This window comes from Streptomyces sp. NPDC015032, from assembly GCF_043080425.1.
GTDB lineage: Bacteria > Actinomycetota > Actinomycetes > Streptomycetales > Streptomycetaceae > Streptomyces.
Genome location: NZ_JBIBVN010000040.1, coordinates 1 through 56750 on the forward strand (window position 1 = coordinate 1; position 56750 = coordinate 56750).

Genomic DNA, 56750 nt, shown 5'->3' on the forward strand with positions numbered 1-56750 from the left:
GGACCCTAGACAAGTCCCATCGTCCCAGGTCAGATGCGCTCCTCGCTTATTTGATCAAGCGTCGGACACTCGCAGTCGCGAAAGTGCGAGGCTAGCTGGTTTCGCCGCTGTCGTCCTGGGCGGTGTTGGCTGGCTTGCGGCAGCTGCGACGGCGGGCGGCAATCAGGGCGCTGCTACCGGCGGCGACGAGGAGTCCGCCGGCGCCGAGGAGCCAGGGCGTGGCGTCGGCTCCGGTGTGGGCGAGGGAGCCGTCCGGGGTCTTCGGCGTTGCTTCCTCGGTCGCGGCTGTCGCGGGAAGCGAGGGGTCAGTGCTCGGCGTGGCGGATCGGGTAGAGGAGGGGGACATGCCGCCGGAGGAGTCGTGGGTCGGCTTATCCTCCGGTGTAGAGGGGGTGGGGGTGGGCTTGTCTGTAGGCTTGCCGGACGGGTCGGGCTTCGGAGTAGTTGCGGTCTCGGCGTTGGTGACGGTCACGGTGACCGGTGCGCCGGGGCCAGCAGCGAACGTCTTCACGGGCTTGTAGAGGTGGTATCCCGCGGGGGCCTTGATCTGCTTGACCCAGAATTCGGTCTTCCGGCTCGACACCGGCAGCTCGCCGGAGGCCGTGCCATTGGCCCCGGTCGTGAGAGTGAGTAGCGTCTTGTCGCCGCTGCCGATGTTCACGGTCGCGCCGGTCAGAAGCTTGCCGGTCTTGTCGTCCTTGGCCTGCAGGAGGACCTTGGCGGCCTTGAATGGGTCGGTGATCGTCAGCCGCGTGATGGCACCCGGGGTGACGATGACGTCCTGGTCTGCGACAACCTCGTGGAGCGGGCTACCGGATGCCGTCTCCTTGAGCCGGTAGACGCCGGGGGTCAGGTCGGGGAAGGTCAGCGTCCCTTGCGCGTCGGTCTTCCCGCGTCCGACCTCCTGGCCTGCGGAATTGAGCAGCAGGAACGCGGCGCCGGGGAGAATGTCCCCTGCCGTGTCCTTCTTGGTGATCGTGATGCTGGCCGCGTCTGTGGCCGGTTCCTCGGCGGGGGCAACGGGTGCTGAGGGTGTCGGCTCGGACGGTTGGGCGGTCGCGGCGGGTGCCCACGTGAGGGTGCCAATCACAGCAGCGGCGACAGCAGCGGATCGGACGGCGCCGCGGACAGTGCGTGCATGCACGAGAGGTGGAACTCCTTGATCAGGTGTTGGGAAGGTCATCGGGCCCGGCCCTTGCCTGGCCTGGTGGCCGGCGAAGCGGCGGGTGAGTAGCCGGGGGGCTGCTTGGCCGTCGGCGTGGCCATATTGAGGTGTTGTCGAACATGAACGGGCAGGTCTTTGACTGCACGTTGCACCGGCTCGGTGGAGACCAGTGAGGCGGTGAAGGCCGCAACGAGCCCGGTGGGCGTGCTGGCCGAGAGTTCCGCACTCCAGTCCGGCTCCCAGATGTCTCCGCCCCATTCCGGCCTGCCGGTTGCCTTGTTGGCGTACTGGTGTACGCCTCCAGGCAGGTCTGGGGCGAGGAGGCTCTGGGGGTAGTTGGTCTTGACATTGTGGTTCCACCCGCGGTCGAGCAGCAGCGCGTATCCCTCGTATGGCTCCGTCGCACCGTCAAACAGCCGGTCCTGGTCGCTGTAGAGGTCGAGCAGCTCGGCGTGGAGGTCGTGCAGTAGTTCTACGGGCGTGGTGGCGTCGAAGACGATCTGCCAGGTCAGCTCGCCGAACGGGACACGGCTCGCGCCGATGGTCCACGTCCCTTTGCCCCGTTTTTCGGGTTCGGGGGCGAAGCGGGTCCACAGCCGCGCGCAGGGGCTGCTGGCGAACAGCATCCCTGCGTCTGCCGGATGGAGGTGCCAGCCGTCATCGAAAGGGAAAGGCCGCACCATGTGGAGGTCCAGCGCGCCGGGGCCGGCAAGGCGGCGAGGGAGAACTTTCACGGTCTGGTCGGGGTCGAGGCCGTTGAGGAGGTCGGGGGGCATAGCGGGGACTCCTGCTTGAACGGGCCGCGCAAGACCTGCGAGACGGAGGTAGGGACGGAGACTCAGCGGGCGCGACCGCTACTCGGGGAGGTCGGCAAGGGGCCTTGTGAGTGGTGGAGCCCGCAGCACGGCTCGGCGCGGTCGCGGCCCAGGCTCCGGGGAACCAGACGGCGCTGTAGCGCTGGATGGCGTCGCGCAGCCCGGTGGTGACGGCGCCGTCCCATGGGGGCCGGCCGGGGCGGTGGTATTTGTCGAATGTGCCGTGCTGCTTGGTGTTGGGGCGAGTGCGGGTGGCTTCGTCGCGGCGGTGGAAGGTGCCGTGATCCAGGAAGCTGAGTGCTACTGAGTCGATCTCGCCCTTGTCCGCGTGGACAACCGCCAGACGCAGGCCGCCGTACGTATCTGCGTGCTTGGTTCCGGTGAAGGCAATCCGCAGTCGTAGCGGTGAGCCCGGTATGGGGACCGCGTAGTAGGTGGTACCCACGACGGTGCTGTCGCGGAAGGGGAGGCACAATTCGGCAAAGAACTCGGGGGCCTGCAGGGACAAGAAGTGTCTCCGGTCGGGATCGAGCTGGGGCTATCGGCGAGGGCCGGGCAGGGCCGGGCGGCTGGTGGTGCTCCAGCGAGGGATGCTCAGAGCGGGGAACACGGTCGGGCGGCAGGATGTGGCGGCCCGTTGCACGTCGAGCGGGGTGGGGGTCGGCGGTTGCGGCGGGAGGATGGGAGTGAGCTGGGCCATGCCCTTGAGGTAGCTCAGGGTGTCCTGACGCCACCGGGGCAGCGGTGCCGGATCGGAGACGCATTGGGTGACAGCGGTGATCAGGGCGACGGGAGTGTCGGTGCTGGCCGTCGCGTACCAGGCGGGTCGGTCGGCGGACTTGCCGGCCCACAGCTGCCAGCGGGCGTCGCGCGTGGTCAGCTCCGCTTCCGGATCGAGGTCCCCGGTGGTGAACTCCATGCCGGCGAGCCCGTCCGGGGCCTGGACCGCGAACACACCCCAGCGGGGGCGGTCGACCTCCCATCCCTGCTTGAGGAGAGGGACGACGGCCAGAAAGGGGTCGTGCTCGTCGGTGCCGGAGACCGGCCTGGCGAGGTAGGCGTCCGGCCCCTGCTCGTACGCCGTGGCGAGGACGGTGGTGAGGGCGGCCACGAACTCCGTGGGCACACGGTCGTTGAAACAGACACCCCACGTCGGCGGGCCGAACGGGTCCTTGTAGGCGTTGATGCGCCAGAGCCCGTCGTCCTCGCCCTCGGGTAGATAGCCCAGGCGCACGCGCCGGTCGGGGGCTGTCACGTACACATTGCCGAGGTCGTCGTGCTGAAGGTCCCAGCCGAGGTCGAGAAGCGGGGTGAGGGCGGGGTCACCGGTCCCGGTGGTGCTGGCGAGGTAGCGGGGAGAGACATAGACGTCGCCGTCAATGTCTACGGAAAGGTCAGATGCGATGAGAGAGTCCTGTGGGTGTCTACGCGAGGCGGCGGTGAAGTGGCTGTGCGGGCGCGTCAGCCGGACGCGGGTTCCGAGCCCGGGCGCCGACGGCGCGCAACCCAGTAGGTGGCCGCTCCCGCGATGAGAAGCACACCGGCGGAGCTGAGCAACCACGTCGTGGCCTCGGAGCCGGTGTGGGCGAGGCTGCCGGAAGGTGGCGTGTCGGCGGGAGGCGAGAGCGGCGGGGTGGTGGGCGGAGTCGTCGGGGGCGTGGTCGGCGGGGTCACGGTGTCGGCCAGCGTCACGGTGACGGTGGTACCGGGCTTCGCGGTGAACGTGGCCGGTTCGATGTCGAGCTGGTAGCCGGCCGGGGCCTTGACCTCGGTGGCCCAGTAGCGGGTGCCTGCCTTGAGCGCGACGTCCAGCTTGGCCGTCGCGGTGCCGTCATTTCCGGTCGTCAGGGAGAGCACCTGCTTGCCCGGGCGGTGCTTGCCGGACGGATCGACGATGTCGGTTCTGATGTTGATTTCCGCTCCGGCCAGGGGCTTGCCGCTGGCCTTGTCCGTCTTGCGGACCAACAGTTCGGCCGTCTTGAACGGGTCGATGACCGTGAGGGGGTTGGCGTGGGCGGAGCGTCCCTCGGTGATGGTGATGTCCTGGTCCGGCACCAGGTCGTGGACGGTGTCGCCGGTGGAGGTTTCGCGGAGCCGGTAGGTTCCCGGGGCGATGCCTTCGAAGGCGAGCACTCCCCCGGCGTCGGTCTCCCCTTGAGCGACGGTCTTGCCGGTTCTGTCCAGGAGTTGGAACCTGGCGCCGGTCAGGATGCTGCCCTCGGGGTCCTTCTTGTGGATCTCTACCCCGCCCGGAGCGGCTCCGACGTCCACGGTGGCCGTGTCCTGGACGGTGGTCGTGTCACCGGCCAGCAGCATGCGCTGCGCGGCCGGGTTCTGGGGGCTGAGGACCTTAAGCTGCGCCCCGGGCAGACCGGTTGCCGTGGCCATGACCTTGGCCTTCCCGGCGCCTCGGGGCGTGAACGACCAGCTGCCGGAGCCGTTCCTGTCCGTGGTGACTGTGCTCTCTGCCGTGCCGGAGCCGGACTCGGCCAGGGATACCTTGACGCCGGGAATGGCCTCGCCGGTGAGGGTGGAGGTGAGCTTCACCGAGATGGAGACGTTCTGTCCCGCATGCGTCTGGGTCACCGACGGAGTGATGTGCAACGCGTACGGTCCCGCGAGGTGCTGTGCCTCGTCGATGTAGCGGAGCGCGAGGGTGCGTGCGGTGGGTGAGACCACCGGGTAGGCCAGGCGTTCCCGGCCGCGGGGGCCGTTGATGCCGTATGCGCCGCCGGCCAGCCATTCGTAGACGGCGGCATCCACTGCGGCGGCCTGCGCGTTGTTCCGCGTCTGCCCGTACCGGCCGATCACGTATGAGGCGTACGCGAGGTTCGCTGCGGGTACGGGCTTGCCGGTCACCGACGAGGTCCAGGACGTGACGGTGGCCGGCGCGCTGTAGTGGCCCGCGTCTGCGGGGCCCTTCCGCTCCGGGTCACCACAGTAGGTCTCGTTGGGGCCCCACACGCTGGGGCCGGGAGGACCGTAGGCACCGATGTGGGAGGTGCCGGCGTTTCCGTCGGAGTCGGGGATCGTGTAGCCGGGGCCCAGGACGGTGGAAGGCGAGGGGGCCGCTTGGGCCGGTGACCAGGCCAGAGTGCCGGATATGCCGGCGGCTACGAGGACAGCAACCGAGCGAGTGCAAAGGCGCATGGAGATCCTGAATCGAAGGTGGGGTAAGGGAGTTGGTGTGTCGGTGGCAGGGCGGTGCCTGTTCAGCGGCGGTTGGGGCCGTGCTGCGGCGGTTTCACGCTCGGCACCGGCCCGGCAGAGTGGCTGGACAGGTCGTCACGCATTCGGGGCGCTGTAGGTCTGGGTGTCCATGCGCGCGTCGACAGTGACCGTCACATGGCCGGTGGCCAGGCGGAGGCGCTCCTGGGTGTCTTCTGCCGTGGGGGCGGTGACGAGGATGTGGCCGATGCGGGCGGTGTCGAGGTCGCCGTCCGGCGGGAGGACAGCCCGGTCGCCGGGTTCGCGGAGCCATCGGACTTCTTCGAGCCAGTCGGCGGTGTGGGCGAACCGGGCGTCGATCGAGCGGTGGGTGAGGGTTCCTGTGGCGTGCGGGTACAGGATGCGGATGGCGGCGGCCTGGTGCCGGGTGGGAGCGAGGGTTGGGGCGGTGCCGCAGGCCAGGTCTGCTGCGATGCGGGCGAGGTCGAGGCCGGTGGCGAGCGAGACGAGGCGGCCGATGAGATCGCCTCCGATCCGGGCGTTGACCTCGATGATGCGCGGGCCTCGGTCGGTCAGGCGCAGTTCTACGTGCTGGATGCCGGTGGTGATGCCGAGTGCGGCTACGGCGGCGGTGGCGACCGGTGCCACTTCGGCGAGCAGCGGGTCGCGTGCGTCGACCGAGTGGGCGATCTCTTCGAAGAATGGGGCGAAGCCGACCGTCTTGCGGGTGACGACGACGGCTGCGGTGACGCCGCGGTGGGTGACACACTCCACCGAGATCTCGGGGCCGTCCAGGTATTCCTCGACGAGCACGTCGTCGGATTCGCTGCCGACTCCCCCTGCGCTGGCGGCGGCGAAGGCGTATCCGGCTGCCAGGTCCTCGCCGTTGTCGATGCGGATAACGCCGAGGCTGGCTGCGTTGGAGGCGGGCTTGAGGACGATCGGGTAGCCGATGGACTCCGCGGCGAGGACGGCCTCCAGCAGGGATGTGGTGCGAATCGAGGTGGCGGAGCCGACACGGTGCTCGGTCAGTGCGGTGCGGGTGCGTCCCTTGTCGCGGCACGCCCGCATCGCCTCCGGGCGGGAGCCGGGCAGCGTGAGGTGCTCGGCGAGCCGGGCCGTGGGCACGATCTGGTACTCGTCCCACGTGAGCACGCCGGACACGTCGTGACGGGCGGCGAGTTCACGGCCGGCGGCGACGACGGCGTCCGGGTCGGTGAGGTCGGTGACTTCCCAGTCGGCGATGAGCGGGGTCTGCCAGGTGGGCTGGGAATCGGTGACGATCACCACCTTGTATCCGGCGGCCACCTGTTCCAGGCAGTACCGGCGGTAGACCTCGTCCCCCGGGGACACGACAAGAACAGTGCGAGAAGGCAAGAGAACTCCAGGAATGATGGATACGGGGGTGTCAGGAGCGGTGAGTACCGGGTTCAGTCGGCGCGGCGGCGGCGAAGCTCGAACGCAGAGGCCCACTGGGGGTGGTCGGCGAGCAGCTTGCGGGCGTACAGCGCCGTGTAGTTGTTGTCCAGGCCGCGCATGTCCTTCGGCAGCCGCCAGCGCAGAGCCTCGACCAGTTACTTGAGACCGAGGCGGGTGTCCCCGGCTGCCAGCCGTTCCGCGGTCAGCTGCTCCAGGGCGAGGTAGACGTACGGGTGGGCAGCGTCGTATGCGTGGAACCGGTCGGTGATCGTGGGTCGGGCACCCGCACGCGCTGAAGGCCGGGACGCGGGCCGGGCGGTCTGGGACGGTGCGGGGCGGGTCGTGGGCGTCAAGTGGATCTCCGGGAGGCAGGCGGCCAAAACCGCGTGGGGAGGTCAGGCGGAACGGGTGCGCAGGGCGGGGAGAGTGCGCAGGCGGGTGAAGGTGAGACCCAGGCCGAGGGCCTGCAGGACGGCGCAGGCAGTGATCACGTGCCCAAGCAGGGCGGGCGGCGCGGCGGCGACCAGGACGCCGGCGACGGGGAACGGGGCCAGCAGGAGGAGGACGGTCAGTGCGAGGGTGCTGCCGAACACCGGGGCGGGGACCAGGTGGGAACGCAGGGTGCGCAGGACCACCGCCATGCCGCCTTCGGCCGCCATGAGGACGGCGATCAGCACGAGGTAGGCGTGGTAGGTGTGGGTGAGTGAGACGGCCAGGCATGCCGAGGCGGCGATCGTGGCGCAGAGAGCGCCGACGGGCCACAGGCCCCAGCGGTCGATGGCCGCCCGGCACACGGCGACCGCCACGAGCGAGGCGACGGCGGCGGCAGACCAGATCAGGCCCACGTCGGCGGTGGAGCGCCCCATTTGCTGCACCACGATCACCGGGGCCGCGGCTTGCAGCAGACCAGTGGCCAGATTCGACACGGCCAGCCCCGTCACCAGCCAGCCGAGGGCGGGCAGTGAGCGCAGGGTCGACCAGCCGGTGCGCAGTCCCTGGAGGACGGGCTCGGGGGCGTCGGTGTGTCCCTTGTCGTGGTGGCGGGAGGTGAGAGCGGCGGCGAGCAGTGAGAAGGCGGCGATCACGATGAGCATCGCGGTCGCTCCGGCCCACTGCAGCAGCAGTCCGGCGAGAGCGGGGCCGGCCAGAGTGGCGACCTGGTCGATGCCGAGCAGGACGGACTGCACGCGGTGGGCGCGGTCGCCGGCCTCCCGGCTGGCCATGCCGCCCGTTGTCTCGGCGGCGATGTAGGAGAACTCCGTGAGCACGCCCGTGCAGGCGGCGAGCAGCATGACGGTGATCACGGTGCTGGGTCCGCCGCTGCCGAGCTGGGTCAGGGCGAGGGCTGCGGCCAGGACCACGGTGGCCCGCGCTGCCGAGGCGAGACGGAACACCCGGGTGGCACCGTAGCGGTCGACCATGGCGCCGGCGACCGCGAACGCGGCCAGCCTCGGGACCCATTCCAGCGCGAAAGCAAGGCCGGTCAGAGCCGCGGAGTTGGTGGTGGCGAGCACCAGGAGCGGGATGCCGTACGTGGTCATGGCGGAGCCGCCGGCGTCCATGCTGCGTGGCAGGTAGATGCCGCGCAGCAGTGCTGTGGTGTGGCGGGCGTGCCGGGGGCTGCCGGTGATCAGGTCGGTCATCGTTGCTTTCTTCGAGGAAGCCGGCCCGCTGGAAGAAAGGCCAGGGCGGGCGGGAGGGAGGAAGGGGTTATGTGCGGGACCGGCGAGGTGCGCGGGGCGGGGCTTGTGCCGGGGCTGGTATCTGGTGAGGTGAGTCCCGTTCCGGTGAAGTCCACAGGTCCGCGTAGGAGTTGGCGAGCATGCGCAGCAGGCGGATGCCTTCGCCCCGGCGGGCGACGAGCATGTCGATGGATATGCCGGTGAACTGCAGAAGCCCGTCGGTGGCCGCGTGGTGGACGGTGTCCCGTCCGCTGGTAATCCGGTCCAGAGTCCGGCTGGCTGTTTCCGCCTGGGTGAGGAGTTGGTGCTGGACTTCGTCCACGGAAGCGACTGTTTCCTGGATGAGCCGGACGAGAGTGTCCAGGGCGCTGCCGGACGGGTGGGTAGTCAGGGTGATGCCCCTGGCGGCAAGCACGTCACCAGCGGTCTTCGTGCCAAGTGCGCTCAGCGCCCTGCGCGGCGGGGTCACGCCGCTTCCGGGAGGTTCTGGAGGACACCGGCCGGCTCGTCGCCGCTCCAGTGGGAATCGATCCAGCGGTCCAGGGCCTCACGCAGCCGGGCGAGTTCCTCAACAGCCCCCACAGTGGCTGTTGGTGGTGCAGCAACCGGGCCCTGGACGGGAGTGAGGAGCTGAAGTGTGGCCTGGACACGGGTGATGAACGTGCAGGTGGGGCCTGGGTAGTTGTGGGTCCGGGCCCATCGGGCGGTGGAGTCGTAGATGTCGGCCAACTGCAGGCCGGCATCGGTGAGCCCGAGCCCGGCTCCGGACCGGATGCTAACCAGACCGAGGGTATGGGCCTGCTCGATGGTGTGCCGGATCCGGCGCCGTGTGAGATCCGGAAAGATGCGTGCTGGCCCGCGGGGAGGAACGGGGCCGTTGTCGTCGATCTCCGTGATCAGGCGGATCAAGTCGGCGGATGCCAGTGCCGTGCACGCTCGCGCGACCTGTCCCTGGGAAGTAGCGGTGGTCATCGGCCCGGCCCTCCCGCCGTGAGTACGGCCTTGGGACGGGACGGGGCGGTGTGGGAGAACAGGTCGCGGTTCTGCCAGGCCGGATGGTGCGCGGATCGGGTCGGGGCGGCCGTCATGGGTGCGGGGCGGCGGGAGTGGCGGGCGGCCTGGGTCTGCGGGCCGGTACGCATGGAGTGGTCGTTGTGTCCCCAGACCGGGTGCTGGGACGTGTGGGTGAGCGGCCGACCGGCAGACCACGCGGACAGGGCTCCGAAGACGCCTCCGAGACCGTCGCCGGCCTCGGACAGGCGGTAGGGCTGCCCGGCGCCGGCTGTCGTCACCAGGCCGTCGTCAACGAGCTGCCGCAGCGGCGGATAGATACTGGTCCAGTAGCCGTCGGGTATGACGATGCTGGCCAGGGCCCGCGCGCTGGTCTCCTGGCGGGATTTGAGTACCCACAGGATCGTTGTGGCGTGCCGGCGGGTGAGCAGGGTGAGGCTGTCCTCGATGTTCTCGATCGCGGATGTGGGCGTGTCCGGCTTCTCCAGAGAGCGGTCGGCCCACCCGGCGATCAGCGGCAGGACGGGAAGCAGCTCCGCGCCGCGCTCGGTGAGGCCGTAGGTGACGTGCCGCTGTGAGTGCTCGACGCGTTCGAGCAGGCCGGAGTCGCACAGCGACCGGACCCTGGGGTGAAGCTGTCCGCTCTGCAGCCAGGGCAGCCGGGCCGCGAGTTCCGTGTAGCGCTGGGGCCGGCCACTCAGTGCCAGGAGGATCCGCACGTTCCAGCGCGGGGTCATCATGCCGAGGGCTTCGGTGACCCGGGCGACGTCGGCATCGGTGGCCGGGGACAGACCGGTGGTGGTCAAAGCAGGACTCCTGGGAGGAAGAAGGGTCAGCGCCCCTGTGTCGCGCTCGCAGGCCGTGCGGGCGGAGCGGGCACAGCCGGCGCGGTGGTGGCGGGGGCCGGCTCGGGCGGGGAAACGCGGCCCAGGCTCTGAAGAACGGCGGAGACCGTCGTGGCCTGGATGTCGCGGACGGCGACCGCTTCGCCGAGACGGCGGGCGCAGTCGAGTACGTGCGACACCTCGTGTCCGCCGATGTGCCGGCCGGGGTGGACGAGCTGGGCGAGGCGGTCGCGGTGGACGGCGATGCTCCGCTCCGCGACGGCGAGGTCATGGTGCATGCCGAGGAGGGCCGAGAGCATGCCGGGGGGCTGGTCCTGGACGTGGGCGTCGAGGGTGGCGAGCGGTGCGCCGTAAAGGTCCTCGATCCGTCCGGCTATCTCGGTGGACGTGAGGTGGGGCAAGCGGGGGCTTTCACGGTCGGCGGACCCGGGCCGCCCCGGCACGTGGAAGTGCCGGGACGACGGAGGGCGGCAGGGAAGCGACGGCCATCGACTGCGCGAGGCGGACGGGCCGCGGCTGCCAGTTGGGCGGGGGCATGGTGTGCAGCAGCTCGCCGAGCGCGGCGCGGTAGCCGTCGCGGGCATCGAGCGCCGCCTCCAGCCAGTCCGAGTCGAACCGGAGCTTGTCCGCCGACAGCTCGCCCATGTCACGGTCCGGCGCCATGTCTGCGTGCACCCGGTCCCGGACGCGGGCGACCTGCTCCTCGGTCAGCGCGAGGAAGGACCGCAGCTCCAGGGCACGGGTCAACGCGGCAGAGGCATCGGGGCCGGTCACGCTCGTGTACAGCTCGGCGACCGGAGCGCCGAAGACTTCCTGCAGCTGGCTGTCCGCTGTGCTGGGCTTGAGGCTGACGTTCACAGGGTGGCCCTTCCGGCTCGCGGGACCGATGTAGGCGCGGGCACCGCCGCGGGGCGGTGCGGAGCGCTGGTCTGCACCGCCGGGCCCTTCCGGGTGCCGCGGTTGAGACGGGCGAGGCGTTCGGCTGCGAGGCCCTTCTTCCCCGGAGCATCCGGGTCCAGGAGCCACCGCACGACCAGCGCCCGGCCGTCGCGCGTGGTGACGGCCGCATTGACGCGCTGGGCAAGGTGCATCGTCGGGTCGTCGACCTCGCTGGGCTGTGTTTCCAGCGCGGCAAGCAGGGCGTCCTCCGCCCGGTCGAGAACAGCCTGGGAATCGAGGAGAAGACCGTGGTACTTGACGACAGCGGTGGCGTCGGGATTCGCGGCCGGCGCTGCGGCGACTGCGGCCTTCAACTGGTCCACGCCCATCCCGAAGCGGGCTTCGATCCGATCGGTGAGCACACCCACAACATCGTCGCTGCCGCCGAGTATGTCGTCGGACAAGAGGGAACTCCTTTCAGGAAAAATAACGCCTGGGGGTCGTGAATTGGCGTCCGTCCTGGTGAAGCAGTCAGGTAATGTGCGGGCCTCTGCGGGTTTTTCAGTCCAGGCACATGCGGACGTCGCGGTAGACGTACGTGCCGGAGACCCAGCCCTTGATGCCGGTCGTCTTGTCCGTGATGTAGAGCCAGTTACCGCTCTTCTTGCCCACGGTGAACTTGTGGCCGCGGTAGAGCACGCCGAGCGCAGTGGACTTCGTGGTGGCCTTGGACCGGATGGTCACGGCCTTCGTGTGCACTTCGTACGGCAGCGGCGGCAGCGATGAGCAGTTGCTGCTCGCGAGCGCCGAAGCGGCCACGGGTGCCGCGCTCGCGGTGGTGGCGGACAGCACCGGCAGAGCAAGGGCACCGAGCATCGCTGCGGATACGGCAATTCGGATGGAGCGCATGCGGAAGAAACCTCCGTGCAGGAGAGAGGAATGTGTGAAGGGCGGCCGGGGGACGTTTCCCGTCGGCCTCATAAAGAGTCCGGACAATCGCCGGTTTGGCCAACCGGCGATCGTGGGCTATGTTGCCGCCCCAATCCGCCGGAATATTCAGCCGTGTTGTTCAGCACGACCGGCCAGGAGGGCGTGGAGCAGGCACATTTGCCGGGAGATGCGGGCGAGTCGGCACCGCGGATGGCCGAACCGGAGGCAGAGGGACGGCCGTGCCGCCGATCCGGTCGTAGCACCACTGAAGGGCTTCTTGGACGGTATCGAAGCCGCCCTCGCGCAGCGTGTGAGTCCACGCGTCGGTGTCGACCTCCTCGACCACGACGCGGTACGGAGACGGGGCACGCTCGTGCAGGGAGCGCAGGGCCACGACGGTGACCCAGTCGTCCGGGTCGTCCTGGGTGTAGGAGTAGCCCATCGCGTAGTGGTCGCCATCACCCACGAGGCGCTGTCCCAGAGCCCGCGTCGCCTCATCCGCCGGCGGAGGGCCCAGCTCGGGGTCGAGGCCGATGGCATCGGGAGGACACCCGCGGTGGATCAGCCAGGACTGTGCCATCGCGGGCAGCGGCAGCGGAGCGTGCTCGAATTCGAAGCTCCGCTTCTCTCGGTCCCGTTGCAGGTGGACGGCGACGTATTGGGGGTCGCCGGGGTGGCCGTAGGTGGCTGTGCGGTCGAACAGGACGTAGTAGCTGTGCTCTCCGTCGGCGGTGTGGTGCTCGGCTATTGGGACGAGCATGTCCTCGTGCACCGCGACCTGGTGGTAGAACGCGCGGCACATCTGCTCGTCGGCGTCGAACTCGTCTAGCTTGAAATCAACTTCGGACATGCACCCTCGCGGGTGTCGATGTGATGGAGGACAACAAGGGCCTGCCTTTCTGTTGGGGGTCAGCGCCGCTGTGGTGGGGCGGACGGCCACGCACCGGGCCGGGCTGCCGTCGCTGGCGCTTGGGGTGTGGTGAGCCGACGGGCGGCGGCCAGTGCGGCTCGTCCGGCGTCAGTCAGTGCGACCGGTTGGCCGGCGTGCACGGGATGGCCGGTGTCCCGGGAGACCAGACCGGCGCCTTCCAGCCGCTGCAGTGCGGCGTAGTCGAGGCGGGTACCCGACGCAGTGGTCACCGACATCCGATGGGTCAGGAGGTGTTGGTAGAGCTTGGCGCCGCCGGCGATGGCGAGCAGCGCCGCCCGGTCGGCAGCCGATAGCGGGTCTCCCTTGTCGGCTGGTGCCGTTTCGGCGGCGGCTTCGATGGGCTGCAGCGCGGCGATCACTCGGCGGGCGGCACCGTCGCGCACGTCGGCGGCCTGCTCCAGCTGGTCCACGGTGCGGCCGATGCGCTCGAAGAGGGCGTCATCGACGGGAAACTCTCCGCTGGACAGACGGTGGAGGAGGACTCGATAGAAGATCACGCCGGTTTCGGCCTGGACCAGCTCGCGGTGCCGGTCAACCAGACGGGCATGCGGCTCGTCGAGGATGCCGCGGTCTCGATGTGCCCACAGAGTGTCTGTGTCGTGACCGGTGACGGCCTCGACGCGGTGGTCGAGGGAGGAGACCGCACGCCGGACTGCTGCCGGCGCGGGATCGGACATAGGCGGGGCTCCAGGCAATCAGTGGGAATGGCGGTGCGAGGGGATCTGCGCAGGGCGGGGCAGGCCCGGGAGCGCGGAGGGCGGTGGCCCCGGGCTCGGCACTGGGCCGCGGGTGATGAGCTGAGGGGAGCGGGAACGAGCCGCGTGGGTGCGGGCACTCAGCGGTCGGCGAGACATCCCAAGACGGCGCCCGACCTCGTCATAGACCTGATTGCCGGCCCGGGGCCGGACCGCAACCACATGGATCTCCCGCCGGTGCACAGACGCTTCCGGCGCCGGGCGCACGCCATAGACGACGCGCCATTCCTTCCGGGAATCCACGAACAATTTGCGGTAGCCCTCCAGGTCGCCGTCGAGCCGGGTTCCGAACCTCTCGGCATTCACCACTTCCTGCAGGTAGGCGAGTGTCAGGTCCCGGATGTCGCCGGGGGCTTGAAGGAGATCGGTGAGGGCACGGGGGTCGAAGCTCAGGCCGAAGGCGGGCCGCTGCTGCCCGCCGTTCATGACGTCGGCATCTCAGGCTCGCCGGACTCGTCCCGCTCCGCTTCGGTCGCTGTCCTCTTCTCCGGCCGGGCCGAGGGCGGCGGACCGGGCAGGATCCGGTGTGCGGGACGCTCCGGAGCGGTCATGCAGGCCGACAGCGGCCCTCCTGGCGCACGGATCGCAGCGATCGCGTGCGTGAGGAAATCCCGGTGCCACACGAACAGGCCGCTCAGCCCTGCCTCTGGGTCCTTGTGCTGCTGGTACGCGAGCCACAGGGCGTGAAGCCACGCAACGACGTCGTCGTGCTCCTGCCACTGCAGGCACCAGGGCGCAGCCGTCGTGACTTCCGATCCGTAGACGGGCAGCAGGAAGTCGTCGACCCAGTCGGACAGGGCGTCGAGTTCGTCCTCGCGGTCCTCCCCGGCGAGCTCCATGATGGGGCGCGGCTCTGGCGGGACAACCGGGGGCGGTCCGCCGAACCCCGGCATACCGAACGCCGCGAACGGTGAGGGACTGCTGGAGGCCGGCGCGGAGGCCAGATGGTCGAGCTGCTGAGACTGCTGCGCCGACTGCTCCATCAGCCGCCGGACGCTGGCCTCAATCCCCTCCAGCTGCGAATCCGGAATACGGACCGGTTCCAACCCGTCGGCCGGGGGTTCTACGGGTTCAGACATGATGAGTGTGGCCTCCTAGAGGACGTGGAACGAGGGAAGCGATAGCGGTGACGAGGCGTGTTGAGGCGTCGCCCTTGACCGCGAAATGGCCCCGGCTATCGCCGCAGAGAACTCCGTTGCGGCATCAGGCAGTCAGAACCACGTCGTCCTGGGTCAGCGTTTCGCCGATCGTCTCCGTGAGCCGCTCGGCCGCGATGGATGCGTATTCTTCGGTTTTTTCTATTCCGATGAAGTCGCGGCCTTCGAGCAGGGCGGCGACGCCTGTGGAGCCGGAGCCGGCGCAAAAGTCGAGCACCGTGCCGCTCGGCGGGGAGATCTTGACCAGCTCGCGCATCACCTCGACGGGCTTCTGCGTGATGTGCCGGCGCTTTGCCCCCGAAGGCTGGGACGCCGAGTACAAGCCGGGCAGATAGACAGGGTTCCGGGAGCCGTCGATCGGCCCCTTGCTGGCCCAGACAATGAACTCGCAGTTCTGGGTGAACCGGCCCTTCTGCGGCCTGGCCTGCGGTTTGTGCCAGGCCAGCACCCCGCGCCACAGCCACCCGGCCGCCTGGATCGCGTCCGTCGTGGTGGGCAGCTGCCGCCAGTCGGTGAACAGCAGCGCGGTGCCGCCCGTCTTGGTGAGGCGGTGGGATTCGGTCATGATCTGCGTCAGCCAGAACCCGTACGACCGCTGGTCCATGTTCTCGCCGGTGAAGTCCGGCAAGGTGTGCTGGGCATCGGCGGAGGTGTACTTCGCCTTTGCGGAGCGGGTGGTTCGCTCCTTCGCGGTCCGCCCGCCCGAGTTGTACGGGGGGTCGGTGATGACGGAGTCGACGCAGTTGTCCGGCAGGCCGGTGAGGACGCTGAGGGCGTCGCCCTGGTGCAGGGAAAAAGGCAAAGAGGAACCCCGATTCGGGTGTAGAGCGGAGGGAGAGGCCGTCTCGCAGGAATGTCCCCGGGGGGCCGGATTTGGGCATACAGAGGCCCAGAGCCCGCAGGCCGGGGAGGCGAGAGGAGTTCCAAAACTGTAGGGGCGAATTCGCCGACGACCAAGAAGTGCCCTGCTGAGGGGCCGGATTCCGGCACCTCACGCCTGCTTTTTGGTCAACCGGCGATCCGGGCCTACTGTTTTTTAACCGCCTGGCGCACACCGCCTGGCTGTTCTCCTCATGTCCCCGGCGCACCTGGCTCATCTGTGGGTCCAGCTCAGCGAGCGGCAACTCGCCTGCACCGGCCAACACTCTGACCGCACACCTCGGTTGCCGCGGCCCCCTTCCACCACACCACGCACACGCGGCACACCGGATCACGCCCCCCAAGGACACCTGCATGACATGTCGTTACCCGCCCCTGCCCACATGCCGTGACCGGCGATCGGGCCACACGGATTGAAGGCGATCGCCGCCGGCATCGGCGTCGTCTTCCTCTCCCCGCTCCTGCTCGCCGGCACCGGCATGATGCTGGCCGTCTCCGCAGATGCCGTGCAGAACAACGTCTCGTTCAACAACTGCCTGACCGACATCGACGCTGACGACGTCGCCGAGCAGGTCGCCAAGATCCTCGACGGTGCGTCCGGCAAGAACGCTCACATCGAGGGCCTGGACCTGCCCGCCGAACAGGTCCCCAATGCCCAGACGATCGTGGCCACCGGCCGCAGCCTCGACATTCCCAAGAAGGGGCAGGTCATCGCGCTCGCCACGGCGATGCAGGAGTCCCGGCTGCGCAACCTCAACTACGGCGACCGGGACAGCCTCGGCCTGTTCCAGCAGCGCCCTTCCCAGGGCTGGGGCACCGCCCAGCAGATCCACGACCCGGTCTACGCCTCCGAGCAGTTCTACAAGCACTTGATCAAGGTGGACGGCTGGCAGCAGATGACCGTCACCCAGGCCGCGCAGGCCGTCCAGAAGTCCGGCTGGCCGGACGCGTACGCGAAGTGGGAGTCCCTGGCCACCGCACTCCAGGCAGCCATTGCCAAGACCTTCCCCGGCGCCGACAAGGACGCAAAAGATCAAGGCAAGCAGACCGATAGCACCGGCTGCGCTCCGGACAAGGACGGCTCCGGCTTCGGCCGCATCCCCGAGGGAAGCATCCCGAAGGGATACAAGATCCCCAAGAACGCTGACCCGAAGGCACGCAAGGCCATCGAGTGGGCGATGTACCAGCTCGGCACGCTCTACCAGTGGGGCGGATCCTGCACCAACTCGCACGGACCCGACCCGATGGGCCGCTGCGACTGCAGCTCGCTGATGCAGCAGGCGTACGCACACGCCGACATCACGCTCACCCGCACCACGTACACGCAGGTCAAAGAGGGCAAGGCGGTCTCGCCCAGCCAGCTCCAGCCCGGTGACCTGATCTTCAGCCGCGGCACCGCGGGCCGCCCCGAACATGTCGGCATGTACATGGGTGAGGGCCTCGTGATCGAGGCGCCGCGTACATCAAAACCGGTCCGGATCACCCCGATCAAGGACTGGACGATTCTCGCCGCCCGCCGCGTCCTCTGACGTTGCCCGGACACCTGTAGGTTCTCGAATCCCGTGTCATTTTCTCAGTCGCCGTGTCATCTGGATGTCAGGTCGTGAGAACACCCAGGTCATCGGCTTGCGGCCTGCTGGGCCGACAGAGGAAATGACACGGATCTGAGGACGTCGGCGGATGACAGGGCGTGAGACAGCGGAAGAACGCCCAGGTCACAGCGACGGCAGACGACAGAAGAATTGAGAACCTACAACACCGCTCCGAGCGGGTCGTCGGCGCGGCCTTCTCCCGCGTCCCGAACACGCCTCTCTCTCCGCTTCTCCCTCTCCCCGCCAGCTTCTCGCCTGGCCCGCGTATGCAAGGAGCCCCGCCACACCTATGTCCCTCCCTCTCACGGACCGCGTCATCCAGCTCGCTTACGACCCGGGCGTCTCCCCCCAGGGCGGCGGTCTGCCCGGCCTGAGCGTGCTGAAGAACGTCGTCAACTCGATCAACTTGTTCGGGATCGTCGCCGTCGTCGGTGCCCTCGCCGTCTCGCTCGGTGTGTGGGCCTGGGGCCACCACACCGGTGGGCACCAGGCTGAGGCCAACGGCAAGAAGGGCGCCGTCGTCGCCGCGGGCGCCGCGCTCGGACTCGGCGCCGCGAACGGAATCGTGGCATTCTTCTCGGCCCTCGGGTCGCAGGTCCACTGATGCAAAAACGACTCCCCATCCTCTCGCTGTCCTCCTACGGTGTGGGCTGGTCGGCCAACAAGCGCATCGCGATGGTCGCTCTGGTCGTCACCGTCCTGATCGCTACCGCTGCCACCGTCGCTTGGCTGTCCGGCAGTAAGGACACTCACCAGCCCCCGGACCACACCACGCGGGCCCCGGCGAGCAGCCCGTCCGTCTCCGAGGCCGCCCCGAAGCCCGCTGCCGGATCCGGGTCCGTGCCCCGGCCTCCGCAGATCGCTGAACCGATCGCCTACGCCAAGGCCGTGGCACAGATGTTGTGGTCCTACGACACCCGCGACACCGGCCGCGACCAGCAACTCGCGGGCATGCATGCCTGGATGACCGATGAGACCGCGTACGCGGACTGGCCCTCTGTCTCCGGCCAGGTCCCTGATCCGGTGCTCTGGTCGCGGATGGCCGACCAGGACCAGCACGCCACCGCCAACATCACCGAGGGCCACTTCCCCTCCGCGTTCAAGGCTGCCCTGGCCGACGACCCATCCGCGATCACCAAGGCATACATCTACGTCGTCACCGTCAACGGCAAGCAGCAGATCTCCTGGAAGCAAGGCGGGGGCGGAGCCGAGGACCGCGCCGTAACCCTCGCCGTGCAGTGCCGCCCCGACCACGACTGCGCCCTGGCCGCCATCGCTCCGAACGTGACGCAGTGACCCGCACCTGACACAAGAAAGGAGGGGAAAATCCCGTGGGTTTCTGCGACCTTCCCCTGGCCGACAAGCTGTGCGCCGTCGGCGACGCGGTCTCTTTCGCCTCGGACCCCGCCCAGGCCATCGGCAACTGGATGATGAAGTCGGCGGGTGAACTGGCGGCAGCCGCCGCCGACCTGGCGGCCCAGGTGGTGAACACCACCACCAAGGTCGATCTGAACGCCGGCTGGTTTCGCGACAACTACGAAATGCTGCTGCCTCTGGGCCTGGTCCTGCTGGTCGCGACGTTCTGCGCGCAGCTCGTCCGTGCCGCAATCAAACGCGACGGGCAGGCCCTCATCCAGGCATTCACCGGCACCATGTCTGGCGTCCTGTTCGCCTTCTGCTGCATCGCCCTGACCACGGTCGCCATCGAGGTCGTCGATGTCATCAGCGACGGCCTGTTCAAGACTGCACACCTGAGCATCGAGTCGGCGGTGCGTCGCATCGTGCTGGTCAACATGATCGCTTCCCTGTCCGGCATGGGCTGGCTCGTCCCGGTCGTCGCCGGTCTCGGCTCCGCCGTCGGCGCCTTTCTCTACTGGTGCGTGATGATGGTCCGCAAGGTCGGCATCCTCGTCATGGTCACCCTGGCGATCTTCGCCGGGGCCGGCGGCGGCTGGGAAGCCGCGCGACGCTGGCGCCGCGGCTGGATCGAAGCCACCGCGACCCTCGTCGTCAGCAAGCTGCTGATGACCGTGATCTTCGTGCTCGGTATCTCCGCCATGGGCAAGACCGAGGCCAAGGACGGTGTCGCCGCACTGGCAGATGTCATGTCCGGCATCGTGATCATGGTGCTGGTGCTGCTGTGCCCCTACGCAGTCTTCAAGTTCGTGCACTGGGCAGCCGACGGCACCGACGGCGAGTCCATCCACCGAGCCGGCGGCGCCGGAGCACAGATCGCCAGGGCACATGCCGAAAAGGCTGGCCGCAAGGTAGCAGCGGCAGCAGCCACCGCCGGCACCGGCGGTGCCGCAGCCGGTGCGGAAGCCGCCCCTCAAGGCCCCGGCGCCGGCTTCCCCGGCGACATCGCCGCCAACCCGACCGGCAACACCAGTAACGGCAACGGCAACGGCAAGGAAGATTCAAGCACCGGTCTTCTGGAGAAGGCCGTCCAGCCCCCGCCGACGAGTATCTCCGACGACACCAGCGGCCAGATGGGCGGCAGCCCGGGCCCGGATAGCTCCGGAACGAACCCCGTGCCCGGTCAGAGCGGCGGATGGCAGTCCGACCCGCCTACCACGACCCCGCCGCCGCAGGGCGCACCGCCGTCCTCCGGCTCGCAGCACGCCACGCCCAGCGCAACGGCTGGGCCGCCGCCCCCGACCGGCCTCTGATCCTCTGCCCGCTTCCCGGGGGCGCGGCGTGCTCCGCATGCCTCGCCCCCGGGCCCCCTCCCGCCTCCAGGACCCGCCCCTTGTCTGACCTCTCCGTCGCCCCGGTCACGGTGAAATTCCCGCACCGGTCCCGCCGAGGCATCCTCCTCGGCCTCACCCTGCCCCAGCTTGTACTCGTATCCTGCGCCCTGGCGCTGCTGCTGGTGACGGTCACCTCCACCGGACTCCTCGGCGCCATTGCCCTGGCCCCGCTGTGGGCGGCAGTCGCCGCCCTGGTCACGGTCCGCCGCAACGGCCGGTCCCTGATCGACTGGGCACCGATCGTCACCCGCTACACGCACCGCCGCCGCACCGGGCAGACCCTGTGGCTGGCCCGGCCCGTCACCCGCCCCCGGCAGGACGGCGTCCTTCACCTGCCCGGCACCGCCGCCTCCCTCAAAGTCGTCACCCCCGGCGACTCCGCCAACGGTGCCGCGGCCGTCCACGACCCGCACCAGCAGACCCTCACCGCCATCGCCCGCGTCTCCTCCCGCGCCTTCGTGCTGCTCGACCCGGCCACACAGAACCACAACGTAAGCAGCTGGGGCCGGGCCCTTGCCGGAACCGCCCGCACCGGACACGTCGCCACAGTGCAGGTCCTGGAGCGCACCGTCCCCGACTCCGGCGACACCCTCACCCGGCACTGGACCCGCAACGGCCGCCCCGAGGCCCCGGTCGCCGGGCAGGTCTACTCCGAACTCGTCGCCGCCGCCGGCCCCGCAGCAGCCCCGCACGAGACGTACATCGCGATCTCCCTCGACCTCAAGGCCGCCAAGCGCCTGATATCGCAGGCCGGTGGTGGGCTGCCCGGCGCCTTCACCGTCATGGAGCAGACCACGGCCAGCGTCGCCCAGGCCGCCCGGAACGCCGGCCTGATGGTCACCGGGTGGCTCAGTGCCCGGGAGATCGCCGCCGCCATCCGCACCGCCTACGACCCCAAAGCCCTCTCCGCCCTGCAGCAGTGGTCCGAATCCGGCCAGGCCGAAGCAGACCCCGCAGCAGCCGGCCCCGTCGTCCAGGTCGAGGAGTACGACCGGGTCGCCACCGACTCCGCCCGCCACGCGACCTACTGGGTGGAGAACTGGCCGCGGACCGAGATGGGCGCGGGATTCCTGCACGGCCTGATGTTCACAGCCGGCGTCCGCCGGACCCTCTCCCTCACATACGTGCCTCAACGGCTGGAGTCCGCACTACGCGACGTCCAGCGCAAGAAGGCACAGATCATCGCGGACGCCAGCGAGCGCACCCGGCGCGGCCAAGTCGACAGCGAAGAGGACTCCGTCGAGTACGCCGACGTCAAGACGCGTGAGCGGCAACTCATCGCAGGGCACGCCGATGTCTCACTGACCGGCCTGGTCACCGTCACAGCCGAGACCGATGCCCTCCTGGACGCCGCCTGCGCACAGATCGAGACCGCCGCTGTCACCGCCGGCGTCGACCTGCGCCGCCTGTTCTTCCAGCAGCCCGACGCCTTCACTGTTTCCGCGCTGCCACTGGCCCGCACCACTCTCTGACCCCGCTGCCCCCGCACCGCCACGGCGGCAGGAAGGACCCACGTCCCTTTGCCCTCTCCTCCGCGTGCCGACGACGCACACCCCTACCTCCGAGCCGCCACCGCCGGCGTCCGCCACCACACCCACGCACTGGGTCGGTCGGCCCTGCCGGAGCCGGCGGACCGCTCCCACCTCGACGTCCTCCACGCTCATCTCACCGCCCTGCTACGGCTCGTCGACCAGCTCGCCGGGGCGGCCCGTCCCCCGCATCCGGGCGCAGGCCGGCACCTCGCCTCCGCCCACACCCGTCTGTGGCAGGCCACCGCCGCCGTGCACGACGCCTTCCACCTCCTGCCATCCACAGCCGCCGACTCCAGCGACTGCCGGCCCGAAAGTCTCCCGGAAGGCCCGCCATTCATGACGATCTGCCAACGCCACCTCGCCACCGGACACATCGTCCGCCGCAAGACCACCCCCACCGACCTCGACCGCCCGCCCCACATCACCGCATGCCTGCGATGACCGCCTCTCGCAGCCGAAACGCGGGCCCCCGATGAGCCACCGGCCCGCCCGCCGCGCCTCCGCCAGCCCCCTGTTCACCCCGCACGAAACCGACCGGGCCAGCCGCAAGGCCGCCCGCCGCCAACTCGCCGAAGCCACCGCCAAGGCCCGCGCCGAAGCGGCCGTGCACCCGGTGGACAGCGCACCCACCGACCACGAAACACCCGCCCCGCTGTACCCGTTCAGCGGACGGCCCGGCCACGCTTCCGCCCGCGGGAACAAGCTGAGACTGCCCTCCCACCGCATGACCACCGCCGTCGCCGCCGGCGCGTACCCGTTCCTCGCCGAAGGCGGACTCGGCGCCGAGGGCATCTACATCGGCCGCGACGTCCACGCCGAGGCATCGTTCGTGTTCGATCCGTTCGCCCTGTACGGCAAGGTCGACGGGTTCACCAATCCGAACGTGCTGCTGGCCGGGGTCATCGGCCAGGGGAAGAGCGCGCTTGCCAAGAGCTTCGCGCTCCGGTCGGTCGCCTTCGGCTACCGCGTCTACGTCCCGTGCGACCCGAAGGGGGAGTGGACGCCCGTCGCGCAGGCGTTGGGTGGCACGTCCGTTGCCCTCGGTCCTGGGCTCCCGGGCAAGCTGAATCCGCTGGATGCCGCGCCCCGGCCAGAGAGCATCTCCGAGGCCGACTGGGTCAGCGAGATCCGCAAGAGACGCCTTCTCCTGCTCGGCTCCCTGGCCCGGACCGTTCTCGGCCGGGACCTGCTGCCCATGGAACATACGGCGCTCGACGTCGCCCTCGACCATGTCGTCACCCGGGCCGCCGACACGGGCCACACCCCGCTCCTTGGCGATGTCGCCGCTGCCCTCAACAACTCAGCCACTCTCGACGAGGCCGTCGGGATGATGTCGGGACAGCTCGGCGAGGCGGCCCGTGACCTAGCCCACGCCATGCGCAGATTGGTCCACGGTGACTTGGCCGGCATGTTCGACGCCCCCTCCACCGTCGAATTCGACCCGACCGCGCCGATGCTGTCCATCGACCTCTCCCACCTCGGCGGATCCGGCGACGACACCGCTCTCGTCCTCGCCATGACCTGTGCCTCGGCATGGATGGAGTCCGCGCTCTCCGACCCGTCCGGTGGCCGACGCTGGATCGTGTACGACGAGGCGTGGCGGCTGATGCGGCACGTCGCACTGCTCCAGCGCATGCAGGCCCAGTGGAAGCTCAGCCGCGGCCTCGGCATCGCCAACCTCATGGTAATCCACCGGCTGTCCGACCTGCTCGCCGCCGGCGACGCCGGATCACAGGGGCGCGCCCTGGCCGAAGGACTCCTCGCCGACTGCTCCACCCGCATCATCTACCGCCAGGAGACCGACCAACTCCACGCGGCGGCCTCCCTCCTCGGCCTGACCTCCGTCGAAATGGACGCCATCGCCCACCTCAACCGAGGACGTGGCCTGTGGAAGGTCGCCGGACGATCCTTCATCGTGCAACACCTCCTGCACAGCCACGAGCTGCAGCTCTTCGATACCGACGCTCGCATGCACTGAAAATGCGCCGAGTTCACGAATACCGACGTGTTGACCCCAACGAACAGAGTCACACATGAGCATTTCCCAGCCGGACCACTGGGAGTACGAGGGCTCGCGCCGCAAACCCCGATGGCTCCCGAAGAAGGCCCCGACCTCGTCCGTCGCTGCCCAGCCCGAACCATACGTACAGCCGCCGGACTCCGGCCTCTCCGTCCGCGCTGCGACGGACGCTCTCCAAGCCGCCCCCGATATTGATCGGTTCACCGAGGTATATGAACACACTGTCGATGAAGGTCACGGCGCTTTCGCCCAGATACACCAGTTCCTGGAAAGCGCAGCCAACTGGTGCCGCGACGGCGGCGCACTCGACTCCGCAGGAGAACTGGAGTCGTGGGCGATCCGTCTGGAAGAGCTGATCGAAGACGTCCGACTCCTCCCGGAATCGCTGGCAATCGAATCTGCCTGGCGGTCCAGGGACGAACTCGTAAAGCAGGCCGCCCTCCAACCATCTCCAACCAAATCCACCACCAAACCCGCACCCGTCCGGCCCTCTGACGGCCTGCGCGCCGGAGCAGCTGCGCCTCCGGCGGTACGCCGCCGCTGACTCCTGTGGATCCACTCCGTCACTCCGCAGACGACAAGGAACCGGCAGCAAGAGAGACACAGACCGAGAGGCTCATGAATCTTGAATTCCGACGCGAGCTGATACCTCGCGACGAAGCCCACCACCACATCGGTGCGCTCGACGCGATGAAGGCCAAACTGCTCGCTGCCGCCCAGCAATGGCAGCTGCTGGCCGAGAGCGGTGGTATGCCAGCCTCGCTCTCCTACACCGAGCTGCTCCAGCATGTCACCGACGCGCAGGGTCTCTCCCGCGATGTCGTTCAGCTGACTGCCGACTTCGCTCTGGGCCCTCACAGTACGAAGCGCGTCGGCCGCGCCGTACTCGGCCACCTCGCGACAGCGGCCACCACGTCGTGCCACGCCGCACCGCACTTCGCCGAGACCGCGGAGATTGCCCTTGCTCTGTCCCGTCCATCCGGCCTGCCCGACCGGGACGGTCTGAAGGACCGCGCGCTCATCGACCACGGCGCGGCACGCGTGTACCTGCGGCTCACAGCGGGCTCACTGCGCGACACGGCCAAGGAACTCAACGACCACCTCGACGTCCACCGTTCCCTCCCGTAGGGAAAGCCCGGCGCCTCCGCCACCCGGGCCGGGCACACGCCACCGCTAGCCCGCGCCGACAACCCACCTCTAGGGAGTCCTCTGAACCGCCCCGCCAACTTCAGCGACGCCGACTGGGCCGAGTACCTGCAGTGCCAAGCCGAGCACGACGACCTCATGGACCAGTTCACCGACCGAGAGACTCAGATGGAGCAGGGCCTGCTCGACGCATACGACGAGTACGACTTCGACTTCGGCCCCTCCCGCCTCTCGGTTCAGCCGCCCCGTCCCGCACGCCAACTCCCGCCGACACGCCCGGGTTCCATCTCGCGTGGGAGCATCCGTGGCCGCTGACAGCGAGGACGACACGGTCACCTTCCGCAACGAAGGGCGCCACGCCGAGGCCAGTGCTTCACCGCTCGCACCGCTCCCTGACCACCGCAACACGAGCACCGCCTGGTGGCAGGAGTTGTGGCGCCGCCACGCGAACATCACCACCCCGCTGCGCCAGCGCGGACTGGAGTGCGACATCGAGTTCGGCCTGAGTGCGTACGTGGTGCATGTAGCGCTCCCCGACGACAGCTACCTGATCATTTCTCCGCCGCAGGAGCCACCTTCCAGCCGTCCGCCGGGGGATCCGGAGGGATGGTCGGTCACCCGTCAACACCCGGACGACCAGGTGTTGTTCGAGCTGGTCTACGACTCGGTGCCCGCGACCGACCCCCATGCCCCTGCACGTCCCGAGGTACGCAACGGCGGCAGCGCCCCGTTGCTGATCGAGGCGATCGATAAGCGGCTCAGCCAACTCGGGCTGCTTCCCGCTCCACCCTCGCCTACCGGGCTTCCCCTCATGTCCACAGCCCCGCATCCCCGCGCACCAGAGCCTTTGGGCCACGCCGGCGTTGCCCGGACTGCGGGCGCCCTCCTTGGCCCGGCCGCTGGCGTGGGCGGCTCCACCACGTACGTCTACGGCGACGCGGTCCTCGCCCTCACCGACCGGCTCAACGGAACCGAGTCGTACGCGGAGGCTGCGGCGTTGCTGGGCCAGATCCTGGAGCCGACCGACGGCCTGCTGGAGCGGGTAGGGGAGCTGCTCGAAGCGGCGGGCGAGAGGGCCAAGGAAGCCGCGGAGGACGACGGGTTCGACCTGGGATATGACCTCGCCGACGCGGCTGCCGAGCTCCGGAACCTCGTGGAGACCCTGCACGTGGCCGAGGACCGGATGCGAGCACTCACCGCTCCCCCGCCACCACACCGGCCGGCGGCAACCCCGGCCCGCGCGCCACGGCTTCCCCTGCGTGCTCTTCCAACCAGCGGGCACAGGCGCTGACGCTGCCGTCCGATCCCCCCGAACGCCATCAGGAGCCCATGCCCACGTCACGCACCGACCTGTCCGCCTTTGCCACCGGTCTGGCCGCCCGCCTGCCCGGGCCCTGGACCAGCACGTACCAGCGCCATGCCGCGTACAAGGACCAATACCGCACGACCAATCAGCTCTGGGACTCAGGGCACGTCGACTACGTCGTCAGCACGTACGTCCTCCCCCACGAGGCCATCCTCCGCGGCCCCGAAGGTGAGCGGCTCTACGTCACCCACCGGCCCCGGTACTCCCACCAGTTCGTCGTCGCCGCACTCCAACCCGCCAGCGACGGCCTCAAGCCCCACCACTTCTACGAGGTCGAGGAGCCCAACGGAATCGCCGTCCCCAGCGACCCCGTGCGGGCCGCTCCCCGCGTCACCCGCCGGTTGCTGCCCCGGTACGAGCAGGCCCTGCACGAGGTACTCCACAACGCGGCGGAACAGCCCGATCCCCCACACCGGCCCGCCCCACCACAGGTACCCCAGGTCCTCACCCTGACCTACTACGACGACGGAGCCCTCGGTGTGCCGTACGAGAGCGTGCCACCGGACATCCGCATGGCGCTGTTCGCCCACGGCTTCCAGTACCACCCCCACCAGGCGGCATTCCTCCTGCCCGCCGCGTACGGCGAGGTCGGCCGCGCCCTGCGCGTCCAAGCCCTGACCCAGAAGCTCGCCCCCCTGGGCCTCGGCGTGAACCTCCGCCGACACAGCACAACACGCGCCGCTCCGCCGTCCTCCACAACCGCGCAGCCGGCCTCCCCCTCGGCCACCCGCACATCCGCAGGTGCCCGCCACCAGTAGGCCAACCGTCCCGCGACTCAGTCCTTCCCCCCAACGTATGGAGCCCACATCCGTTCCGTTCGACGCACCCTTCCACTGATCACCGCCACTCTCTGCATCGCCCTGGCCGCCACCGCCTGCAGCACGGACAGCGACAGCCCCGACACCAACGAGAAGAGGCGGTCGCCCAGCGCAGCCACCCCTGCGAAGCTGGCCCCGGCTCTCACCCCGGCCGAAGCCCGCGATGCCATCACCCACTACTCGACGACGAACAACCTCGCGTACGCCGCGAAGGACCGCGCGCTCCTCGACACCATTGAGGGCGGCCCGCGATACGCGATGTCGCTGGCCGACCTCAAGGAGGACGAGGGACTCCCGAAGGCCGACCGGAAGCCGTTCCGTGCCTGGTCATACGACGTGCCCCAGACCGACCTCTACATCCCGCGCCTCGCAGCTGGGAAGCAGAAGTGGTTTGCCGCCATCACCCGCGCCGGCAGCTCACAGCAGTACGCCCGTGTCCTGGTCCTGGCCGAGGACACGAAGACCAAGAAGTGGGAGATGGTTTCGACCGTCGACATCGACGATCCGCAGCAGCTCCCGCAGATCGTGCTCGACCAGGACGGCTACGCCACTGCCGTCGATCCGGCCTCCACCAAGCTCGCAGCCCCGGTCGATGTGATGCGCGCGGCCGTCGGCGACAACTTCGCCACCGGGGGCGAGCAGACAGGCAGGAAGGTGTTCGCCCCGACGAAGGCATCCGAGCAGCAGGTCAAGGTCCACCAGAGCGTGAACAAGTTCGGGACTCGCGGCACCACCCGATTCACAGCCGAAAAGCCCGAGTATCCCGACGCCTACGCGCTGAAGACGTCGGCCGGAACGCTCGTCGTGTTCTCCCACACGCACGCCCAGCACGACGCGTCCACCACTCCGGGTCTGCGGATCATGCCGGAGAAGCACGATCGGGCATGGCTCGGCACCAGCCCGCGCCCGGCCTTCACCTACCGCTTCACCTGCTCGGACGTCGCCGCTGTCCCCAGCACGCCGGACCCGTCGGCCCTGCTCGGCTACGGCTGCCGCCGCACCGACGCCGCAGCGGCCGGCCCGAGCACCGCCGTCTAGAGCCTGACATGCACCCCGACTTCGAGCTGTACGACAACGTCGGCCTGACCTCCGAGCAGATCGCAGCCGCGCACTTCGGTACCGCCACACGCGACGACCTGCTGCGCTGGGCCCGCTGCGATGCCGAGCCGTTCCTCGCCGAGCACCCGCTGCCCTCGGAGCCCCTGCCGGCACCGGACGCGGCCCCGTATCTTGCGGCGCTCACCGCAGCGCGGACCCCCGCCGAGGTCAGCGCCATCACCCAGCACCTCCTGGAAGCCGCCCAGCCCGCGCTGAGCACGGTGAGCGACCTCCTCCTGTCCATCGCACAGTGGGGCAACCGCCGCCGAGGTGCGGAACAGGGGACTCCGCCCAAGACGCTGCTGGAAGCGGCCAGCCGCAGCCTGTCCGTGCTCGCCCTCGCCGACGAGGCCGATCTCACCGCCCTGCGCAACGAGTACGACCCCGCGCCCGCACCACGGCCAGCCCCGAAAACACCCCCGAGTCTTCCCCCGGCTCCGCCCGCCCCGCCGCCGGCCGGTCTGCCCCCCGGCCGCTAGCCACACCCCATGGAGGAGGCTTCACCTGTCGACCCGTTCCTTCATTGCCCGCCCCACCCCGACCGGGTACACCGGCGTATACGTCCATCTCGACGGCGTGCCCGACTCGAAACTGCCCCTGCTGCTCGCCGCGTTTCAGTACCGCTTTGGCCGGGACCTGGACGCCATGACGCAGCACCTCGTGGACGACGTTGCCGTCGGCTGGGAGGAACTGGGCTCCGATCTCCTCGACGGAGCCCCGCCCGATACCGTCGCCGCCCTTACATGCGGGGACCGGTGGCCCAGCCGCACGATGGACACCCTGATGCCCCTGGACGGCTCCCCGCCGATCCGCATGACGGTCACCGAGACGACCGCCGCCGACCAGGACATGGCCTGGGGATACGTCCTGCGCCCCCAGGGCCTTGAAGTGATCCCCGTGCAGTACGCCCCATCCGGCACCGTCTTCAACTGGGACTCCGACCCCTGCACCGACTTCAGCGACCCCGCCGCCTGGAACACCGTGGCATTTGCCCAACCTTCCGCAACACTTACGACCGCTCCCGCGGCCCCAGGCGCACGCCACACATCCCCGCCGAAGGAGCCGCCCTGTGGACCTCACCGAGTTCGCCCGACTGGCCACGTCAGGTAGAAGCACATCAAGTGGCGGCGTCGCCGGATATTCCTCCTGTGAAATCACCCTGTTCAGCAGCTCCCGCGATGGCATCGTCGCACTCGTCGACGGCGACAACTGGCGCTGGGCGCACACCACGTTGGACACCGCAGGATTCGAGAAGTCCGGCGACGGCAACCGCGCCATCCCGCTGACGGATCTCGACCGCACCCGCGAGGTCCTGCTCACCCTCGGCGTAGTCGCCGAGATCAGCCAGATCAAGATCACACCGAGCAGTGAAACCTACATCGGCGACTTCGCCCGCGACCTGGCCGACCACCTGCCAGGCCAGTGGAGCGTAGGGGTCGAGAGCTACGCGATGCGCGTCTGGCAGGGAGACCTTGCCGCCTGCATGTGGAGCCCGTCCATGGCTGCCACGCTGGAGCAGCGCCGTGTGCGGTGGGCGGCCGTGCTTCGGCGTGGCGACGGGGCCGAACTCGCCATCATCCGCGACCCGCAGTACGACCTGTATCACGTCGGCGCACTCCACCCCATCAACCTGCATCCCGACGGACTCGTCGCCCCGCCCGCAAGCGTGACCGTGCAGCCGATGCCGGCCTCCGCCGCCTGGCAGATCAACTCCCGTCTGCTGCCTGCCTACACACGGGCCGTGCTCCACTGCCAGGTCAACTCGCTGGAGGAGGACCTGGACCGGACACTCCAGACCTACGAGTCGGGCGCAGTCTCCGAGCCGCTGCCGAAGGATCTCATCGACGCCTTCGCCCGCTTCACCACGACGGCGCCGCAGGTCACCGCCGCGGTGCGCGCCCTGGCCACGCAGAGCGAGCACGAGGCTGCTGTCCTCCAGCGGGTGGAAGACGTCATTGCCGCTGGGGCCCGGGCCGGCACCAAGACCGCCGTGGCCCCTCGCACCGATCAGGTGGCCTGGTGGCTCGCCGAAGGCGGCGAGAGCCTCATCGACCTGGCTCGCCGCTCCGTGCCCAACAGTGAGCCGCCCGCCACCGAGACGGGCCGGACCATCGTCTCCCCGCGTGCGCTTCCACCGGCACCGGCCCGAAACGCCCCCGGCACTCGCCGCTGACCCGCTACACCTCTACTGGAAGGAGATTCTTCCTCTTTGGACCCCGACATCCACTTCGTCTTCGGCAGCCACCCCCAGCATGGCTACGTCGCCGGCTTCAACTCCTCGCTTCCCGCTCACCTCGCCGACTGGTTCCTCACCCGTGTCCAGTTCGAGGCCGTCCCCGGTGAGCCGAGCCTGTACCAGCTCACCGAACCCGAGCGCGACGGCCCGCGCCGAACCCGCCAGGCCGCCCAGGACCTGCGCGCGCAGGGCTACGCCGTACACGTCGACACCGACATCGCCTACGCCCCCGCCAACCCCCCGGGCCGGCCGAACGGACTCACCGAGCGCCGCAAGCGGATCGCCCAGGCTGCCTCCGGCCGATCGCCCCAGCGCAGTACCGCGCCGACGACCTCGCCGCCCTCCGCACGCCCGGCCCCGCCGAAACCCGCCTACGCGCCCACCGTCCACCTCGCGTCCGCCCCTGCCGGACACGGCCGATGAACCCCTCTCCGAAGCCGATCCGCATCGCCCGAGCGAAAGATGGCCACGTCGAGGTCGACGGCGCCTTCGATGCCTTCGCCGGACACATCCTGCTCCGAGCCGGCTTCCTCTCCCTACCGTCGCTGAACGGCCGCTCGATCCGGCTCCCACTCGACATGGGACACGACTGGGAGAACGAACAGTCGACCTGGGCCGCACAGATGTTGGTCACCGCCCGCTACCCCGTACGCCTCGACCCGGGCCTCGATACGCGCCTCGCCCCACCCGACCGGCTCTCGGGACCGGGCCGCCCGCCCGCTATGGCCGCCCAGGCATGCCCGACCCGAGCAGCATGCCGCTGACCCCAGCCAGGAGACCCCGATCCCTGCCGTCCCCGACCCGCAACACATCCACGAACTCGGCGCCAAGTGCGGTGACTTCCGGCTAAGAATGGCGCTCCTGGACCGGGAGACCGAGACGGCCCTCGACGCCGTCCGCGACCGGCACGGGCGCATCGTCCGCCCCCAGGAAGCAGCCGCGATCCGCACCCGCCGCACCCGGTCAGCTCTCGACGGATACCGGCTCGACCTCGCCGACTCCGCCGGCCCCCTGCTGGGAGCGGCCCGCACAGCCCTCGACGCGATGCCGCCCACCGCGCACACCCAGGCGTGGCGCGACATGCTTGACTCTCTCGCCACGTCGCACATGGAGATCCTGCGCGCCGCCGGCCAGCCCGCCGAGCGTGAGGCGCAGACGGTTTGGGCGCACCTCGCTCACTGGGCAGAGAACGGCGCCATCGCCGCCCACCTCGCCGACCTGCACCACAAGCCCGGACCCGAATTCACCGCCGACGAGGCACAGGAGTGGACGGAAAGGGCCCGGGTGGCGCGGACCCGAGGGGCGCTGGATCTGATCGAGTCCTGGTACGCGGCTGACGGCCGCCGCATCACCCTCGCCTACCTGGCCGAGGAGGACCTCTCCGAGGTGATCGCCCTGACCGGGGATCCGGATGCGCCAGGGTGGAGCGTCATCGGCCGGTACGACAACGAGTACGTCGCCGGCAAGACACTCCCCCGGCCGGTGCCGCCCGGCGTTCTCCGGGCTGAGGGCACGTCCAGGTTCGACCGCCCCGAAATGGCTGCGGAGATACCCGTCCAGGAGCTGCTCCGCGACGTCACCGAGGCACACTGCGCGGGTGACGTGTCCGAGGCCCTGCTCACTGCCACCGACCAGGGACGCGGCAGCGGCCCCATGACACACCTGCATCAACTCCTGTACGAAGCAGCCAGGTTCTCCCACGCCCTGGAGTCCGTTCAGGGTCAGCGCCTCGGTGCCCGGCTCGACGCCCTTGGCAGGCAGCTCGAATTCCTCGCCCGTGAGGTCCAGGACGCCGCAGAGGACCTCGGCGCGACCGTCGCGGTCCTGCCGCCGCACCGCGTTCCGAAGCCGCCCCGTATCCGCCCGCGGCCTGCCCTGGAGACGACGCCCCCGCCTGCACCGCCGCAGCACTCCACAGCAACCGCGCGCCGTCCCTAGCAGCCCCTGTTCCCCAGAAAGCTCTCGTTGTCCCCAACCGCTGCGACTGTCTCACCACCGCGCATCATCTACGGCGCGGTGCTGGGCAGCCCATACGTCGCCCGCCTCCTGGGCGGCACCCTCATCGGCCGACTGCCCAATGGCATGGCACCGGTGGCCATCGTCCTGTGGACCCTCGCGGCCGGCCGCGGCATCGCCCTCGGCGGCCTGCTCTCCGCCCTGTACGGACTCGCCTCCGCGCTGTCCCAGCCGGTCAAGGGACGCATGATGGACCGCTACGGGCAAAGCGCCGTGCACCTGCCAGCCGCGGCCCTCAACTCCAGCCTGCTGATCGTTCTGCCGCTCGCCGCGCCCCACGGTGGACCGGCATCCGCCACGGCCATCGTCGTCGTCGCCGGACTGACCGCTCCGCCGCTGGAAGCCGGGCTGCGGGCACTGTGGCCCAGCATCCTGCCCGACCTGCGGCTGCGGCACGCCGCTCTCTCCCTGGACACAGGCACACAAGGTCTGCTGTACATCGTCGGCCCCCTCCTCGTCGCCGCCCTTTCCTCCACGTACAACCCTGCTACCGCGCTCGCCGTCACCGCCACCCTCGGTCTGGCCGGCACACTCGTCGTCGCGACCGCGCCGCCGTCCCGCCGCTGGCGCCCCACGCCGACCACCAGTGGCACAGGTACGACACGGCGGCTGGCCAGCCCGCCACTCGCTTCGCTGTTCGTCGCACTGGCCGGTGTCGGATGCGCGATCGGGGCCCTGAACGCCCTCGCCGTCGCCATGTCCGATACCCACGGGCGACAGATGCTCTCGGGGCTGCTGCCCGCCGCGTTCTCGGCCGGCAGCTTCCTCGGCGGCCTGGTCTACGGCCGTCGTACCTGGCCCTGCTCCACCACACGCCAACTCGTCCTCAGCAGTGCCGCGTTCCTCGCCGGGTGGCTGCCGCTGCTCGTGCTTCACGCCCCGTACGCGGCCATCGCGGCGGTCGCCCTGCCCGGTGCGTTCCTCACTGTGGTCGTCGCCTGCGCGTATGTGGCCACCGACGCCCTCACACCCGCGGGCCGGACCAGCGAGGCGTACGCGTGGCTGATCTGCTCGATCGGCGTCGGGCAAGCGGCCGGCACCGCACTCGCCGGACGCCTCGCCGATCACGCGCTCGCCCTCGCCGCACTCCCTGCGGCCGGTGCCGCCTTCGCTCTCACCGTCCTGCTCCTCGCCCGTCCCGACCAGGGCGCCGTCCGCCGCGACCGGCACCGCTGCCGCTACGCCTGAGCAGGCATTCCAACCCCCTTATTCTGTACGGAGATTCACCATGGCCGTCCGCACGAAATGGACCGTCGAGCACCTTTGTGGTGACTCGATCGTCCATGATCTGTCCGACCGTCCCGCCGACCGCCGCGCCGGCTTCGCCCGATGGCTCGCAGGCAGGGACTGCACCGCCTGCTGGAAGGCGTCACGTGACGCCGACACGGAGTCCAAGGAGAAGTGGCTCGCCGCCAAGCGCGCCGAGGAGCAGCAGGCCGCCGCCGAGTGGGCCGAGAAGTTCGATATGCCGCCGCTGGAGGGGCCGGAGCGGGCTCTGGCCTGGGGCGAGCGGTCCCGCCACCAGCTGATGACGGCTGCGCACACCGCGCTGGTGGTCGAGGGGTCCTGGGACGAGGCGGACTGGGCGGAGCTGGAGGAGAAGGCCCGCTCCATTGCCCGCGCCGGTTGGTGGATCGATCAGCGTGAGGCCGAGGGCACTGACCTGCTCGAACTCCTCGATGCCGCAGGCGAGGGCGACCGCGGGACGGAGAATCCGTTCCGCTGACGGAGGCGGAACATAGCGGGTGATCGCCGGTTAGCCAAACCGGCGATCCTCCGGACTATTGATCCTCCCGCCGCTACCCGCTCCGTGTGGAAGGACCCGCATGATTCCGCAGCCCTGGACGCCTCCGCCGACTCCGGCACACGACCCGCTCACCCCCTCGCGGGACATCACCCATCAGCACTTCCAGGCCGGTGAACAGGTCATCGTCCTCAAAGGGGTTACCGGCGGGGAGCTGTGGGGTGATGCGATGCGCATCGTCGCCCCGTCCTGGCACACCCCGACCGACGAGGACGGATGGCGGCTGCGCGATGCCACCGGAGGCGCGCAGACGTACGTCACCGCCCACCCCCGCTACCTCGTGCACCTCTCGCGCCGCTGCCCGGACTGCCTGATCTACCTGCGTGCCATGGAGGACCGCCTGCTGCCGAAGTATGCCGGGCACGACTCGCTGGTCGACTGCGGGTGGTACACCGTCACCGCCCTCAACCAACTGGTGCACATAGCCGATGTCCGGAGCGGCCGGTGACCCTCCCCGTGCTCCGCCCCGTCCATGTCCTGCCCCTCCTCACGAGTGTCACCGTCTCCGGAAGCACTCAGACGTGATCCCCCGCCTCCACATTCGCGCCCACACCCCGCACGGCCCTCTCGCCGAGGCGCTGGGCCGCCCGGTGTCAGCGGACGAGGGACTGACCGACCACACAATCGTCGCCCACTGGCCGGGCCTCGACTACTACACGTCGGACGACGAGCAGAAGGTCTGGACGTCCGTCCAGTGGGCAGAGCACCTCGAAGACCCCTACATGGAGCACCCGTTCGCCGCCGGCCCGGAGGACGACCGGCACGCGATCTTCCACCTCGACATCCGGCTCCACCCCGACGACCGTGAGCTGACCGGCCCCGAATGGGCCGAAGCCGCTCACCGGCTCGCCCGCGCCGCCGGCATCGAGGTCCCGGGCGACGAAAGAGGATGCCGGTGGATCGCCGTCCAGGCCCAGCCCGGACGCCTCGACCTGATCGCCAACCTGATCCGCCTCGACGGCACGTGGAACACCCAGCCTGCCAATGCCCTACGGCGCCTGCCGGACGAAGCCCGCCGCATCGAGCAGGACCTGCGCCTCACCCCAGTGCAACCCACTCATCAGACCGGTGTCCGTCCCGTACCCACTGCCTCGGCACAGCTGGCGACCATTCTGTCGCAGCTCGCCGATGAGCAGGCCGGGCCACTGGCCACGGTGCGCGACCTCGTCGAGCACACCACTCACCAGATCGCACGGCGGCCGGGTGCCGCCGATGACGCCATGCTGCTTCGCCTGGAGCTGGTCGTCCGTCGGCTCCACTCCGTCCAACAAGACCTCGACACCACGGCAGCCCAGTTGAGAGCTGCGGCCCTTCCCCGTGTAGCCGCTGCGCCGCCCGCTGCGAAGCGCTCGGCCCACCGATCACCGTAGGAGACACGCCTCTGTCCGTTGCCGACCGCTTCCTGAACATCCGCCACGACCCGCACTCCGATGAACTTCTTGCCCGCGGAGGAGACCCCGAGGCCCACAGCGTCCTCCAGCGCACCGGATTCGTCCCGGTCGTCCGCGTCCACGAGACCTACCACCGCGCCCCCACCGGCCTCGCCCGCCCCGAGGAAGCCCGCCTCGCCACAGAAGCAGTCGCCCGCCTTCGGTCCGCCGGATACCGCGTCGACTGCGACAAGGAACTCGACACCGACTCGCTGTGGCCCAGTTACCCGCCGCTGGGCGCCCCCATTACCCACCTCGCCGAGCGGATCCGTGAAGCCACCACGACCGACGAGGCAGCCGACGCCCTCACCGAGCTGACCGCCGCCCACGACGGCATCCTCGCCGGTCTCGGCGAAATCCTCACCGCCACGGCCGAGTTCCACGAGGGCCTCGGTGACGCAGCCGACCCCCACGCCGCCCGGCGGCTGCGCTACCTCGCCGATGAGTACCTGCGCATCATCCGCACTGACCTCGCCCACACGCGCAACGACCTCGCGGACCGGCACGCCCCACACCCCGGTCGCAGCGTCTGTGCCGAAGAGGTCCCCGCAACCGAACGCGAGCGCTCCACCGTGTGCACCTGCCCTCCCCCGCCGCGCACGATGCCGGCCCCGCCGCCCCCGGTGGCCGCCGGGCTGCGCCGCTGACCCTTACCTCGCCCAAGGACAGACACCATGCACAACCACGAAAACACCGAGCGCCTCGCCTCGTACGCCGACATCCTCGCGGGCGAGCTCCCCGGAGCCTGGAGCACCACCCGCCTCTCGCCGGAAGCCAAGGACGACCTCGCCGAGCTGACCGACCGGATCTGGGACCTGGACCTCGTCGCCGAGTCCCTGGCCGAGCACCCGCTGCAGCAGGCGGTCGTCCTCTCCCGGCCGGACGGAGCCCAGCTCGTCGTCATCGACCGGCACGACGACCCAGACGGATTCCTCATCGCCGCCATCGCCCCCCGCAACCTGCCAGACGAGGCATACCGGGGGATACGCGAACCGAACGGCATCGCTCTGAGCGACGACCCGTTCCAGGCCGTCGAGCAGATCACCGGCTACCTGCTGTCCCGCTACGAAACCTCGCTCGCCCAGGTCCGCTACAAGGCCATCGAGAATGTGCAGCCCTCCCAGGCGGACCAGGTCGTCCTCACCTGGCAGCCGGACGGAAGTCTCGCCGCCTTCGCTGTCGGCGCGGATGCCGGCACTGTCCTGGCGGCCAACGGCTTCGTCCTTGACGGTGCCGGCGCCTATCGGCTGAGCGGCGACGACACCACTACCCAGGCCCGTGCCGTGCGCGAGATCGGCCCGCAGCTCGCAACGCACGGCATCACCACCACCATCCAGCACCCGTCGGGCCGAATCCCGCCCAAGACCTCCGCGCCGACGGCACGTCCGACCCCGGCCGTCACCCGGCCCGCGGTCCCACGGTCCCGATGAAAGCCAGCGCCGAGCCGGACTTCTTCGTCCAGGACTACATCACCATCACCAAGGACCCCCGCACCGAGCTGGTCGTCGCCATCGGTGGCAACGGGCGGGCGGCAGACATCCTCCAGCGAGCCGGCGGCTTCCTCAACGCACCTGGCGCCGGCCGGGACTACCACCGTCTGCCCCACAGACTTACCGTCGAGCAGCAGCGCCTGAAGGCGACCGCTGCCTCGCATGCCCTCCTCGCCGCCGGCCACAGCGTGCACCTCGACCCCGCGCTGAACGCGTTGGCCACGCCCGACGGTGAACGCGAATCGGCTCTGCGGTATCTGGCCCAGCTCTCCGAACGGGCCTCCCGCGCCGAGAGCGCCACAGAGGTCGCCGAGATACTGACCGCGGTCGCCGGTCCGGCCGAGGGCCTGTTGCCACTCACTCGCGAGGTTGTCGTCAGGACGGTCATCGCCTGCTCCCGGCATCTGAACAGCGGGGGCGAAGACGCCGAGCCGGTCTCCCAGCTCGCGAACACGGCGGACTCGCTGTTGCGCGCCGCCCACCAAGTCCTCTTCGCCCGCAATCAAGCCGCGCGCGCCCCGCAGAAGCCGCCCCCGGCAACAACGCCACCGCCCGCAGCCGGCCAACTTCCCGCACCCACGACTCGCCACCGCTGACTTGAAGGCCCCCCGGCGGCCGATCTGTTCCAGCAAATCCGTCGGGTGGCCCCGGCACACACCGCACGACCCACAGGAGAGACCCGTAGCACCCCGCACGCCCCCACCGATCTCCCACCTCCTCAAGCCCCGCCTCGCAACCGCGGTGTTCCGCCGCTACCTGCGCGCCTGCATCCCGACCATCCCCGCGTTCGGTGACCCTCCCAAGACTCCAGACCAGCTTCGCAGTCCCCGGCCCCGCACCCGCCCCGTCCATCCGGGAGGACCATGCCCCACCCGTACCCCTACGCCGACTACCTAGCGGACAGCATCGCCCGTCAGCTCACACAACTGAGCGCCCGCCTGTTCCAGCTGCCCGCCGATCAGGTTCCCCAACTCCTCGCTCGCGTCCTCGACCCGGACGACGGCGTCCTCGGCCGGTTCACCGGCCTCTTGGACACCGGAGCCGTCTTGGCGAAAGACAGCGCAGAACGCGGCGCTCTGCCCCCCGAGGTATGCCTCGCCCTGAGCCGGGCCGCAAACGAACTGCATGACATCGGCCTCGACCTGGACGAGCTCACGGAATCCCTCACCACCGGCCCGCCGGCAGTGGCGAAACCGGCCGTCGCGTCCCCTCTAGTCGCGAGGCGGCACCGGTGAAGAAGAAGAAGGCCGGCTGGGGCTCGTTCGAGCAGCCCCAGCAGCACTACCTGGTCGAGCCGCGGCACCTGGCCGGCGGCGGGGACCTGCGGCACGTCACCGAGTACCTGCGCGCCTCCGGGTGGAAGGACAAGTCCAAGACCGGCGGGCCGCTCGTCTTCGACAGCCCGGACAAGAACATCCGGGTCGGATACGACCCATTCACGCAGCCCGGCGGCTGGACGATCTCCGGCAAACAGACCGCCTCGCAGGAAGCCTGGCACGCCATGCTCGGGAAGCAGGTGCCCGTGGAGATCGTGGCCGGAGTCACCGACGCACTGCACCAGCCGCGGTCCGCTCACGCTCCCAATGCCTGGGCGCCCCTGGTACAGCAGGGATGGACGACCGGCGGGCAACAGCACTTCACCGCAGTCAGCCCCGACCGTAACGCGTGGGTCCAGTTCCACCAGTCCGGGCCGGGCGAAGCGTACTGGTGGGCCGGGGCCCGGACCGAGCACGGCCGCGCCTGGGACGCGATCTTCTCCCCCACGACCCCGATGCACCTCGTCCAGGGATTCTCGGCCGCTCTGGCCGACCCGACACCGGTGATGCGTCCGCTCGGACTCGTGCCCGCGTCCAGCCGGATCCGCACCAGGTCCGTCTCCGTGCTCCCCTCCGAGCTCGGCGCCTGGCAGCAGGCCCGGATCACCGCGGCCCGTGCCGCCACGTGGGCCCGCAACTCCTGGGCAGCCGGCCAGCCCCGTGCCACCGCCCGCCCGCACGTAACAGCCAGCAGTACCCGGGCCCGGCGCTGACCCACCCCACCCGCACCACCTCGTCCGCGCACCGCATCACACTCTCCGCCAAGGACTTCATGCCCCACCACACCCCCGACGCCCCCGAGCCCGCCCAGATCCGCCAGGCCACCCGAACCCTGGCCGTCCTCGCCGCCTACCTGCGCACCTACCCCTCGGCCGACAGGGCCGTGCCGCTGCTCGTCCCGCTCCTCGACGAGGACAGCGGCGCTCCCATCCTGCTCGGCGACATCCTGCGCAGCGCCGCCCGCCTCGTTTCCCAGCAGGCAGCCAGGCCCATGGCCGACGAGACCCGGCAGATCATCGACGGCCTGCGCGAGGCCGCCCAGGAGATCACGGACTGGCATGTCCTGCACTGGGACGTCCAGCGTCTGAGCGCAATGCCGGGCGAGTTCACAATCCCGGCGCCCGAAGACCAGTGATCCCCTACCTCCTCACCCGTGCAGCCGACCCCCGCACCCGGATCTGGTTCGAGACCCGCCCCCGGCACCTCGCCGGGGGCGGCGATCCCCGCCGTATTACCCAGACCCTGCGCGCCGCGGGCTGGAAGAGCCGTTCCGATCCGGACTATCCCCACGTCGCGCTGGCCAGTCCCGACTACCAGCACTCGTTGATCCTGGAACCCGGGACTGCTTCATACAGCGCCTGGTGGCGCATCTGCGGGCAGGACGAACAAAGCAGCTGGTACACCGAGTTCGGCGGCAATACCCCCGTCGAGATCCTCTCCGCGCTCACCGACGCCCTGTTCCGGCCCGCGCCCGAGACCACACCGGACATCTGGCCGGTCCTCACCTCGGCGGGCTGGACCTACCAGCACTACGAGAACGGCAACGAGACCGCCTCGCACCCGGACGGCATCCTGAGCCTGCGCCGCTGGACCGTCGAACCGGCCGAACGGTTCTACTGGACCGCCGAAGCCGTCGTTCCCAACGGAGGCGGCGGCGAGAGCCGGCTGTGGAGCGCCTCTCTCGACGACCGCATGCCCCCGCATCTGCTCGCCGCCTTCGCCAAAGCCCTGGCCAGCAACGAGCCCGTCCAGCGCGGCATGTACGACGTCCCGCACAACCACCTCGTCACCCAGGAGCGGCGCGGCCCGCAGGGCGAGGAACTCGCCGCCGCCCATGAGGCCCGGCTCAAGGCCGTCCGCGCCGCTGCCCGTAAGGCCCGGCGCCTGGCAGCACCGCAGGCCCAGCCAGCAGTCGCACCGTCCACGCAAAACACCGCAATCCACCGCTGAACCAAACCGGCAGCGCCCGCACCGCCACAACAACCACCTTCTGCCCGACCGAAAGCCGCCCTTTGCCCTCCTCAGAGTCAACCGCACCCACCGAGCACCACCAGTTCCGGCTCGACAACCTCGCAGCGTTCCTCCGCGAGAGCAAGTGGATCCAGGACACGTGGAGCGTGTACTCCGACGAACAGACCGACATCGACGGAGTGCCGTACGACGAACACGACTACGCGCTGCGCCAGGACCGTCGGCACGCCGATACCTGGCGCGCCTTCGAACGGGTCCGCTATAGCGGCGAGACCCTGCTGGCCACGGCCGAATACCAGCTGCAGCAGCTCCCCGCTCACAAGGTCCAGGCACGGTGGGTGTGGGAGCTCGGCACACTTCACACGGCCCTGGAGCGCCTTCGGACCCTGCAGTCCGAGTGGGTGGAGTTCCGGGACTCCCTGCCGGCATCCGCTTGCCCAGGCACCGAGCAGTACGACGACCCGCTCGCCGATCGCAATGCGGACGCCTGGTCCTCGTTGGACGACTGGTCCACGCACGGCCAGAGCATCCTCGACATCCATGCCGCAGCCCGGCAGACCCCTTCCCCCCTGACGACCAGCGCACTCGTACAGGCCCCTGCTCCGGCCGCCCGGACCGGAACGGTCCGTAGGTGAACATGCCCCAGACACCCGAGACCGTCGAGGTCGAATACATCTCCCCACGGCACCTGGCCGGCGGCGGTGATCCCGCCTGGATCACCGTCCCCCTCCACCGCGCCTGCGGCTGGAGTCACGGCAACGACCCCCTGATGCCGCGCGTCATCCTCTCCAGCCCCGACCAGAAAGCCCTCCTACGCCTGGAGCCCGCCCCCGACGGCCAGTGGTGGACCCTCCACCACGCCCCCACGCCAGACCACCCTGCCTGGTATGCGAGCTTCGGAGCCCGCACACCGGTCGAGATCATCGCCGCCTTCACCGACGCGCTCGCTGCCCCGGACACGGCTGCGACCGCATGGGCCGACCCGCACGAACCGCTGCGACAGGCCGGCTGGTCACCTGCGGCAGGGGCGGATGGCTTCGTTTCACCCGACGGAACCGCGTATGTCGAGCGCCTGGGGGCTGGCCCTTGGTTCGTCACCACCACGCTCGGCCTGGGCCGGATGGTGTGGCAGGCCAGGTTCGACGCGCACACCCCGCCGCACCTGCTCGCCGCATTCTCCGCCGCGCTTGCCGATCCGAGCCCCGTACCCCGCGCGGACAACCCGCGCAGCTTCCCAACTCGCCACCCGGACCTCGTCACCCGCCGGGAGATTCCCGCGGTGCAGATTGCCGCCGCCCTCGAAGAACGTGTCCAGGCCGTCGCCGCCCGCCGCGCCCACCCGGCAACGCCCCCGAGCGCCCTGCGCCGACCAGTGCCTCGGAACGGCCGCAGCCGCTGACCTTTGTCCCCACCTGGAAGCACGTAGCCCCCTCTTGCCCCCTTCCTCCAGCAATTCCGACGGGTACGACATAGCCTTCCGGATTCTTCTCGGAGTCCTCGCCGTCGTCGTCCCTCTCTCGAACCTCGCCTGGCTGTCCGGCAATATCACCGCCTACCTCACCGACCTCCCGTGGGCGCCGTACCAGCCGACCGCGGCTCTGCTCCACCCCGACCGGCTCTGGCCCCACGCCGGAGAAACGTCCCTGCTCATCGGCACCCGCATCGTTCCCGTCACCCTCGCCCTGGCACTCGCCGCCGCGGCCGGCGTCTTGTGGTCCCGCAAGAAGGATCGCGGCGACCGGAAGAAGAAGATCACCGGCATGGCCAAGGCCCGGGACATCGAGCCCCTGATGGCCAAGGCGATCACGGACAAGGCCCGCTCCCTGCGCCCGAGCCTGAAGAACGCCAAGCACATCGAGGCCCACGACACCGGTATCCTGCTCGGCAACCTGCAGGGCACCCGGCACGAGGTGCGCATGGGTTACGAGGACGTGGCCGTCGCCATCATGGCGCCCCGCTCGGGCAAGACCACCAGTCTCGCGATCCCTTCCATCCTGCACGCGCCCGGCCCGGTTCTGCTGACCTCGAACAAAGCCGCCAATGACGCCTTCACCGCCACCTACGACGCCCGCGGCCGTGTGGGACGGGTGTGGTCGATGGACCCGCAGCAGATCGCGCACGCCGCACGCGAGATGTGGTGGAACCCGCTTTCCGAAGCCAGATCCCTTGACGGAGCGGGGCGTTTGGCTGGCCACTTCCTCGCCGCATCGGTAGATGCCTCCCAGCAGGGGGACTTCTGGTCCAAGGCCGGCAGCAACATCCTGTCCCAGCTGTTCCTCGCCGCCGCGCTCGACGAGCGGCCCATCACCGACGTGATGCAGTGGCTGGCCTTCCCCGCCGACCGCACACCGCTGGACATCCTGCGTGACCATGACTTCACCGCAGTAGCCTCCCAGCTCAAGGGCACCGTCGAAGGACCACCGGAGACCCGTGACGGCATCTACGAGACGGCGAGACAGTACGCGTCCGCGCTACTCAACGCCGAGATCGCCGCCTGGGTGACACCACAGAAGGACGTCGCGGAGTTCCGGCCATCGCAGTTCGTCACCTCCACCGACACCCTCTTCCTCCTGAGCAAGGACGGGGGCGGAGGGGCGAGCGCGCTGATCGCCGCGTGTGCGGACTCCGTGATGCGGGCCGCGACCGCGCAGGCCGAACGCGCCGGCGGACGCCTCGACCCGCCGATGCTCGCGATCCTCGACGAAGCCGCCAACGTCTGCAAGATCTCGGACCTGCCGGACCTGTACTCCCACCTCGGCAGCCGCGGCATCATCCCCATCACCATCCTCCAGTCCTACCGCCAGGGCCAGAAGGTCTGGGGAGACGCCGGCATGGACGCGATGTGGTCCGCATCGACCGTGAAGGTCATCGGCTCCGGCATCGACGACCCTGATTTCGCGGACAAACTCTCCCGGCTGATCGGCGAACACGACGTCGAGACCACCTCCACCTCGCACTCCGAGTCCGGCAAATCGACCTCCGTATCGATGCGCCAGGAGCGGATCCTGCCCGCCGACGCGATCCGCGCCCTGCCCAAGGGGAGCGCGCTCTGCTTCGCCACCGGCATGAGGGTCGCGATGCTCGACCTGCGCCCCTGGTACGCCGAGCCCGGCTCCGACGAGCTCGGTGCCGCCTCCGCCCGCGCGTCGAAGGCCATCACCGCCCGCGCCGTCGCCAAGCACTCCCCGACCCAGTCGGACTACGACCAGGCCGCATAACCAGGCCCGGCTGCAACCCGTCCCGGCCCACTCCCGCCACACGGCCGACAACCGGTCGCCTTCCGCGTTCTCTAACCTCTTGTCGCACAACCGGAGTTGTCCTGCAGAGCACCGAACTGATCGAGCACGCCCGTCTTCTCAGTGAGGTGGCCTCTGCGCTGACCGCGCTGCGAGCGGATGTGGACCGCATACGGCAGGGCGAGATCGCCAAACCAGTACGCGAGATCGTGCCTGTCAGCCTCCACGTTCAGGAACTTGCCCTGCAGTGCACGCGACAACTCCACGACCTGTCGATCAGCCAGTACGCCACCATGAAGCGCGGCGAGCAGAACCGGGCGCACCTCGTCGGCGCCTGCTCCCAGATCTCACTCGCTGCCACGCCATGCAACCTGGCAATCCAGCATCGCACCGAGGTCCTGTTGTACGAAGACGCAGACCCCACCTCTGCGGCCAGCCATGATCAGCTCCGACGGGCCAGTGACGAGATGGAGCAGGCCGCGGTCACCTATCGCGCCATGGCATTCCGGCTCTCCCGCCGCTCCCCGTCAAGGCCAGCACACCATGACCGACGGCTCCACCGTGACGCTGCCGGAACCGGCCTCAGCGGCAGCCGCGCACGCGAGGCGTTGACGGAGTCCGCGTGCCGCCCCCTCCCCCACCCGCATCTGCACCTGTCCTCAATCGGAGATCCCGTGTCGTTCGTAGACGTACCGGACGTGTTCATCGGGTCCACCGATGACGACCACACGTTCGTCGTGCTCAACCGTCCCCTCCGCGGCGCCAACCGCGTGCTCACCGCTGCCGGGTTCACTGCCCGTAAGGTGCGCGGCCGGACGGTCTTCCTCCTGCCGCCCGGAATGCCCGAGGATGCCAACGAGAAGGCCGGCATAGCGATGTACGGGCTCCTGGCTCACACCCACGACCTGGTCGACCTCTCCCGGACCACGCGGTGGAACCCGAAGGAGCCTGCGCCCGACCCCGGCCTCCGCTTCACCTTCGCCGGTCCCGTTCTCACAGCGACCACTGATACGGACGAAGCCCGCTCGCTTCTCGGCCGGCACGGCTTCGCTCCCTCGGCCGATGGCACCTCGTACGGGCTGGTCACACCGGTAGACGAACTCGGTCTGCTGAGCGCTGTCGTGCGTGCCGAAGCCCACGCTCATGCCGACGGCATCGGCGTCCGTATCGATCTGGGCATCCCTACCCCCGATGCGATCCCCGCCCCTCCCGGCCCGGCTTCGTCCCCCGTACCCGGCAGCCCGGCCGCAGGGCCGACGCGGCGCCGCACCCACTGACCTACCCCGGAGGCCCACCATCGCCCTACGCCAGATCGACCTGCCTCTGCAGATCGACCTACTCCACAAGCTCGGCGCCGACTTCACCGCCCTGCACACCACTGTCACCGCGCTGGATGGCCGGCCGGGGAGCGAGCTGCTGAAGCAGATCGGTCCGCAGATACTCTCCGTCCACGAACTGGTCGGCCGCACACTGGTCCGGCTGTCCGTTCTCGACGGCAGCCAGTACACGGCCGTACCCGGCAGCCGCTCCTCCCTGGAAACACTCAGCGAGGTCGTCGCCTCGGCCGCCGTAGCCGCCTCGCAGCTGGCCCGGGCCGTCGCCGGCAACCCACTCGAAGCCGCCCCCTTCACCGAGACGCCCGACGACGCGGCCACACGTCAGGCCCGGCTCGCCAATTCCGCACCCATCCTGGCCAAGAGCCTGACCACCGCCGTCCACCACCTCGCCCTGTGCGCGGCCTGCTGCCACCACACCGCCTCCGGCATTGCCCGCGATCTGAAAGATCACCCGGACCACCGCCCCCAGCTGCCCGAGTTGTCCGACGCCCAGTACGCGGCCCTCGACAAGATCGCCCAAGGAGGCGCAAACCACTACACCAGCCGCAACGACAAGACGAGCGTCCGGGACGGCGACGGCAACATCATCCACGCCAAACCTTTCAACGTGCTGCTGAAAGACCGCCTGATCCGCATCCACGACAGCATCTCCTCGGTCGTCCCCCGCGAGATCGAGATCACCGCCCGCGGAAGGCTGGTGCTGGACATCCAGAAGCCCGGCCGGGCCCAGCCGGCGTCACCGGGCAGCGTGCCGGCCCCCGCCAAGGGCGGCAACAGGCGCCGATGACCGAATCGGTCTCCGCTGATCCGCCTGCTCAACCGGCCTCACGCACAGAACCCGCCATACGAAGAAGACCCCAACACCCATGCATGACATAGACCTTTCCTCCCAGATCGACCGGCTACGGCATCTCGCCGCCGGCTTCGAAGCTCTCCGATCCCAGGTCCTCGCCCTCGCCCTCGCCCTCGCGCCGGGCACTACCACCTTGCGCAGCATCTCCCCGGTGTTCCACACCGCCCAGGGCCTGACCGCCAGGCTGACGGCCCAGGTCTCCGAACTCGCCAGCAGCCCGTACACGACCGTGGCCGGGAGTATGGAGTCTCTGGACGCCCTCTGCTCGGCCATCGGCTCGTCCGCCCTGGCCAGCTGCGACCTCGCCCATGCCATGGCCCGCAATCCTCTGGACGGCACGGGCTTCTGCGGCCCCACCGAACACGAGGCCCGGTTCCGCGAGGCACGGCATGCCAAAGCCGTCCCGGTCATGGCCGAGCACCTCCAGGACGCTGCGGGGCAGCTGGACTTGTGCGCGACGGTCTGCGCCTACGTGGCCACCGGAATGTCCAAGGACATCGCCCCCGCCTCCACGAACACCGTCCGGCGCAATGCCTCGCAGACGCTGAGCGACACCCAGTACGAGGCGCTCGGCGCCCTGGCGACAGGGGGAGCAAAGATGGAGACGAAGGGCAGGGGATCCGCCCACGTCGCTGTCCCCGACGGCAGCCGCGTCACCATCGCGACCTTCCAATCCCTGGACAAACGGGGCCTGGTCCATCTCGACACCTCCGTGCCGCTGTTCCGCGGACGCGATATCACGGTCACAGCGGACGGGCACCGCGTTCTCGCGCACCGCCGGAGCTCCGCTTCTGCGGCTGCCGTTCCAGCACCGGCTGCCCCTGCGGCAATCCCCGCCCGGGGAGCGCGCCGATGACCCAGTTTCGGCCCGACGATCGCGTGATGGTCTCCCCGCGGTATCTCGCAGGAACGGGATTCGGCCGGCTCCGTGATGCCATCAGCCCCCTGACCGAGTTGTTCGGCTGGACATCCGAGCGGCTCGTGACCGGTCGCATACTCCTCAACAGCCCCTACCGCGAAATGTTCCTCGATTTCGCTCCCGACCGTCAGGACGGCATGTGGTGGGCACTTGCCCACCACGAGCCTTACTGGCAGGCCGAGTTCGGCCGCCAGACGCCCATCGAGGCCGTCGCCGCCGTTACTCAAGCCCTGCCTCAAGTGCTCGGCGACCACCGTCATGCCGACCGCATCCCTCTCGCCACCGAAGACGTCGCGCACATCGCCAAGACGAGCGGCTGGGACCTGTCGAAGACAGCCTCGGGTGTGACATGGACGTCCCCCGACGGGCACTGCGCCGTGGAGCACACCACGGACCCGGAGCACCCGTGGCGGATCGTCCACTCGGTGTACGACGGGTTCGACACCCACTGGAGCGCGACGTTCACCCGCGACGCTCCTCAGCGGCTCGTCGCTCAGTTCCTCGCGCACGTGTCCGACGAGACGCCCGTGGAGCGCCGGTTCGCAGACATCCCAGTCCTCGCACGCGGCTCCGCCGTGATCACGCCCACGCACTCCAGCGGCCTCGGCCCACACACCGCGCACGCCATGGCACAGGTCGCCCAGGTTCTCGCCGCAGACAGCCGAGCCTCAGCCTCCCGAAGCACCCGCTGATTGCCGCGCCTCTGACGAGGCCGACCGATCAGCCGGCCCGCGGGCACATCCCTCACTCGGGCCGGTCACGGCCCGCATCGTTGCCGCTGCCCGGCAGGGACCTCACACCTCTTGCACCGCACACGTCACGAAGGACCCATTCCATGACGACCGCACTGTCCGACCCTTGCCAGCTCTTCGACCTGCCCTCTCTTCCCGAGCGACTCATCACCCTGGCCGACGACTTCATCGTTCACGGCGACCTGCTGAAGGCGCTCGCTGCCACTGGCCACCTGCAGGGATCAGCCCTGCGCCAGCAGATTCCCACCACTCAGGAACTTGCCGTACTCACCCTGGGAGTCCGGGAGTCCGTCGAGGGCACGCTCCGCAGCACCCCAGCCGTAGTCGATGCTTCCATGCGCCTGCGACAAACGGCCTATCTGGCAGCAGGCGCCGCCTCGGAACTGCGCGGCCTCCTGATCCTCAACGACGACGGCCACAGCGTTGCCGCACACCAGGCCGGGATGGCCAAGGATCTGACTGCTCTCGGCGCGGAAACCTGTGTCGCTCTCGCCGAGACAATCGCTGTCGAGACACTCCGTCAGCGAGTTGCCCAGACACGCGAAAACGCGCCCGCGCTCGCCTCCGCAGACCTTCCCGCCATGCACGCCGTGGCCCGGGGCAAAGCCCACGTCACGCTGATGCTCGGCAGGCAGTACATCTCGAACGACGACGGCGCCCGTCTGAGCATCAACACCATCCGGGACCTAGAAACAAGAGCGCTCATCCAGCGCGAGGACGCGGAACAAGAAGGCAAGCCCCAGCGCCTTCGCCTCACTGCAGACGGAGTCAGTGCACTCGCCGGCTCATTCAGACAAGCACCGTCCACCACACCCGGCCATCAGAACAGCCCCTCTCCCGTCCATGCCCCGGCGCCCATGAAGCGTCTGCGCTGACTACCCGCGCTGTACACCCGTCCCACATTTGTGGCGTTCCTCTGGTCTCCGGCCTTCCCCCGCAGCGACAGAACACGCCTCAACACCCCTGTTGGAAATCCCGATTGCCTCTACCGCCGACCAGTACTCCGCCCAGCACTCACCCGCATTCCTGTCCGACTTCCTTGGGCGTGTTCCTACCCGCCGGCCTCGCGGCCCCGCCCGCCGAGCGGCGCACCATCGACACGCTCTCCGAGAGCGGGACCGACCTCTTCGAGATCGGCGTCCCGCACCGCGCACCCGTCCTGGACGGTCCGGTCATCACCTCCGCCTACCACGAGGCACTGGACCGCGGCACCCGTGTGCGCGATGTGCTGGACACGGTCTCGCACGCCGCCTCACGCGCCCCGGTCGTGGTGATGGCGTACTGGGAGTCCGTCGCCCGGTACGGGCCGCACCTGTTCGCCCGTGACATGAGGTCGGCCGGAGCCGCGGGGATCATGGTCGTCGACCTGCCCGACTCCCTGGCCGGGACCTGGGCGGCCACGCTCACCGAGACCGGCCTGGCCTGCCCACGGCTCGTGCCCCCGCACCTCGCAGACAACGAGCTCGACGAGGTGTGTGCGTCGGCGTCCGGATGGCTCTACGCCCCAGCCACCCACCACACCACCGGCAACCAGGGTCCCGTTGACCTTGAGGACCTGAACCGTTCGGTCCGAAGACTGCGGAAGGCTTCAACGCTTCCGGTCGTCTCGGGCATCGGGATCTCCACCCCGGCCCTCGCCCGGGCCGTCGCGCCGCTGGTCGACGGTGTCATGGTCGGTTCTCCCATCGTGGGCGCCCTTACATCGGCCGGCCGCGAAGCAGCAGCCGCTCTCGTCGCCGACTTCGCCACCGCCGTCAGTTCACCCGCCGAGGACGCAACCCATGAGTGAGGCCAGCGAGACCACGATCGCCGTCGAACTTGCCGTACTCGGCAATGGCGCCGCCGCCCTGTGCACAACACTGCGGAGCAAACCAGCAACGAGCTGGTCCCACCAGGTGCTGGACATCATGACGGCCCAGGACCTCGCCAAGAGGGCCCTGTTCCTGTTCCTCAACTTCTCCGAGCAGCCGGCGTGCACCCGGCCAGAGGGGCGCCAGGCTCTGGCGCACCTGGGCCGGGTCGCGGAGTCGGCCCAGGTCGTCTCCGCCGAGCTGACAGCTGCTCTTGCCCGCAAGACGGAGAACACGCGCGTCGCCGCACTGCGTAACACCAAGCCCATCTTCATCGGCCCGTCACCCGCGCAACGCGTCGCTGTCGCCGTGGACCTGCTGGCCAGCATGCCGGCCCAGTGCGCGGAAGGAGCGAAGTGGGTGTCCGCCGCCGAGCACCTCCAAGCCGCCCGTGACCGCGCCGCTTCCACCACCCCGCCGACGCCCGCCGCTGCTTCCACGGCCCCGCCCCGACGCCGCTGATCCCGCAGCACACCACATTCCCTCCCGTATTTCCCGGAGTCCTTCCTCTTGTCCCAGCCTCGTCACCGTATTCTGTCGCTCGGCGCCGGAATTCAGTCCAGTACGCTTCTAGCCCTCTCCGCCGAGGGTGTTCTCCCCAGGGTCGATTACGCAATTTTCGCCGACACCGGCTGGGAACCCGCCGAGGTCTACCGTCACCTTGACCGACTCGAAAGGGAAATAGCCGATCCTGCCGGAATTCCGATTCTCCGTGTCTCCTCCGGGAACATCCGCGAGGACGCTCTCAACCCGGAGCACCGTTTCGCTTCGATGCCTCTCTATATTCTGAACAAGGACGGGAAGCCGGGAATGACCCGGCGCCAATGCACAGGCGAATATAAAATAAAGCCGATCAAACGACAGGTCCGGGAAATTCTCGGATACCCCTCTCCGACCCGAATACCCAAGGGTGTTTTTGTCGAGCAGTGGGTCGGAATCTCCATCGATGAATTTCATCGCGCCAAGGATGCCGATGTCCAGTACATGCGCAACCGGCATCCCTTGATCGTCGACATGAACTGGTCGCGCACGGACTGCATCAGCTACCTGACGTCCCTGGGACTGGCCGACACCCCGAAATCGAGCTGCCTTGGGTGCCCCTTCCACGGCAACGCGCAGTGGAGAAACATCAGGGACAACTCACCGGCCGAGTGGGCGGACGTGGTGGAATTCGACAAGGCCATCCGCAACGGAAACGCCCGAGCAAATGCCAGCGGGAACCGGCTGCTGGGCGAGGCATATCTCCACCGCTCCCGCGTACCGCTCAGCGAAGCTCCTATCGATCACGTCACCGCCACCGAATGGGCCGCGCTTCAGCCAGATTCCGATACTGCACGACCCAATGCCGAGCAGCTGGAGCTGGGCGTCGCCGACGGATGTTCGCCGTGGGCGTGCCGCGATTCCGAAGCAGATCCTTCGCAGGACGATTTCGGGCTGGCCGTATGAGGGGACTCGTTCTTGATCTTTTCGCGGGTCCGGGCGGATGGAGCCATGCTCTAGCCATTCTGGGTGTCCGGGATGTGGGGCTGGAATGGGATGAATGGGCCTGCAAGACCCGTGCCGCAGCACGGCTGCAGACCATACGTACCGATGTCGCCCTCTACCCGGTTCTTCCGTTCGTCGGCCGGACCTGGGGCGTGTTGGCGAGCCCGCCCTGCCAGGCATGGTCGATGGCCGGCAAGCGCCTCGGTCTGCTGGACCAGCCACTCGTGCACACGGCCGTCGCCGACCTCGCCGAGGGCCGCGACACCCGCGAGACGCTCCTCGCCTCCTGCCGGGACGCGCGCAGTCTTCTGGCAGCCGAACCCATGCGCTACCTCCACGCCCTGAACACGGTCGGCGAGCCTGAGTGGGTCGCCATGGAGGAGGTCCCCGACGTCCTGCCGTTGTGGAGGCAGTACGCGGCGATCCTCCGGAGCTGGGGATTCTCGGTCTGGACCGGGATCCTGAACGCGGCCGACTTCGGCGTGCCGCAGACGCGCAAGCGGGCGATTCTACTCGCTTCCCGCACCCGTACCGCCGAGCCCCCACCGCCCACACACGCCCGGTATCCCGAGCCGGAGAGCCTGTTCGGGCCGGGCCGCGCGCAGTGGGTTTCGATGGCCCAGGCGCTCGGCTGGGGCGCCACCGACCAGCCCGTCCCGACCGTGTGCGCGGGGGGAGGCCCCAGTGGCGGCCCAGAGCCCTTCCCGTCCGGTTCCCGGAAAACGCTCGCCAACGCCCGCGACCGTGGCACATGGACACCACGATCGGACCGTGTCGCCCCACCATCCCACCGTGCGGCACGGCGCAACACCCACGAGAACTGCACGTCGACCGGTCCCGCGCCAGCGTGCACCTGCGAGGCGCACCGCTGGTCCTGGTCCCTGCGGAGCAACAACCAGGCCAACGCCACCGTCCGGCCGCTTTCCGAGCCGGCGGGAACGCTGTTCTTCGGGCACCGCGCGAATGAGTGCACCTGGATTGCCGAACCCCCAGCCACCCAGCAGGCGGAAGCGAGACCAGCGCCTGTCCCGGAGCCGATCCGGATCACCGCCCCCGAGGCCGCCGTCCTGCAGACGTTCCCAGAGAGCTACCCCTGGGCAGGCAACAAGGGCCAGCAGTTCTCGCAGATCGGCAACGCTGTCCCCCCGCTGCTCGCAGGCCACCTGCTCGCCCCGCACCTGGGCGTTCCCCTCAACCCCGACGCCTTCACCCTGGCCGCCTGATGCCCCGCACTCCCGACCCCGAAGCGGACGACCTCGATGCCATCCCGCCGCCGCATCCGGTGTTCCACATCGAACAGGCCCTCCTCGGCGCGCTCCTGCTCGAACCGCGGCACCTCAACGACGTGACCGGGATCGCCCCCGCCTCGTTCTCCACCGCCGCGCACACCGCCCTGTTCGCCACGATCCTCTCGCTACCGGCCCCGGACCCGGTCGAGCACGCCACGACCACGAAGTGGCTCGACCAGGTACTTGCCGCCGCCCGCGACCAAGCGCGCGGACTGTCCGCCCTCTACCTGCAGACCCTGATCCAGGTCTGCCCATCGGCCCGGCACGCGCCTGCTTACGCCCGGATAGTCGAGGCAGAGCACTCCCGTCGCCGACTCGCCGCCGCCGCCCAGCGCCTCATGCGTACCGCTCGGGACATCTCGCTCCCGCAGCGCGTGACCACCAGCCTTGCCGAGGCAGAGGCCCTCACCGCCGTGGTGGACGACATCGCCGCCCGGTTCCCGCCCCACGCCGGATCCCTGCCCCGCACCCTGGCACCGCCGACGGCTACCCACCATGACGAAGAGGCCCTCGACGAGGAGAGGCTGCTGCTCGCGACCTCGACCTTGCACGCGAGCAGCGTCGGTCAGATGCGATGGCTGGCCCCTGGCGACTTTACGCACTCTCTGCACGCCGGACTGTGGCAGTGCCTGACCTCGCTGACCCGCCGCGGCACCCCCGTCGACCGCATGACGGTCCTGTGGGAAGCGCAGCACCGCGGTCTCCTCACGACCGGTGCCAGACCGAGGGAACTGCTCGACCTCCTCGCAGGAACGTCCGGATCGCCGGAGCACTGGGGCGAGCGCATCCTTCAGCGCTCCGTCCTCATGACCGCCCACCGCACCGGCCGGCGCATCGAGGCATACACCGACGACCCGGCCACCACGCCGTACCAACTCGTCACCGGCAGCCGCCGCGCGCTCACGGATCTCTCCGCCGTACGGACCCGCTGGCAGCACGCCACCTCACCCACACCGACGAACAACCCCACACGCACCAGGGCCACGGCCGCACCCCGGGCCGGTCCGCCACGGACCACGGCTCCACCCGCCGCTCGTAATTCCCGTTGACCCCAAACCCGTCGGCGGCCGGATTTCCGCAATCCGGCCGCCGGCAGAAGAGCGCACACCTTGGTGACCACCCCGTCCGTCGACGCGCACGTGCGGCTCGACAGCCACCCCGCCCACTCCAGTGCCGTGACCGCCGCCCTGACCGGTACCCAGGCCCACGTCGCGCACATGGCGCTGGAGGCTGACGGCTGGATCGCGGTTGCCGAGAACATCCTCGTGCTCGCTCGCATCGACCATGAGGAGCCGTACTGGGCAGAGAAGGCCGCCCAAGCTTTGAACGCCGAGGGGATCACCACCGAGATCGCCCCCAGTCTGCGGGAGGCGATCGATGAGGAATGGACCTGGGCCAACTACCCGATGCCCTGGTGCACTCGCAGCGAGATCCGCGAGGTCTCCGACCAGGCCCAGAAAATCTACGACGACATCCAGTACGGCCACCTACTCATCCACGCCCACGCCCAGGACGGCCATACCACCGTCGCAGTCGGCACCTACCTCAGTGGTGGCAAGAGCGTCTATCTCCACGGCGAGAACCACCTGCGGCAGGTCGCCGACACCTTCGACTCTCCGGCCCAGGCTCTGGTCGCCTTCGAGAAGGCCCACGGCGACACCATGCGGCCCGGCCCGGCACCCATGACGGACACAGAACGCGCCGCTGCCAAAGCCCGAACCTCCCTCGACACACCGGCAGTCGAGCCCGAGGCACCCCTCCCCGCACTGGAGATCGTCCCTGCCTACGCCGCCGACGCCGGCAACCACGACGCCCTCCTCGACACATTCCTCGACGCACACGGCGACTGGCAAAAGAGGCGGACCTGGTCCGACGAGACCACCCACGCCATCCACGAGGACCAGACCCTACGCATCGAACGCGTCCACGACGCCCCCACCCACGAGACCGCCTGGACCATAGCGGCATACGAAACACCGGTCTCCGATCGCATGTGGGTCCTCACCGCGACCGGCAGCACCCCCGCTCCCGTCCTGCAGGACCTGCTGCATCACCTCGCCCACAACAACGACTGGGACACAGCCCTCGGCTCCCCACTCGACGGAGGACCGTCACCGCCGCCACGCAGCCCCTCTCCGATGCCGGATGGCAGCACACCGTGGACGGCCGCTGGATCCACTGGACATCCCCCGCGGGAGACGCGGGAGTCCAATTCGACGCCTTCGCCGCGCAGCATCCCATCCAGAACCTCAACACCTGGACCGTCTGAGCAGGCCCGAGCCTCAACCGCGCCACCTGGACCCTCACCGCATCTCCGTACACCCCAAGCGCACTGCTGGCCGACCTGTCGGAAACCCTCACCCACGGAACCGGCACCCGCCAGCCCCAGGCCGCTCTTCGAGCACGCATGACGAACCTTCTCACCACACCGCTGGCCACCACGGCGGCCAGGGGCGGGACCGCCATCAGCCGCCCGCGCTGATCACCAGGAGAATGAGTGACGGACCGTCGCACACCCATGCGCCGCTGTGGCCCGCCTCTCCGGCATGTCCCACAACACCATCGGCCGGATCGCCCGCGGCAAGGTACTGCCAGATCTCGGCACAGTCGCTCGCCTCGAAGTGACGCTGCAGACCAGCCTGTGGCCTTCGGCCCTGTGGCACGCCTTCCCCCTGACGCCTCGGGCGGAACACCAGCCCAGCCCTGACGGGGTACATCCCGCTGTCCACACCCGGGGATCAACCCGCCCCGAAACGGCAGGGATACGCGACGGATCGACACAGGATGCAGCACGTCGCGACGCCTCCCCCGACGGCACGGCGAAGCCTACAAATCCTCCAGGCTCAGACAGGCTTACGGGAACTCACCCGCGGCCCATACACAATGCACCCCCGAACGAAACGACCACGGATTCGATGCAGGAATAGATTTTCGATTACCTGAACGGTGTTACGCCGCCGAAATCTGACTTTGCATGAGGGCCTTTGAGGGGCATTCGAGGAGCATTACGCGATACGGTCGAGTCAGCTCCCAACAAGGGATGCCCGCCCCGGGAATGGATTGCCCCCACGCCCAGGGTGCGAATAGATCTGACTGGAGATTCGAATGCCTGACCTGTTTCGCCGAGGCTGGCAACAGCCAGCCTCCGGGCAAATGAACGCTATCAGCTCCGGATACCGATCCGCAGTGGTTGCGGGCATCACGTCCGGTCGTCCTTCTCTTCGGCTGGCCTCGCTGCTGCCGCCGTTCGTCGCCGCGCTCGCCTTCATGTCGAAGGCATCGGTTGAGACCACGTTCGCATGCACGCTCAGCGGCTGCGTGTGGGATGTCAGCGTGCACTTCCGCTGGTTCTGCGGCTGCTAGCCGCCAGTACCTGCTCTCCCGGGCCACCTCGGTCCGGGAGAGACCCATTGTTGCCCGAGGTCCGGCGCACAAGCGCGGACTGCACCCGGGTCCCGCTCGGGTGCGTGGAACTTGAGGAAGAGTCCGTGTCGGAGACTCATCGCACCCGGAAGCCGGGCACCCCCACGAGCATCCACCGCCACCCCGTCATACCGGCCCAGCCGGCCAGCTGCCTCCGTTTCCATCCCGCGACCGCCGCAGCGCAGAACAGGCAGAGCCGGCTCGGCCTCCTCGCTTTCGTTCAACTGCATCAAAGCCACTACCTCCTGTACGCGCGGACAAGGCTCGACGAGACCGTCGCACGGGCAGCCGTAGCCGCCGCTCTCGACACCGTCGCGCACCAATGGGACAGATACCTGCAGTGCGCACGGCCGGCGGCAGATGCCTGGCGTCAGCTGAGCGTCGAGATCGACGCACGGAGCCGCGGAGCAGAAAGTTCCACTCCTGCCCTGGCCCGGCTCTACCGCTCACTGCCCCACGACACCGCGGATGCGGCCGTGCTGTGTTGGCAGGTACGACTGACGTCGGCGGCCATCGCTGACCTGATGGGCATCGACCTGGCTTCGGTCGCCGTGCTGCTTCTGGCCGCTCAGCGGCACTTGCCCGCCATGACACTCGAACACCTGGAGGATCGCACGCCTCTCTTGTAACGCCCCTTCGCATGCCGGTGCGAATGCCGACGCGGAATCGCCATATTCGCGCCACCCCTCGCCACCATTGCGCAAGAAGCAGTGGTGCGCTTCGGGCTGCCCTTCTACGATGGGTTCTTATCCCTGGCGAGAAACGGGGCTCGAATTGGGAGGGGCTGCCCGTTGACGGACATCAGGCGTGTCGATTTATCCATTCCCAGTGCAGCGAGGATGTACGACTGGCTGCTGGACGGGCACCACAACTACGAGGCCGATCAGAGGGCTTGCGAGCTGCTGCTTGAATCGGCGCCCAGTACCAAGGCTCTGGCCCGGAACAACCGCTGGTTCTTGGAACGCGTGGTTCGGGTCATGGCCGCGGAGCGCGGGATCCGGCAGTTCATCGACTTCGGCTCAGGGCTGCCCACGCAGAACAATGTCCATCAGATCGCTCAGGCGGTCGCCCCCGCTTCACGGGTCGTCTACGTGGACAACGACCCGGTCGTCCTGGCGCACGGCAGGTCCGTTCTGGACGAGAACGACCGGACCGCCATCATCTCCGCCGACATGGGCAACACGCCCTACCTCTTCGGCCACCCCGACTTCGCGAGCCTCATCGACCTCCGTCAGCCTGTCGGGGTGCTGTTCAACTCGGTACTGCACTGCATCGCGGACAAGGACCGCCCCAAGGACATCGTCGGCCGGGTGGTTGAGCAGCTGGAGCCTGGCAGCCTCGTCGTAATCTGCCAACTGGTCAGCGACGACCCGCAGCTCCGCCGT

The 56750-nt window shown here is 69.3% G+C and carries 66 protein-coding genes and 1 pseudogene (1 of these 67 running past the window's edge); 47 read left to right on the plus strand and 20 right to left on the minus strand.

Going from position 1 to position 56750, the window contains the following annotated elements:
- Window positions 1-91 precede the first annotated feature (91 nt).
- From ACF08M_RS34445 to ACF08M_RS34540, 20 genes and pseudogenes are all read right to left on the minus strand, one after another.
- Window positions 92-1144: a SpaA isopeptide-forming pilin-related protein gene (locus ACF08M_RS34445; RefSeq protein ID WP_392189203.1), complete on the minus strand. Its 1053-nt coding sequence runs from the start codon at window positions 1142-1144 to the stop codon at window positions 92-94.
- A 35-nt stretch (window positions 1145-1179) separates the two neighbouring features.
- The gene (locus tag ACF08M_RS34450) at window positions 1180-1941 is read right to left on the minus strand and encodes a DUF317 domain-containing protein (RefSeq protein ID WP_392189204.1); all 762 of its coding nucleotides are present in this window, start codon (window positions 1939-1941) and stop codon (window positions 1180-1182) included.
- Between the two features lie 88 nt (window positions 1942-2029).
- Window positions 2030-2488 (minus strand): annotated as a pseudogene (locus tag ACF08M_RS34455) (hypothetical protein); the annotation flags it as partial.
- 30 nt (window positions 2489-2518) lie between these two features.
- The gene (locus ACF08M_RS34460) at window positions 2519-3385 is read right to left on the minus strand and encodes a DUF317 domain-containing protein (protein WP_392189269.1); all 867 of its coding nucleotides are present in this window, start codon (window positions 3383-3385) and stop codon (window positions 2519-2521) included.
- A 56-nt stretch (window positions 3386-3441) separates the two neighbouring features.
- Window positions 3442-5130 (minus strand): collagen binding domain-containing protein, encoded by a 1689-nt coding sequence (locus ACF08M_RS34465; protein ID WP_392189205.1) that lies wholly within the window; start codon window positions 5128-5130, stop codon window positions 3442-3444.
- Window positions 5131-5265: 135 nt separating this feature from the next.
- Window positions 5266-6501 carry an ATP-grasp domain-containing protein gene (locus ACF08M_RS34470; RefSeq protein ID WP_392189206.1) on the minus strand — a complete coding sequence of 412 codons (1236 nt, stop codon included), beginning with the start codon at window positions 6499-6501 and terminating at the stop codon, window positions 5266-5268.
- A gap of 221 nt (window positions 6502-6722) precedes the next feature.
- A complete protein-coding gene (locus ACF08M_RS34475; RefSeq protein ID WP_392189207.1) occupies window positions 6723-6920 on the minus strand; it encodes a hypothetical protein in 198 nt (65 codons plus the stop codon).
- 42 nt (window positions 6921-6962) lie between these two features.
- Window positions 6963-8210, minus strand: coding sequence for an MFS transporter (locus tag ACF08M_RS34480; RefSeq protein WP_392189208.1), 1248 nt, complete (start codon window positions 8208-8210; stop codon window positions 6963-6965).
- A 67-nt stretch (window positions 8211-8277) separates the two neighbouring features.
- Window positions 8278-8718: a hypothetical protein gene (locus ACF08M_RS34485; RefSeq protein ID WP_392189209.1), complete on the minus strand. Its 441-nt coding sequence runs from the start codon at window positions 8716-8718 to the stop codon at window positions 8278-8280.
- Window positions 8715-9221 (minus strand): hypothetical protein, encoded by a 507-nt coding sequence (locus ACF08M_RS34490; protein ID WP_392189210.1) that lies wholly within the window; start codon window positions 9219-9221, stop codon window positions 8715-8717. The genes ACF08M_RS34485 and ACF08M_RS34490 overlap by 4 nt, the downstream gene beginning before the upstream one ends.
- A complete protein-coding gene (locus ACF08M_RS34495) occupies window positions 9218-10066 on the minus strand; it encodes a winged helix-turn-helix transcriptional regulator (protein ID WP_392189211.1) in 849 nt (282 codons plus the stop codon). Before ACF08M_RS34495 ends, ACF08M_RS34490 begins: the two co-directional genes overlap by 4 nt.
- Window positions 10067-10092: 26 nt before the next feature.
- Window positions 10093-10506, minus strand: a complete 414-nt coding sequence (locus tag ACF08M_RS34500) for a hypothetical protein (RefSeq protein WP_392189212.1) — start codon at window positions 10504-10506, stop codon at window positions 10093-10095.
- A gap of 10 nt (window positions 10507-10516) precedes the next feature.
- The gene (locus ACF08M_RS34505) at window positions 10517-10963 is read right to left on the minus strand and encodes a hypothetical protein (RefSeq protein ID WP_392189213.1); all 447 of its coding nucleotides are present in this window, start codon (window positions 10961-10963) and stop codon (window positions 10517-10519) included.
- Window positions 10960-11448, minus strand: coding sequence for a hypothetical protein (locus tag ACF08M_RS34510; RefSeq protein ID WP_392189214.1), 489 nt, complete (start codon window positions 11446-11448; stop codon window positions 10960-10962). The genes ACF08M_RS34505 and ACF08M_RS34510 overlap by 4 nt, the downstream gene beginning before the upstream one ends.
- 97 nt (window positions 11449-11545) lie before the next feature.
- Window positions 11546-11893, minus strand: coding sequence for an SH3 domain-containing protein (locus ACF08M_RS34515; protein ID WP_392189215.1), 348 nt, complete (start codon window positions 11891-11893; stop codon window positions 11546-11548).
- A gap of 160 nt (window positions 11894-12053) precedes the next feature.
- Entirely contained in the window at window positions 12054-12764 is a 711-nt protein-coding gene (locus ACF08M_RS34520) for a hypothetical protein (protein ID WP_392189216.1), read from the minus strand.
- 59 nt (window positions 12765-12823) lie between these two features.
- Complete coding sequence (locus ACF08M_RS34525; protein ID WP_392189217.1) at window positions 12824-13522, minus strand: hypothetical protein; 699 nt, start codon at window positions 13520-13522, stop codon at window positions 12824-12826.
- An 18-nt stretch (window positions 13523-13540) separates the two neighbouring features.
- Window positions 13541-14026, minus strand: coding sequence for a hypothetical protein (locus ACF08M_RS34530; protein ID WP_392189218.1), 486 nt, complete (start codon window positions 14024-14026; stop codon window positions 13541-13543).
- Window positions 14023-14583, minus strand: a complete 561-nt coding sequence (locus tag ACF08M_RS34535; RefSeq protein WP_392189270.1) for a DUF4913 domain-containing protein — start codon at window positions 14581-14583, stop codon at window positions 14023-14025. Before ACF08M_RS34535 ends, ACF08M_RS34530 begins: the two co-directional genes overlap by 4 nt.
- A gap of 220 nt (window positions 14584-14803) precedes the next feature.
- A complete protein-coding gene (locus tag ACF08M_RS34540) occupies window positions 14804-15559 on the minus strand; it encodes a DNA-methyltransferase (RefSeq protein ID WP_392189219.1) in 756 nt (251 codons plus the stop codon).
- A gap of 490 nt (window positions 15560-16049) precedes the next feature.
- On the opposite strand from ACF08M_RS34540, the gene ACF08M_RS34545 reads away from it, so the two are divergent.
- From ACF08M_RS34545 to ACF08M_RS34775, 47 genes are all read left to right on the plus strand, one after another.
- On the plus strand, window positions 16050-17165 hold the full coding sequence (locus ACF08M_RS34545) for a C40 family peptidase (protein ID WP_392189220.1): 1116 nt from the start codon (window positions 16050-16052) through the stop codon (window positions 17163-17165).
- 352 nt (window positions 17166-17517) lie between these two features.
- Window positions 17518-17832 carry a DUF6112 family protein gene (locus ACF08M_RS34550; RefSeq protein WP_392189221.1) on the plus strand — a complete coding sequence of 105 codons (315 nt, stop codon included), beginning with the start codon at window positions 17518-17520 and terminating at the stop codon, window positions 17830-17832.
- Entirely contained in the window at window positions 17832-18524 is a 693-nt protein-coding gene (locus ACF08M_RS34555; RefSeq protein ID WP_392189222.1) for a hypothetical protein, read from the plus strand. The genes ACF08M_RS34550 and ACF08M_RS34555 overlap by 1 nt, the downstream gene beginning before the upstream one ends.
- Before the next feature lie 35 nt (window positions 18525-18559).
- A complete protein-coding gene (locus ACF08M_RS34560) occupies window positions 18560-19897 on the plus strand; it encodes an ATP-binding protein (RefSeq protein WP_392189223.1) in 1338 nt (445 codons plus the stop codon).
- An 80-nt stretch (window positions 19898-19977) separates the two neighbouring features.
- A complete protein-coding gene (locus ACF08M_RS34565; RefSeq protein ID WP_392189224.1) occupies window positions 19978-21450 on the plus strand; it encodes an SCO6880 family protein in 1473 nt (490 codons plus the stop codon).
- Window positions 21451-21498: 48 nt separating this feature from the next.
- Window positions 21499-21951, plus strand: coding sequence for a DUF6238 family protein (locus tag ACF08M_RS34570; RefSeq protein ID WP_392189225.1), 453 nt, complete (start codon window positions 21499-21501; stop codon window positions 21949-21951).
- A 31-nt stretch (window positions 21952-21982) separates the two neighbouring features.
- Entirely contained in the window at window positions 21983-23488 is a 1506-nt protein-coding gene (locus ACF08M_RS34575) for a VirB4 family type IV secretion system protein (protein ID WP_392189226.1), read from the plus strand.
- A gap of 55 nt (window positions 23489-23543) precedes the next feature.
- On the plus strand, window positions 23544-24074 hold the full coding sequence (locus ACF08M_RS34580; RefSeq protein ID WP_392189227.1) for a hypothetical protein: 531 nt from the start codon (window positions 23544-23546) through the stop codon (window positions 24072-24074).
- Window positions 24075-24148: 74 nt separating this feature from the next.
- Window positions 24149-24658, plus strand: a complete 510-nt coding sequence (locus ACF08M_RS34585; RefSeq protein ID WP_392189228.1) for a hypothetical protein — start codon at window positions 24149-24151, stop codon at window positions 24656-24658.
- A 156-nt stretch (window positions 24659-24814) separates the two neighbouring features.
- Complete coding sequence (locus ACF08M_RS34590) at window positions 24815-24991, plus strand: hypothetical protein (protein WP_392189229.1); 177 nt, start codon at window positions 24815-24817, stop codon at window positions 24989-24991.
- Window positions 24981-25967 (plus strand): hypothetical protein, encoded by a 987-nt coding sequence (locus tag ACF08M_RS34595; protein ID WP_392189230.1) that lies wholly within the window; start codon window positions 24981-24983, stop codon window positions 25965-25967. The genes ACF08M_RS34590 and ACF08M_RS34595 overlap by 11 nt, the downstream gene beginning before the upstream one ends.
- 38 nt (window positions 25968-26005) lie before the next feature.
- A complete protein-coding gene (locus ACF08M_RS34600; RefSeq protein WP_392189231.1) occupies window positions 26006-26800 on the plus strand; it encodes a hypothetical protein in 795 nt (264 codons plus the stop codon).
- Between the two features lie 318 nt (window positions 26801-27118).
- Entirely contained in the window at window positions 27119-27898 is a 780-nt protein-coding gene (locus tag ACF08M_RS34605; RefSeq protein WP_392189232.1) for a hypothetical protein, read from the plus strand.
- 8 nt (window positions 27899-27906) lie between these two features.
- The gene (locus ACF08M_RS34610) at window positions 27907-28437 is read left to right on the plus strand and encodes a hypothetical protein (RefSeq protein ID WP_392189233.1); all 531 of its coding nucleotides are present in this window, start codon (window positions 27907-27909) and stop codon (window positions 28435-28437) included.
- Between the two features lie 97 nt (window positions 28438-28534).
- Entirely contained in the window at window positions 28535-29068 is a 534-nt protein-coding gene (locus tag ACF08M_RS34615; protein WP_392189234.1) for a hypothetical protein, read from the plus strand.
- Window positions 29028-30131 carry a hypothetical protein gene (locus ACF08M_RS34620; RefSeq protein ID WP_392189235.1) on the plus strand — a complete coding sequence of 368 codons (1104 nt, stop codon included), beginning with the start codon at window positions 29028-29030 and terminating at the stop codon, window positions 30129-30131. Before ACF08M_RS34615 ends, ACF08M_RS34620 begins: the two co-directional genes overlap by 41 nt.
- Window positions 30132-30167: 36 nt before the next feature.
- Window positions 30168-30617, plus strand: coding sequence for a hypothetical protein (locus ACF08M_RS34625; protein ID WP_392189236.1), 450 nt, complete (start codon window positions 30168-30170; stop codon window positions 30615-30617).
- Entirely contained in the window at window positions 30614-30958 is a 345-nt protein-coding gene (locus ACF08M_RS34630) for a hypothetical protein (RefSeq protein WP_392189237.1), read from the plus strand. The genes ACF08M_RS34625 and ACF08M_RS34630 overlap by 4 nt, the downstream gene beginning before the upstream one ends.
- Before the next feature lie 88 nt (window positions 30959-31046).
- A complete protein-coding gene (locus tag ACF08M_RS34635; protein WP_392189238.1) occupies window positions 31047-32132 on the plus strand; it encodes a hypothetical protein in 1086 nt (361 codons plus the stop codon).
- A gap of 27 nt (window positions 32133-32159) precedes the next feature.
- The gene (locus ACF08M_RS34640) at window positions 32160-33398 is read left to right on the plus strand and encodes an MFS transporter (RefSeq protein ID WP_392189239.1); all 1239 of its coding nucleotides are present in this window, start codon (window positions 32160-32162) and stop codon (window positions 33396-33398) included.
- Window positions 33399-33438: 40 nt separating this feature from the next.
- Entirely contained in the window at window positions 33439-33936 is a 498-nt protein-coding gene (locus ACF08M_RS34645) for a hypothetical protein (protein WP_392189240.1), read from the plus strand.
- Between the two features lie 100 nt (window positions 33937-34036).
- Window positions 34037-34462 (plus strand): hypothetical protein, encoded by a 426-nt coding sequence (locus tag ACF08M_RS34650; protein ID WP_392189241.1) that lies wholly within the window; start codon window positions 34037-34039, stop codon window positions 34460-34462.
- A 73-nt stretch (window positions 34463-34535) separates the two neighbouring features.
- On the plus strand, window positions 34536-35384 hold the full coding sequence (locus ACF08M_RS34655) for a relaxase/mobilization nuclease (protein WP_392189242.1): 849 nt from the start codon (window positions 34536-34538) through the stop codon (window positions 35382-35384).
- A 734-nt stretch (window positions 35385-36118) separates the two neighbouring features.
- A complete protein-coding gene (locus ACF08M_RS34660; RefSeq protein ID WP_392189243.1) occupies window positions 36119-36874 on the plus strand; it encodes a hypothetical protein in 756 nt (251 codons plus the stop codon).
- Entirely contained in the window at window positions 36871-37530 is a 660-nt protein-coding gene (locus ACF08M_RS34665) for a hypothetical protein (protein ID WP_392189244.1), read from the plus strand. Before ACF08M_RS34660 ends, ACF08M_RS34665 begins: the two co-directional genes overlap by 4 nt.
- Before the next feature lie 267 nt (window positions 37531-37797).
- Window positions 37798-38169 (plus strand): hypothetical protein, encoded by a 372-nt coding sequence (locus ACF08M_RS34670; RefSeq protein WP_392189245.1) that lies wholly within the window; start codon window positions 37798-37800, stop codon window positions 38167-38169.
- Window positions 38166-38963, plus strand: coding sequence for a DUF317 domain-containing protein (locus ACF08M_RS34675; RefSeq protein WP_392189246.1), 798 nt, complete (start codon window positions 38166-38168; stop codon window positions 38961-38963). The genes ACF08M_RS34670 and ACF08M_RS34675 overlap by 4 nt, the downstream gene beginning before the upstream one ends.
- 59 nt (window positions 38964-39022) lie before the next feature.
- On the plus strand, window positions 39023-39385 hold the full coding sequence (locus ACF08M_RS34680) for a hypothetical protein (RefSeq protein ID WP_392189247.1): 363 nt from the start codon (window positions 39023-39025) through the stop codon (window positions 39383-39385).
- Entirely contained in the window at window positions 39382-40200 is an 819-nt protein-coding gene (locus ACF08M_RS34685) for a DUF317 domain-containing protein (RefSeq protein WP_392189248.1), read from the plus strand. The genes ACF08M_RS34680 and ACF08M_RS34685 overlap by 4 nt, the downstream gene beginning before the upstream one ends.
- Window positions 40201-40262: 62 nt before the next feature.
- A complete protein-coding gene (locus ACF08M_RS34690) occupies window positions 40263-40856 on the plus strand; it encodes a hypothetical protein (RefSeq protein WP_392189249.1) in 594 nt (197 codons plus the stop codon).
- A gap of 2 nt (window positions 40857-40858) precedes the next feature.
- Complete coding sequence (locus tag ACF08M_RS34695; protein WP_392189271.1) at window positions 40859-41620, plus strand: DUF317 domain-containing protein; 762 nt, start codon at window positions 40859-40861, stop codon at window positions 41618-41620.
- Between the two features lie 34 nt (window positions 41621-41654).
- Window positions 41655-43439 carry a type IV secretory system conjugative DNA transfer family protein gene (locus ACF08M_RS34700; RefSeq protein WP_392189250.1) on the plus strand — a complete coding sequence of 595 codons (1785 nt, stop codon included), beginning with the start codon at window positions 41655-41657 and terminating at the stop codon, window positions 43437-43439.
- Window positions 43440-43585: 146 nt separating this feature from the next.
- A complete protein-coding gene (locus tag ACF08M_RS34705) occupies window positions 43586-44734 on the plus strand; it encodes a hypothetical protein (protein ID WP_392189251.1) in 1149 nt (382 codons plus the stop codon).
- On the plus strand, window positions 44649-45581 hold the full coding sequence (locus ACF08M_RS34710) for a hypothetical protein (protein WP_392189252.1): 933 nt from the start codon (window positions 44649-44651) through the stop codon (window positions 45579-45581). Before ACF08M_RS34705 ends, ACF08M_RS34710 begins: the two co-directional genes overlap by 86 nt.
- Before the next feature lie 79 nt (window positions 45582-45660).
- A complete protein-coding gene (locus tag ACF08M_RS34715; RefSeq protein ID WP_392189253.1) occupies window positions 45661-46503 on the plus strand; it encodes a hypothetical protein in 843 nt (280 codons plus the stop codon).
- Window positions 46500-47258, plus strand: coding sequence for a DUF317 domain-containing protein (locus ACF08M_RS34720; RefSeq protein ID WP_392189254.1), 759 nt, complete (start codon window positions 46500-46502; stop codon window positions 47256-47258). Before ACF08M_RS34715 ends, ACF08M_RS34720 begins: the two co-directional genes overlap by 4 nt.
- A 143-nt stretch (window positions 47259-47401) precedes the next feature.
- A complete protein-coding gene (locus tag ACF08M_RS34725) occupies window positions 47402-48193 on the plus strand; it encodes a hypothetical protein (protein WP_392189255.1) in 792 nt (263 codons plus the stop codon).
- 170 nt (window positions 48194-48363) lie between these two features.
- Window positions 48364-49107 (plus strand): tryptophan synthase subunit alpha, encoded by a 744-nt coding sequence (gene trpA / locus ACF08M_RS34730; RefSeq protein WP_392189256.1) that lies wholly within the window; start codon window positions 48364-48366, stop codon window positions 49105-49107.
- The gene (locus ACF08M_RS34735; RefSeq protein ID WP_392189257.1) at window positions 49100-49630 is read left to right on the plus strand and encodes a hypothetical protein; all 531 of its coding nucleotides are present in this window, start codon (window positions 49100-49102) and stop codon (window positions 49628-49630) included. Before trpA ends, ACF08M_RS34735 begins: the two co-directional genes overlap by 8 nt.
- 48 nt (window positions 49631-49678) lie before the next feature.
- Window positions 49679-50614 carry a hypothetical protein gene (locus ACF08M_RS34740; RefSeq protein ID WP_392189258.1) on the plus strand — a complete coding sequence of 312 codons (936 nt, stop codon included), beginning with the start codon at window positions 49679-49681 and terminating at the stop codon, window positions 50612-50614.
- Window positions 50611-51876, plus strand: a complete 1266-nt coding sequence (locus ACF08M_RS34745; protein WP_392189259.1) for a DNA cytosine methyltransferase — start codon at window positions 50611-50613, stop codon at window positions 51874-51876. Before ACF08M_RS34740 ends, ACF08M_RS34745 begins: the two co-directional genes overlap by 4 nt.
- Complete coding sequence (locus ACF08M_RS34750) at window positions 51876-52991, plus strand: DnaB-like helicase N-terminal domain-containing protein (protein ID WP_392189260.1); 1116 nt, start codon at window positions 51876-51878, stop codon at window positions 52989-52991. Before ACF08M_RS34745 ends, ACF08M_RS34750 begins: the two co-directional genes overlap by 1 nt.
- 63 nt (window positions 52992-53054) lie before the next feature.
- Complete coding sequence (locus tag ACF08M_RS34755; protein WP_392189261.1) at window positions 53055-54353, plus strand: DUF317 domain-containing protein; 1299 nt, start codon at window positions 53055-53057, stop codon at window positions 54351-54353.
- Window positions 54354-54470: 117 nt separating this feature from the next.
- Entirely contained in the window at window positions 54471-54869 is a 399-nt protein-coding gene (locus ACF08M_RS34760) for a multiprotein-bridging factor 1 family protein (protein ID WP_392189262.1), read from the plus strand.
- Between the two features lie 178 nt (window positions 54870-55047).
- The gene (locus ACF08M_RS34765) at window positions 55048-55305 is read left to right on the plus strand and encodes a hypothetical protein (RefSeq protein WP_392189263.1); all 258 of its coding nucleotides are present in this window, start codon (window positions 55048-55050) and stop codon (window positions 55303-55305) included.
- 125 nt (window positions 55306-55430) lie between these two features.
- On the plus strand, window positions 55431-55994 hold the full coding sequence (locus ACF08M_RS34770; RefSeq protein ID WP_392189264.1) for a hypothetical protein: 564 nt from the start codon (window positions 55431-55433) through the stop codon (window positions 55992-55994).
- Window positions 55995-56156: 162 nt separating this feature from the next.
- A protein-coding gene (locus ACF08M_RS34775) for an SAM-dependent methyltransferase (protein WP_392189265.1) crosses the window boundary here: on the plus strand, window positions 56157-56750 show its 5' portion. Its footprint extends 213 nt past the window's final position; the window shows 594 of its 807 coding nt (coding positions 1-594); the start codon lies at window positions 56157-56159; its stop codon lies off the right edge, out of view.

Bases quoted from the DNA above. Each gene is read 5' to 3' on its own strand.
- ACF08M_RS34450 (WP_392189204.1), bottom strand. From the start codon at position 1,941: ATGCCCCCCGACCTCCTCAACGGCCTCGACCCCGACCAGACCGTGAAA.
- ACF08M_RS34465 (WP_392189205.1), bottom strand. From the start codon at position 5,130: ATGCGCCTTTGCACTCGCTCGGTTGCTGTCCTCGTAGCCGCCGGCATA.
- ACF08M_RS34480 (WP_392189208.1), bottom strand. From the start codon at position 8,210: ATGACCGACCTGATCACCGGCAGCCCCCGGCACGCCCGCCACACCACA.
- ACF08M_RS34490 (WP_392189210.1), bottom strand. From the start codon at position 9,221: ATGACCACCGCTACTTCCCAGGGACAGGTCGCGCGAGCGTGCACGGCA.
- ACF08M_RS34515 (WP_392189215.1), bottom strand. From the start codon at position 11,893: ATGCGCTCCATCCGAATTGCCGTATCCGCAGCGATGCTCGGTGCCCTT.
- ACF08M_RS34520 (WP_392189216.1), bottom strand. From the start codon at position 12,764: ATGTCCGAAGTTGATTTCAAGCTAGACGAGTTCGACGCCGACGAGCAG.
- ACF08M_RS34525 (WP_392189217.1), bottom strand. From the start codon at position 13,522: ATGTCCGATCCCGCGCCGGCAGCAGTCCGGCGTGCGGTCTCCTCCCTC.
- ACF08M_RS34530 (WP_392189218.1), bottom strand. From the start codon at position 14,026: ATGAACGGCGGGCAGCAGCGGCCCGCCTTCGGCCTGAGCTTCGACCCC.
- ACF08M_RS34535 (WP_392189270.1), bottom strand. From the start codon at position 14,583: ATGGAGCAGTCGGCGCAGCAGTCTCAGCAGCTCGACCATCTGGCCTCC.
- ACF08M_RS34550 (WP_392189221.1), top strand. From the start codon at position 17,518: ATGTCCCTCCCTCTCACGGACCGCGTCATCCAGCTCGCTTACGACCCG.
- ACF08M_RS34555 (WP_392189222.1), top strand. From the start codon at position 17,832: ATGCAAAAACGACTCCCCATCCTCTCGCTGTCCTCCTACGGTGTGGGC.
- ACF08M_RS34575 (WP_392189226.1), top strand. From the start codon at position 21,983: ATGAGCCACCGGCCCGCCCGCCGCGCCTCCGCCAGCCCCCTGTTCACC.
- ACF08M_RS34580 (WP_392189227.1), top strand. From the start codon at position 23,544: ATGAGCATTTCCCAGCCGGACCACTGGGAGTACGAGGGCTCGCGCCGC.
- ACF08M_RS34585 (WP_392189228.1), top strand. From the start codon at position 24,149: ATGAATCTTGAATTCCGACGCGAGCTGATACCTCGCGACGAAGCCCAC.
- ACF08M_RS34590 (WP_392189229.1), top strand. From the start codon at position 24,815: ATGGACCAGTTCACCGACCGAGAGACTCAGATGGAGCAGGGCCTGCTC.
- ACF08M_RS34600 (WP_392189231.1), top strand. From the start codon at position 26,006: ATGCCCACGTCACGCACCGACCTGTCCGCCTTTGCCACCGGTCTGGCC.
- ACF08M_RS34605 (WP_392189232.1), top strand. From the start codon at position 27,119: ATGTCGCTGGCCGACCTCAAGGAGGACGAGGGACTCCCGAAGGCCGAC.
- ACF08M_RS34610 (WP_392189233.1), top strand. From the start codon at position 27,907: ATGCACCCCGACTTCGAGCTGTACGACAACGTCGGCCTGACCTCCGAG.
- ACF08M_RS34630 (WP_392189237.1), top strand. From the start codon at position 30,614: ATGAACCCCTCTCCGAAGCCGATCCGCATCGCCCGAGCGAAAGATGGC.
- ACF08M_RS34635 (WP_392189238.1), top strand. From the start codon at position 31,047: ATGGCGCTCCTGGACCGGGAGACCGAGACGGCCCTCGACGCCGTCCGC.
- ACF08M_RS34645 (WP_392189240.1), top strand. From the start codon at position 33,439: ATGGCCGTCCGCACGAAATGGACCGTCGAGCACCTTTGTGGTGACTCG.
- ACF08M_RS34650 (WP_392189241.1), top strand. From the start codon at position 34,037: ATGATTCCGCAGCCCTGGACGCCTCCGCCGACTCCGGCACACGACCCG.
- ACF08M_RS34660 (WP_392189243.1), top strand. From the start codon at position 36,119: ATGCACAACCACGAAAACACCGAGCGCCTCGCCTCGTACGCCGACATC.
- ACF08M_RS34665 (WP_392189244.1), top strand. From the start codon at position 36,871: ATGAAAGCCAGCGCCGAGCCGGACTTCTTCGTCCAGGACTACATCACC.
- ACF08M_RS34670 (WP_392189245.1), top strand. From the start codon at position 37,798: ATGCCCCACCCGTACCCCTACGCCGACTACCTAGCGGACAGCATCGCC.
- ACF08M_RS34680 (WP_392189247.1), top strand. From the start codon at position 39,023: ATGCCCCACCACACCCCCGACGCCCCCGAGCCCGCCCAGATCCGCCAG.
- ACF08M_RS34695 (WP_392189271.1), top strand. From the start codon at position 40,859: ATGCCCCAGACACCCGAGACCGTCGAGGTCGAATACATCTCCCCACGG.
- ACF08M_RS34710 (WP_392189252.1), top strand. From the start codon at position 44,649: ATGCGATCCCCGCCCCTCCCGGCCCGGCTTCGTCCCCCGTACCCGGCA.
- ACF08M_RS34715 (WP_392189253.1), top strand. From the start codon at position 45,661: ATGCATGACATAGACCTTTCCTCCCAGATCGACCGGCTACGGCATCTC.
- ACF08M_RS34720 (WP_392189254.1), top strand. From the start codon at position 46,500: ATGACCCAGTTTCGGCCCGACGATCGCGTGATGGTCTCCCCGCGGTAT.
- ACF08M_RS34725 (WP_392189255.1), top strand. From the start codon at position 47,402: ATGACGACCGCACTGTCCGACCCTTGCCAGCTCTTCGACCTGCCCTCT.
- ACF08M_RS34735 (WP_392189257.1), top strand. From the start codon at position 49,100: ATGAGTGAGGCCAGCGAGACCACGATCGCCGTCGAACTTGCCGTACTC.
- ACF08M_RS34745 (WP_392189259.1), top strand. From the start codon at position 50,611: ATGAGGGGACTCGTTCTTGATCTTTTCGCGGGTCCGGGCGGATGGAGC.
- ACF08M_RS34750 (WP_392189260.1), top strand. From the start codon at position 51,876: ATGCCCCGCACTCCCGACCCCGAAGCGGACGACCTCGATGCCATCCCG.
- ACF08M_RS34765 (WP_392189263.1), top strand. From the start codon at position 55,048: ATGCCTGACCTGTTTCGCCGAGGCTGGCAACAGCCAGCCTCCGGGCAA.